Source organism: Arthrobacter silviterrae, assembly GCF_011045165.1.
Lineage (GTDB): Bacteria > Actinomycetota > Actinomycetes > Actinomycetales > Micrococcaceae > Specibacter > Specibacter silviterrae.
Genome location: NZ_JAAKZI010000034.1, coordinates 1 through 46,376, shown reverse-complemented (window position 1 = coordinate 46,376; position 46,376 = coordinate 1). Strand labels below are relative to the sequence as shown.

Here is a 46,376-nt window from a genome sequence, read left to right as displayed (position 1 = left end):
CCAGGGCGCCGTTCGCGGCGGGGGCGGGCAGGTGCAGGGACAGCCAGGCCATGCCGTCCGTGCCGGGTTCCACGGCCATGGTGCGTTTGCCGATGGCCTCCCGGGTGCGGGTGGGCAGGGTTTCCGGATGGGTGCCCTCGCGCATCCGCCGGGCGGCGGAGGCGAAGCGGCCCGGGGTCGTCCCGGGCACGGCGGCCAGCAGCCGCGCCTCAAACGCGGCGGTGTCCGCCGGTGTGGTGCCGGGGGTTTCGGCCAGGGTGCCGGTTTCGGCCACGATGGTGCAGGCGTGGCGCCAGGACAGCTCCCCGGCGGTCAGGGCATCCAGGGTGTCCCGGCGGTGGGCGGCCAGCTCCGTGGCCTGGTTCGCAAGCAGCCGCGCACTGGACTCGGGAATGTGCAGGCTCGCCCCGATCTCGGCCACGGCCGCGGATTCGGCAATCCCGCCCTGCCACCGGTCCAGGGCCAGGGCGGCGGCCTCCACGGCGGCCGCGCCCAGGTGCCGGGCCACCAGGGCCGCCTTCACCGCCGCGAGCCCCGATTCCAGGACCCGCAGCTGGTCCAGGGCCGCGGCCGTGTCCGCCTGTACGGCCCGGGCAGTGGAGGCCCGGGAGGCCGGTTCCGGGTCGGGGACCGGGTGCGGGATGAACGCCGGCAACCCGGCCAGGGAGGCGCTGCCGGGGCCAAACGGTTCAACGACGGGCAGGGACACGGCGGCCAGCACCGCCGCCACATCCTGTGCGGCGGACGACTCCCCGTTCCCGGGGCCAGGCACCAACCCGTCCATGAACCCACACTACCCGCACCGTAACCGAAACGCAATAGTTACTAGGACAAATATTCTATATTTTCCACCGCCACCGAGCCCCGCCACCGCCACCGCGCACAAACCAGGCCCGGCACCGGAAGCAAGCCCACCGGCGTCGAGCATCACCAGCAGCGAGCCTGGCCGGCAGCGGCAGCAAACCAGCCGCAAAGAACCCGCCCCGCCGCGGGGAAAGTGGACAAGCCCTGCGAAGGTGGGAGAATTTCCCTAAAGGGCGTTGCAGCAATTGGGGCTGCCCGCTGTGACAAGGGGAGTGCAACCGTGAGTCAAGTGGCCGAGGGCGCAAAGTCGGCAGTGGATGGCCCCGCAGCAGTGGTCATGGACTACCGCGAGGACTACCTTCAGCAGGCTGCCGAATCGATCCGAACCGCCATTGTTGCCAGGCTGCAAGACGACGGACTCAACCACCACGACGTCCGGTGCCGCGTCAAGAGCAGAAAATCCACGCTTGAAAAAATCACCCGGCGGGACAGCGACGGCGAACTAAAGTACCCCGGCGGAACGGCGCACCTGGACGATCTCATTGGCGTGCGCGTAATCCTGTTTGTGGAAACAGACATCGACGCAGTCGCCATTGCCCTCAGCAGCCAGTTCATCTGCCGCGACGACGAAGACAAGACAGCCATGATCCGCAAGAATGGCGGCATTGGCTACGCGGGCCGGCACTTGACGCTGGAGGTTCCGTTGGAGAACCCGCCGGCGGGCTGCGAAAATTTCGGCGGCCAGCGCTTCGAGGTGCAGTTGCGCACAGTCCTCCAGCATGCCTGGGCAGAATTTGAACACGACATCCGCTTCAAGGGCACCCATGTGGACAATGCCGAGATCAGCCGCGCCTTCACCATGGCCTCCACCCTGATCGAGCTCGCGGACCAGCAGTTCGTCAACATCTCCGACATCCTCAAGCGCCTGCAGTCCCAGAGCGAGGCGGTCGGCTCCCAGAAACTGGATGCCAATTCCATCCAACTGCTTCTGGACCGAGTTTTCCCCGCCTACCCGCACAGCAAGGCCGGGCAGTATGCCTGGTTGGTGGAGATTCTGACGGCCAACGGCTTCACCACGGTGCAGGCGGTGGAGGACTGGCTGGCCAACATCAACCAGCGCACCGTGGCGGCCACCATGGGCTACCGGTTCATGCCCGGCCAGGTCCGCGTGGTTGACGATCTCCTGCTCATGACCTTCGGCGAGCCCTACATTGAGGCCACCAAAAACGTCGGGAACGACTTCAACCGCGAAGGCAAGCTCCGCTACCGCCTGCGCCGGCTGCGTACGCTCCAGCCCTGAGCCGGCTCACCACCAAGGCCAAGCACGACGCCGGCCCTCCCGCCAGGCGGTTGGCTGGCCTCCCGCGTGCCTCACCTCCCGCCTGGCCCAAGGTCCGCGTGGCTCACCCCTGCTGGGCAGCCCACTCGGCAACGCGCGCCGCGCTTTCCTCATCCGAGATGTCCTCCACCCGCGTCATGATGGACCAGCGCACGCCAAACGGGTCCCGGATGCTGGAGAAGCGGTCGCCGGAGACAAAATTGGTGGCCGGTTCGCGGATGGTGGCCCCGGCGTCGACCGCCCGGTCCAGCAGCGCGTCAACGTCGGGGCAGTAGAGCCCCATCGAATAGCAGTCGTCTTCACCCTCCGGCGCCGGAACCAGGTGGTAGGCAGGGGCCGGCTCGCCGAGCTGGAGCCGGCCTTGGCCGAAATCGAGTTCGGCATGGGCCACCACGCCCCCAAACTCCGTCACGCCCAAAACCCGGGCACCGAAGACGTCGCGGTAAAACGCCAGCGCCTCGCCGGCCCGGGCAATGGCCAGGAACGGTGTCAGGCTGGAAAATCCTTTGGGGCGGCCGTGGCTGGTGAAGTTGCCGGTGGCTGCCGTGGTTGCTTGCGGGTCTGCTGAATTTGTCATGCCATCCACGCTACGGACCGCCCGCCGCGCAGGCTTGTAGATTCGCGACACGCTGGACCGTAGGATGGCGGGGTGGTCAGCTCATTCAAGGGGATCCTCTACCCCGCCAGACTTCCAACCTTCCACCGCCTGCCGGCACCCAACGAGGTGGAGCAGTTGGTGGAGTGGTTCTGGATTCCGGAATGGGACATCGAGCCCGGCCGCGCATCCCGCCAGCAGCTCATCTCCTTCCCGGCATTCAACTTGGTGGTCCAAGCCAGCAAGGTGGAACTGGCCGGCCCCACCACCCGCACCTCCCACCAGGATCTCCGCGGCCGGGGATGGGCCGTTGGCGCACTCCTCAAGCCGGCCGCCATTCCCTCATTCACCGGCGATCCCGCCAGCCTGCTGGATGCCAGGGTGCCCCTTGACGTCCCGGCCCTCCGGGACTCGGTCAGCGCCGCCATGAATGGAATGCGCTGCGGCACCCCGGATAAAAGGCGGGAGCTCGCAGTGCAGGAGTTCGCCGACTGGCTGTCCGCCCAAATACCGAAAGTGCCCGACGACGGCCTGCTGGCGAACGCCGTGGCTGAACTGATCGGCAGTTCCGCTGACGTGGTCCGTATTGAGGACGCCGCGGAACGGCTGGCGGTGTCCGCCCGGACCTTGCAGCGCCTGGCCAAGAAGCACGTGGGGCTGAGCCCCTCCGCGCTGATCCGCCGTCGCCGGCTGCAGGAGGCGGCCGACCGCTCCCGCACGAACCCGGGACTGGAGCTGGCCGCCATTGCCGCCGAATTTGGCTACGCCGACCAGGCCCACCTGGCCAAGGACTTCCAGCGCGTCCTGGGTTTCACTCCCAGCAACTACCGGCGATCCGTCAGCGAGGACACGGACCAGGGTCCGGCCGGAGACGCGCCGCCCGGTTTGTGACGCGCCGTGAATCAGCATGAACCCTTGTGTCAGCGCCGTTGAGGCAGCCCCGGACAATCCCTAGCGTTGACGCATGACAAATGTTGCAGAGCCCCCCGGAACCCCGGAAAACACGCCTGAAAACAAACTCACAGCCAACCCGGCCGCGCCATCCCTGCGGACTGCCAGAATTGTCGCCGGCCAAAAGTCACCGCGCCGTAAGCTGCGCAAAGTGGAAATACTGGCCGTTGCCGGCGTCATCGCCCTCATTGGGGCGGGTGCCGCCGTCGCCTCCGTGACGGCCGGCAATGCCAAGAACGACGCCGTTCCCCCGCCCAGCGCTGCTGCCACCCTCAAGCTGGGCTACTTTGCCAACGTCACCCACGCCCCTGCCTTGATCGGCGTCAACAACGGCATCATCGCCAAGGACCTGGGTGCCACCAAGCTCACCACCCAGGTGTTCAATGCCGGACCCTCCGCCATCGAGGCCCTCAACGCCGGTGCCATCGACGCGGCCTACCTGGGCCCGAATCCCGCCATCAATTCCTTCGTCCAAAGCGGCGGCGCCTCCATCCGCATCATCGCCGGCGCCACCAGCGGCGGCGCCCAGCTGGTGGTCAAGCCCTCCATCACCTCGGCCGCGCAACTGAAGGGCAAGGTCCTGGCCACCCCGCAGCTGGGCGGCACGCAGGACGTGGCGCTGCGCTCGTGGCTGGCCGCCCAGGGCCTGAAGACAACGCCCAGCGGCGGCGGCGACGTCACCATCAACCCCACGGACAACGCCTCAACCCTCAAGCTCTTCCAGGATGGCAAGCTCGACGGCGCCTGGCTGCCTGAGCCCTGGGCGTCACGCCTGGTGCTCCAAGCCGGTGCCAAGGTGCTGGTCAACGAGGCCAGCCTGTGGCCCAAAGGGGAGTTCAGCACCACCATCCTGGTGGTCAACAAGTCATATTTGGACGCCCACCCGCAAACCGTGGCAGCCCTGCTGGCCGGGCACACGGATGCCATCAGCTGGCTGAACTCGCACAAGTCCCAGGCGCCGGACGCCGTCAACGCGGCGCTGAAAGCTGCGGCGGGCAAGGCGCTGCCCGCCAATGTCATCGACCGTTCGCTGGCTGAGCTGAGCTTTTCGCCCGACCCCCTGGCCGCCACTTTCCCAACTCTGCTGGAACACGGCGTCACGGCCGGCGTGGGCAAGCAAGCGAACCTTGCGGGCATCTTCGAGCTTCAGCCGCTGAACCAGGTGCTGGCCAGGACCGGACAACCGGCTGTCTCCGCCGGCGGGCTCGGCGGACAGTAGCTCCGGCGCGGCCCCGTTTGTGAAGTGCCGTTTGTGACGCCGCGTGAACAACGGTGACCCCGGGTGTCCGCATCGTTGAAGAGGGCCACGGGCATTCCCTACCGTTTATCCATGAACACTTGGCGAACCACCACCGGAGCCCAGCAGGCACGTCCGCGGCGCGGCGTGGAGATCATTGCCGTGGCCGCCCTGATCGCCTTGATTGGCGGTGGGGCAGCGGCTGCCTCCTCCAACGCGGGAGCCATGCAGGGTGCAGGCCCGCAGCAACACCAGGTGCAAATTGCTGCCGACCCATCCCATGGGACGGCAGCGGGATTGGTTGCGAAATGACTGAATTACTGGCCGAACAGCGCCCTGCCGCGGCAGGGGTGCACCCGCAGGGTGCCGGCGCAAAGCAGGCCGACGGCGCACGGCAGGCCGACGGCGGAAGCCGGGCACGCGCCGTCGTACTGGAAGGGCTGGGCAAGCGCTTTGGCGGCGGCGCGCCGGTCTTGGAGGACGTGAATGCCACCGTCCACCAGGGCGAGTTTGTGGCGCTGCTGGGCGCTTCAGGCTGTGGAAAGTCAACGCTGCTGAACATCATTTCCGGGCTGGACGTTCCCACGTCCGGCGCGCTGGAAGTGCCGGTGGACGGTGCCGCGTTCATGTTCCAGGATTCGTCCCTGTTTCCGTGGCTGAGCGCCCGCGGCAATGTGGAACTGGCGCTGAAACTGCGCGGCGTGGGCCGGGTGGAGCGCCGGGCCCGGGCTGCCGAACTGCTGGACTTGGTGAACCTGGGGCATTCGGCGGACAAGCGCCCGCACGAGCTTTCCGGCGGCATGCGCCAGCGGGTGGCCCTGGCCAGGTCGTTGGCGCAGGACAGGCCGCTGCTGCTGATGGACGAGCCCTTTGCGGCTCTCGACGCGATCACGCGCGACCTGCTTCACAATGAGCTGGAACGCGTGTGGCAGGAAACGGGCCGCACCATCATCTTTGTCACCCACAATGTGCGCGAGGCGGTGCGGCTGGGGCAGCGGGTGCTGCTGCTGTCCTCGCGGCCCGGGCGCGTGGTGGCCGAATGGCAGGTTTCCGAGGAACACCGCACCAACGCCGGCGCCGCGGGGGAACTGACCGCGGACATTACTGCCCGCCTGCGCGAGGAGATCCGCCGTCATGCCTGAAACCGTGACATCACCGCTGCTTAAGAGCGGGAACGCCGAAGAAATGCGTTCGCTGGAAGCCGGGCTGGATTCGTTGCAGTCGGAGTCCGTTGAAAAGACCGGGATCGATTGGTCCCGCCTGCTGCTGCCGCTTGTTGCGCTGGTGGTGCTGTTGCTGGCGTGGCAGTTCTACGTCTCGCTGGGCCTGCGCCGCCGCGACCAGGTGCCGGGCCCGCTGGACGTGCTTGGCTCGCTGGGCACGCTGTGGCACGAAGGCACCGCCCAGGAGGCCATTTGGACGTCGCTGCAGCGCGGCTTCGTCGGTTTTGCCATCAGCATTGTGGTGGCCACCCCGATTGGCCTGCTGCTGTCCCAGGTCCGGGTGCTGCGGCGGGCGTTTGGGCCGCTGATTTCAGGGCTGCAGGTGCTGCCTTCCGTGGCGTGGGTGCCTGCGGCCATCATTTGGTTTGGGCTCACCGACGCCACCGTCTACTTCGTCATGTTCATGGGCGCCATCCCCTCCATCATTAACGGGCTCATTTCCGGCGTGGACCAGATTCCCCCGCAATACCGGCGCGTGGGCCAAATCCTGGGTGCGTCGCGGTGGGAAATGGCCGTGAACGTGGTGCTGCCCGCCGCGCTGCCCGGGTATGTGGGCGGGCTGAAGCAGGGGTGGGCCTTTGCCTGGCGCTCGCTCATGGCCGCCGAGATCATTGCCGTGGGCGGAACGCTGGGCTTCGGGCTCGGCTCCCTGCTGGAGCAGGGCCGCCAGCTGGCGGACATGGGCATGGTGATGTCCGCGATCCTGGCCATCCTGTTTGTGGGCATCGCCGTGGAGCTGCTGGTGTTCGCCCCGGTGGAAAAGCGGCTGCTGCGCGGCCGTGGCCTGCTGGTTGGCAGCACGCGATAGATAGGCAGCATCGGTCTGCAAATATGTCCCCCCGTGACGCTGCGTGAACGGGTGTAACGAACGTCTTGAACCCGAATATTCCCTTTCCCTAAGGTCAACCCATGGCAATTGTGGATCTTTACCCAACCTCGCTCCGGCTGCTGGGCCGCCCCGTACTGGTGGTGGGCGGCGGCACGGTGGCTGCCCGCCGCGCGAAGGCCCTGCTCGACGCCGGCGCCCAGGTCACGCTGGTGGCCCCGGTGCTCAGCGCCCCGGCCCGGGACTTGGTGGAGCTGGTGACGTGGCGGGCGCGCCCCTACGAGAGCTCCGACATGGACTCGGCCTGGTTTGCCGTGGCCGCCAGCGGTGACGCTGACATCGACACCCTTGTGGCCGCCGACGCCGAGTCACAGCGCGTCTGGTCCGTCAACCACTCCCACGCAGCGGATTCGGCCGCCTGGACGCCCGCCGTCGCGACGGTGGAGGACGTGAAGGTTGCCGTCAACGCCGGGGGAGACCCGCTGCGCGCCGTCGCCATCCGCAATGCCATCGCGGCCGGCCTGGAAACCGGCGAACTGCCACTGGGGCGGCACCGCCGGAATCCCGACACTCGCGGGCGCCAGGGCTCCGTGGCCCTGATTGGCGGAGGGCCCGGCGCCGAGGACCTCATCACCGTCCGGGGGCGCAGGCTCCTGGCCGAGGCCGACGTCGTCGTGGCGGACAGGCTGGGCCCCCGCGGCCTCCTTGAAGGACTGGGCGAAAACGTCAAGGTCATTGAAGTGGGCAAGACACCCGGGCACCACCCCGTCACGCAAAGTGAAATCAATGCGATCCTGGTCCGCGAGGCCAAAAAGGGCCACCGGGTGGCGCGGCTCAAGGGCGGGGACCCCTACGTGCTGGGCCGCGGCGGCGAGGAAGCCATTGCCTGCCGCGACGCCGGCGTGGATGTCGAAGTGGTCCCCGGTGTCACCAGCGCCGTCAGCGTTCCCGCCGCGGCCGGCATTCCCGTCACCCACCGCGGCCTGGCCAAGGCATTCACCATGATCAGCGGCCACGAGGAACTTGAAAACGTCCCGCACGGCAGCGACCACACCGTGGTGCTGCTGATGGGGGTGGGCACGCTCAACCGCTCCATTCCCATCCTGCAGGCGGCGGGCCGCGGCGCGGACTGCCCCGTGGCCATCATCGAAAACGGTTTTGCCCAAAACCAGCGAGTCACCATCGGCACGCTGGGCACCATCGTGGCCCAGGCGCAGGCGGGCAGGGTGCGCAACCCGGCCGTCGTCGTCGTCGGCGACGTGGTGCGCGTCAGTCCGCTGGCGCCGCCGGAACTCGCAACGGCCCACTACGGCACGCGGGAAACCGCAAGCATTCTCTCCTAGACTTGTCCTTAAGCCCCACGACACTACAGAAATGAGCACAGCCGTGTCATCAAGCACTCCCGTCTCTCCTGCAGCCAGCATCCCTGGAACCGAAAACCGCGGAACGGCGGATAGCCCGCTGCGCATCGCAGTCATCGGCTCCGGCCCGGCAGGCGTCTACGCCGCGGACATGCTGACCAAGAGCCAGGAAGTGCAGGACGGCCTGGTCCTGGCGATCGACCTCTTTGACCGCTACCCGGCCCCGTACGGCTTGATCCGCTACGGCGTGGCGCCGGACCATCCCCGCATCAAGGGCATCGTCAACGCCCTGCACAAGGTCCTGGACCGCGGGGACATCCGCTTCTTCGGCAACGTCGATTACGGCACGGATCTCTCCCTGGAGGACCTCCAAACGCACTACGACGCCGTGATCTTCGCCACGGGCGCCATCAAGGACGCGGACCTGAACATCCCCGGCATCGAGCTGGAGGGCTCCTTCGGCGGTGCCGACTTTGTCTCCTGGTATGACGGCCACCCGGATGTGTCCCGCGAATGGCCCCTGACCGCCAAGGAAATTGCCGTCATTGGCAACGGCAACGTGGCCCTGGACGTGGCGCGTGTGCTCTCCAAGCATGCCGACGACCTCCTGGTCACCGAAATTCCGGACAACGTCTACCAGGGCCTGTTGGAATCGCCGGTCACGGACGTGCACATTTTCGGCCGCCGCGGCCCCGCCCAGGTGAAGTTCACGCCCATGGAGCTGCGCGAGCTGTCGCATTCCCGCGACGTGGACATTGTCCTCTACGAGGAGGACTTCGACTTCGACGAGGCCTCCGATGAGGCGATCAAGAGCAACAACCAGATCAAGACCATGGTCAACACCCTCACCAACTGGCTCGTGGAGCAGGAGGACGACGCCGCCGACCCCGCCACGGGCGCCTCCCGCCGGCTCCACCTGCACTTCCTCCACAACCCGGTCGAGATCACGGGTGAGGACGGCAAGGTCACCGGCATCAAGTTTGAGCGCACGGAGCTGGACGGCACGGGGAACACGCGCGGCACCGGCGAGTTCATCGACTACCCGGTGCAGGCCGTCTACCGTTCGGTGGGCTACTTCGGCTCCGCCCTGCCGGACGTGGAGTTTGACCACCGCCGCGGCGTTGTCACGAACGACGGCGGCCGCGTGCTGGGTGCCGACGGATCCCAGGTGCCGGGCATCTATGCGACGGGCTGGATCAAGCGCGGGCCGGTGGGCCTGATCGGCAGCACCAAGGGCGATGCCCTGGAAACAATCACCCACCTGCTCAGCGACCGTGAAGGGCTGCCGACAGCCGCGGTCCGAGAACACGATGCCATCCTGGATCTGCTGGAGTCCCGCGAGGTGGACTTCACCACGTGGGAGGGCTGGCATGAGCTGGACGCCCATGAGAAGGGCCTCGGGGCGGCCGCCTCGGAGAACGGACCTGTGCAGCGCGAACGCGTCAAGGTGGTCTCCCGCGAGGAAATGGTGCACGTTTCCCGCGGCGCCGCCGTCCTCGGGTAGCAGCCGCAAAAATGCCGCCCGGAAACGTTGGTTTCCGGGCGGCATTTTTGTGGCTGGAAGCTGGTGGCGCTACTCCGGCACAACCAGGGCCGGGGTGTCCTGCTTTAGCGTCTCGCCGCGGAAGAATCCGGGCATCCGCCAGTGCACCACGGCCATGACCACGGCACCCAAAACCAGGATCCCCACGCCGATGACAAAGACCAGGCCCACGCCGAACAGTTGCGAGCCGCTGCCAAATGACGGATCCCAGCTGTCCGCCGCGGTTTGCAGGAACACCACCACCAGCCCCACCCCGCCGAGCAGCGGGAACACGAGCCTGAAGAAGAAGTTCCGCACGCTCTTGAACAAGGAGTGCCGGAAGTACCAGACGCAGGCCAGAGCGGTGATCCCGTAGTAGAAGCAGATCATCAGGCCCAGGGCCTGGATGGTGTCATTGAGCACGTTGTCGCTGAGGTAGCGCATCAGGGCGTAGAAGCCCGCGGAGACCACGCCGGCCGCCACCGTGGCAAACACCGGCGACTGAAAGCGCGGGTTGACGGATGCAAACCGCGAGGGCAACGCCTTGTAGTAGCCCATGGCGAGCAGGCTGCGCGCCGGCGATACAAACGTGGACTGCAGTGATGCGCCGCAACTGGAGAGCACGGCCAGGGACAGCAGGATGGCGAACGGGCCCATGACGGGGCTTGCGATGGCCGTGAACACGTTTTCGGCAATGTCCGGGTTGGTCAGTCCCACCCCGGTGTTGCCAACGCCGGCAAACATGACCACGGCGATCGAGCCCACCACGTAGATGACCAGGACGGCGATGGCGACGATGGCGGCGGCCAGCCCGGACGTCTTCTTCGAGTTGGTGGTTTCCTCGCTCATGGTCAGGCACAGGTCCCAGCCCCAGAAGGAAAAGATGGAAAGGGACAGCCCGGCGGCAAAAGCGGAGAAGCTGCCGATGTCCAGCGGGTTGAACCAGCTCCAGCTGAAGGCCATGGAGGTGGCGGCCTGCCCAGCGGCAACCTTGGAAAACGCCCCGATGACAAACCAGGCCAGGACGCCGAGCTGGAAGGCCACCAGCAGGTACTGCACGCTCTTGGTGGTCTTGACGCCGCGGCTGGAAACCCAGACGGCAGCTGCCACGAACACCAGGCAGGTCAGCACATTGACGGGCTTGTTGGCGGCCAGGCCGGCAATCCATCCCTGGCCTGTCAGCTGGGAAACAAACAGGTAGAAGAAATCCACTGCCACGCCCGCCAGGTTGGAGAGCACAATGATGTTGGCCGCCAGCAGCCCCCACCCGCCCATCCAGCCCACCACGGGGCCAAACGCCTTGGTGACCCAGGTGAAGGTGGTGCCGCTGTCGGGGGAATCGGCGTTGAGTTCCCGGTAGCCCAACGCCACCATGAACATGGGGATGAACCCCACCACGAAAATGGCTGGCAGGTGGGCGCCGATGGCCTGGACCGTGGGTCCCAGCGTGCTGGTGAGCACGTAGGCGGGGGCAATGGTGGAAATACCAATCACGACGACGGCCAGCAGGCCGAGCTGGCCGGCGGCCAGTCCCTTGCCGCCAGGGGAGGGGGACGGCACTGTCCCCCGCGCGGCAACAGTTTTGCCACGCAATTGTGTCTGACTCATGGGGGAGCCTTTCTAGGGAAGCAGCGGTTGTTGCTGCGTGATGCAGTGGATGCCTCCGCCGCGGGCGTACAGTTCGCGGGCGTCAACGCTGACCACCCTGCGGCCCGGGTAGGCGTCGGCGAGGATTTGTTGGGCCGTGGCGTCCATGGGGTCGTCAAAGCTGCAAGCGATTACGCCGCCATTGAGGACAAGGTGGTTGATGTAGCTGTAGTCCACCCACCCCTCGGCGTCGGTGGTGGTTTCCGGGGCAGTGACCTCGATGATGTTCCAGGCCCGGCCCGCGGCGTCCCGTGTGGTGTGCAGGAATTCGATGATTTCGGCCGTGATGGCGAAGTCCGGGTGCTCCGGGTTGTTTTGCCGGTGCACCAGGAGGGTGCCGGGGCGGGGGATGGTGGCCACAATGTCCACGTGTCCGCGGGTGCCGAACCGTTCGGCGTCCCGGGCCAGCCCGCGTGGCAGCCAGATGACGTGCGTGGCGCCGATGGTGCGGGCCAGCTCTGCCTCCACGTCCGCTTTGGACAGCCCGGGGTTGCGGTGCGGGTCCAGCTGCACTGTTTCCGTCACGAGCACCGTGCCTTCGCCGTCCACGTGGATGGCCCCGCCTTCGTTGACCAGCTTCGAGCCAACGCGTTCGGCTCCGGCCAGCCCGGCCACTGCCGTGCCGATCAGTGAGTCCTTGCCCCAGGAGGCCCAGTCCTGGGCGCCCCAGCCGTTGAACACCCAGTCCACGGCACCGAGCCGGGTGCCGCCGTCGTCCGCCTTCCCCACCACAAAGGTGGGGCCGATGTCGCGCATCCAGGCGTCGTCAAGAGGAGCCGTGCGGACCTCGACCTCGGGGGAAAGGTACTGCGCGGCAACTTCCTCGTCGCCGGGCGCCACGATCATGGTCACGGGTTCAAACTCGACGGCGGCGTTGGCCACGGCCGCCCAGCAGCTCCGCGCGGCGTGCGCCTCTTCCGAGGTGTCCCCGAGGGCATAGCCGCCGGGAGGGAAGGCCATCCAGATCCGCTCCTGCGGGGCTGTTTCCGCGGGCATCACCCAGCGCATCAGAGGGCCTTTCCGTAGGGGTGGCCGGCATCGACCGGTTCAAGCAGGCGGCCGTAGGTCTCGGGGCGGCGGGTGGCCAGGAACGGGAAAAGCTCCAGCCAGTCGGCGCGCTGGGCCAGGTCGAGGTCGGCCACCAGCACGGCGGACTCGTCGCGCGGGGCCTGCACCAGGATGCGGCCGTAGGGGTCGGAGATGAAGGAGGAGCCGTAAAACGTGACAGACCCTTCGTTGCCCCAGCGGTTCGGGACCACCATGAACAGTCCGTTGGCGATGCCGTTGCCGACAATCACCTGCTGCCACAGCGGCTGCGTGTCAAATTCCGGGAAGGACGGTTCCGAACCGATCGCCGTGGGGTAGACGAGCAATTCGGCGCCCCCCAGCGAATACATCCGGGCCACCTCGGGGAACCACTCGTCCCAGCAGGTGGGCATGCCCAGCCGGGCGCCGCCCAGTTCCGCGGGCGCATGCACCGCGTAGGCGTCCTCGGCGGCCGGACCAGGACGAAAGAACTTGTCCTCGTAGTAGCCGTCGGTGCGCGGAATGTGCAGCTTGTGGGTCCGCGCCAGCAGCTCGCCTTTCGGGGAGACGAGGATGGAGGTGTTCAGGCCCAGGCCGTCGCCGGCGTCGGCCCTTTGGTAGAGGGATGCGTGAACGCAAATGCCGAAATCGCGGGCGGCCTGGGCGGCAAAAGTGAAGGTCGGGCCGGTCAGGAGGTCTTCCGCCGCTGCGCTCGGGGTTCCTTCAGGGAGGGTGTCGGCCGGGTAGCGGGAAAGTGTGAGTTCCGGCAGGAAGACCACGGCGGCACCGTGGGCGGCGGCCCGGGAGGTGCCATCACGGAGCTCTTCGCGGACAATTGCCGGGTCCGCGTTCCAGCGGTGCTGCACCAGGGCCACGCGGAGCGGCACGGAGTTGTCGCCCTGCGCTGTCCGGGCCCAGGAGACGGGCGGATTGAAGGCTGTCAGTTCAAGCATTTTGCATCCTCGGGGAGATTGGAATCACATAAAACGAATGTTGTTCGTTTTATTATGAATCCAAGTTCCCGGGGCGCGCAAGGGGTTAAACGAATTTAGTTCGTTATCCTTGGAGAAACCTTCCGGAAGGATCCCCATGGCCCGCCCGCTGACCCCCAAGCTCTCCCCCGAACTTATTGCTCGGGCCGCCCTGGCCATGGTGGACGCGAAGGGCGAATTCACGGTTCCCGAACTCGCCAAAAGACTTAAGGTCAGTCCGTCCTCGCTTTACAACCACGTCACGGGCAAGGGCGACATCATTGAGCTCATGCGCGGGGCCGCCGTGGCCCAGATCGACTTGGCCGGCGTCACGGCCGGCGATCCCCACTGGAGCGCAGCCATCCGTGGCATTGCCGTGCAATACAGGAATTCCTATGCCGTGCACCCCCGGCTGATCCCCCTGCTGACGGCGTATTCCGTCCGGGATGCAACCACCATTGGCATGTACAACGTGCTGGCGGAACAATTTGCACGTGCCGGATTCACCCCGGCACGGACCTTGGAAGCCATCACCGTATTGGACAATTACGTGCTTGGTTCGGCCCTGGACGTTGCGGCCCCGGAGGACGTGTGGGACCCCGGGGAAACGGCAGGGCCGTCCCTCCGGGCGGCCCTGGACGCCGGCCTTGGACGTGCTGAACGGGCCGATGAAGCCTTCCTTTTTGGCCTGGACCTGATCATGGCGGGTTTCGAAAGGCTGGCACCTTAACAGCTTTCCTCGGCCATATCCACGGTTGGAGAGGATTGATCTTTTTTCTGGCAGAACTGGATGGGGAGTCGTACAGTGGGAGCACGGTGACTTTGGGGTGAAGTCAGCGGCCCGGGGTTTGCTTCGGGTTTTGGGTGGTCTCCATAGCGGTCTCTAGCAAGTCGGTCTCAGTCGATTCATGGTGGGGGTGAGCGCGGTGGGCGATGGCATTCGGCTATTGCTGACGGGCAACCCTTTGGCGCGCATTATGCGCATCGCCATCGGCGCCGCACTTTTTGCCGCCATCATCATTGTGCTGAACTCCACCGGGGCCTTCGCGGACTCCAATAGGAATGACAAGGCACCGAGTACTTTGTTGGGCCAAGAACATCCGCTGCATGCCGTTTCCTCAGATTCAGGCCCGATTTCGAAACTCCTCCAGCCAATTGCCAATGGCGCCGGCCAGACGATCTCAAACGTTTCTGTTGCCAAGGACGTTGTGAAAGGCGGGGCCCTCACCTCAATTACGGCGCCGGTGGCATCCGTAGCGGAGAGTGTCCTTGCCCCGGTCACGGTGGCCGTTGAACCAGTTTTGGCTCCCGTGGTTACACCGGTGGTTGCGCCAGTAAAGAAGGCCTTGGCGCCGGTGGTGGCCATTGTGGCCCCGGTTGTTTCGCCAGTGGTTACGCCCGTGACAACTGCCCTGGCGCCAGTCATCACACCAGTAGCGGCCGCCGTCGTGCCGGTGGGGCAGGCTGTCCTTCCGGATCTTGTCGCTCCAAGTCCAAACAATCCGCGGACAGCCGTGCCTGCTGCGTCGGCTGCTCCCACGGCTCACTCGACGGACACTTCTTCGATTCCCGCTGAGGGCACCCGCGCTCCGGTTCCAGTTGTTTCGGACGCTGTTGCGGTCTCGCCATTCTCAGCCAGCCCGGCCTTCGCGTCTACAGCTCACGGCCTGCCCGGGACACCCGGCGTTGCCCGTGCCCTGTCGGTTCCGAATCCTTCCAGCCCGGCATGCTCGGCGCCCTTGCCGGACGGGGCTCCCGGTCCGTGCCTGCCTGAGGCAGCCCTGGCAAGTTCAGCCGGTGCCAGTTCATCCGCCGGTGCCTCGGGCGGAGCCGCGGGGTCCGCAGCAAATGAATGCTCGGCGCTTTCCTTCCACGCGGCAGGTGCCGGATCGGCGGATGTAATCGTCGACTGGGCGCTGCCTGCTTCCATGCCCTCCAACCCCGGATCAAGTCCTGACTAGTTGACCCTGTGCCGCTTCGCGTATCCGAATCGGCCACGGTATTTCCTTCGGTTGCATTTGCGATCAAGGTCAAAAATTCAAGTCAGGAGTTGAGCATCATGCACGTGGTTTTTCGCCGATCGCTCTACGGAGCGGTCGTCGCCGGAGGGCTCCTTGCCTTCGGCGTAGGAGCAGCAAGTGCTGCAGACAATCATGATCCGGGACCGGAAGCCGCCAAAACTGGCGTCCTCATCCCGGCGTCCACTGCCTCAAATGGCGGCGGCATCCTCAGCGGAATTCTGGGCCACGGCTCGGAGCTGGGGACGGGTTCAGCGACGGGTTCGGTCCACAATGCTGGGGAGTCCATATCCGGCGTCGTAAATGTTGTGGGCAGGGCAGTGCAGTCAGCAGCCACAGCGGTGCCGGCCAAATCGCTTGCACCGGGCGTTGCTTCCAATGTTGGTGAGGTCCTAAGCGGTGCCCTAGGCAATGGTTCAGGGCCGGGTGCATTGCAGGCGCCGGTTGGAAACATTGGACAAAAGGCGTCAACGGCAGGTCACGCCGTTGAAAATACGCTCCAGGCAGTGGGCTCGCCGTTGCTGGCAGGTCAGGTTTCGCCGCGGGTTCCCGGGACACCGGCGCCCCCTAAGCTGCCTGCTGTTGGGGACCTTGGCAATGGGACGCTGAACGCTCTCCTTGGCGATGGCCAGGGAATTGGTTCAGGTTCTGCTGCAGGTCATGCAGGGACTGTTGGCAAGGCTGTATCCAGCCTGGGTCATGTTGTCGGTGCTACGGCCCGGACAGCATCAGCAACCCTGCCGTCACTGACTACATTGCCCGTTTCGACGACGCTCACGGGTGTTCCAGATGCTTCGGGACTGCCTGGTCTGCCGGGCGTTCCGACGATTCCTTGCGTCCCGACGCTTCCGGTTGATCCTGCGGGGGTTGTTGGGCCGGTTGTTTCCGGTCTTGGCAACACGGCCGGGGGTGTGGTGAAGTCGGCAACGACCGCCTTGCCGTCTTTGGCGACGCTGCCGGGTCTGCCGGGTGTTCCCGGTGCCCCTTCGGTTCCGGGTGTTCCGACTTTGCCGGTTGATCCTGCCGGTGTTGTTGGGCCGTTTGTCTCCGGACTTGGCAACACGGCTGGGGACGTGGTGAAGTCGGCAACGGCTGCACTGCCGTCTTTGGTGACGCTGCCTTCCCTGCCGAATCTGCCTGGCCTGCCGGGTGTTCCGACGCTGCCGGGTCTGCCCGGTGTTCCGTCGGTTCCTGGTGTTCCGACCTTGCCGGTTGATCCTGCGGGGGTTGTTGGGTCGGTTGTTTCGGGTCTTGGTGACACGGCCGGGGATGTAGTAAAGACGGTTACGGCCGCACTGCCGTCCTTGGTGACGCTGCCGAGTCTGCCGGGCCTGCCGGGTGTTCCGGCTTTGCCGGGTCTGCCGGGTGTTCCGTCGGTTCCGGGTGTTCCGGGTGTTCCGACGCTGCCGGTTGATCCTGCGGGGCTTGTTGGGCCGGTTGTTTCCGGTCTTGGCGACACGGCCGGGGACGTGGTGAAGTCGGTCACTGCCGCCTTGCCTTCCCTGGCGACGCTGCCGAATCTGCCTGGCCTGCCGGGTGTTCCGTCTTTGCCTGGCCTGCCGGGTGTTCCGACTTTGCCGGGCCTGCCGGGTATTCCGACTTTGCCGAGCCTGCCGGGTGTTCCGTCGGTTCCTGGTGTTCCGACCCTGCCGGTTGATCCGGCGGGTGTTGTTGGGCCGGTTGTCTCGGGACTTGGCAACACGGCCGGCGTTGTTGGGCCGGTTGTTTCGGGTCTTGGCGACACGGCTGGGGATGTGGTGAAGACGGTCACTGCCGCCTTGCCGTCCTTGGCGACGCTGCCGAATCTGCCGGGCCTGCCGGGTGTTCCGACGCTGCCGGGCCTGCCGGGTGTTCCGACGCTGCCGGGCCTGCCGGGTGTTCCGACGCTGCCGGTTGATCCTGCCGGTGTTGTTGGGCCGGTTGTTTCGGGTCTTGGCGACACGGCCGGGGACGTGGTGAAGACGGCAACGTCTGCGCTGCCTTCCCTGGCGACGCTGCCGAATCTGCCTGGCCTGCCGGGTGTTCCGGCTTTGCCGGGTCTGCCGGGTGTTCCGACTTTGCCGGGTCTGCCTGGTGTTCCGTCGGTTCCTGGTGTTCCAACCCTGCCGGTTGATCCTGCGGGGGTTGTTGGGCCGGTTGTTTCGGGTCTTGGTGACACGGCCGGGGATGCGGTGAAGACGGTTACGGCCGCACTGCCGTCCTTGGTGACGCTGCCGGGTGTCCCGTCCTTGCCCGGTGTTCCTGCGGGGGTTGTTGGGCCGGTTGTTTCGGTTCTTGGTGACACGGCTGGGGATGTGGTGAAGACGGCAACGTCTGCGCTGCCGTCCTTGGTGACGCTGCCGAGTCTGCCGGGCCTGACGGGTGTTCCGGCTTTGCCGGGTCTGCCTGGTGTTCCGTCGGTTCCTGGTGTTCCGACCCTGCCGGTTGATCTGGCCGGTGTTGTTGGGCCGGTTGTTTCGGGTCTTGGCGACACGGCTGGGGATTTGGTGAAGACGGTCACGGCTGTCCTGCCGTCCTTGGCGACGCTGCCGAATTTGCCGGGTCTGCCTGGTGTTCCGACCCTTCCGGTTGATCCTGCCGGTGTTGTTGGGCCGGTTGTTTCCGGTCTTGGCGACACGGTTGGGGATGTGGTGAAGTCGGTGACGGCTGCCCTGCCGTCCTTGGCGAAGCTGCCGGGCCTGCCGGGTGTTCCGAACCTGCCGGGCCTGCCGGGTGTTCCGTCGGTTCCTGGTGTTCCGACGCTGCCAGGCCTACCTGCTGTGCCGGGTGTTTCTGCTGGTAATGGTGGATTGGTGAATGTTGGTTCGCTTGCTGTTCCGGTGAATGCTTCCGGAACTTCGGTGGCTGTTTTGGGGAGCGTGACCGGCAGCAATGCGCCGGCCACGAACACCACGACGACACCTGCCGCACCAGCCACTCCGACGACCCCGGTGGCCCCGGGTACGCCTGGTGACGCTGCTGTGCCGGGTGTTTCTGCAGGTAATGGTGGATTGGTGAATGTTGGTTCGCTTGCTGTTCCGGTGAATGCTTCCGGAACTTCGGTGGCTGTTTTGGGGAGCGTGGCGGGCAATAATGCGCCGGCCACGAACACCACGACGACGCCGGGCACGCCTGCCGCACCCGCCATGCCGACGACCCCGGTGACCCCGGGAACGCCGGTTGTTCCTGCTGTGCCGGGTGTTTCTGCCGGTAACGGTGGTGTTGTGAATGTTGGTTCGGTTGCTGTTCCGGTGGTTGTTCCCGTGAGTGCTTCGGGAATCCCGGTGGCTGTTTTGGGGAGCGTGGCGGGCAATAATGCGCCAGCCACGAACACCACAACGACACCGGGCACGCCTGCAGCACCTGTCACGCCGGTGACTCCTGGCACCCCTGTCACGCCTGGCACTCCTGGCACGCCGCTGACGCCAGGAACCCTGGTGAACCCGGGTACGTCCAGCCAGCTTGGCGCAGCCGGTCACCTCATGGCACTGGGTGCTTCCCCAACCGTTGTTGACGCAACCGCGCCCACAGCGCTGGCCAGCACGGGACTGGGAATCTGGCCCGTGTATGTCGGATCATTCTTCGTGTTTATTGGAGGTCTTGCCCTGATCATGCTGCGACGGTTCATCTACCTGGAACCTGCTGCCAAGTGATGCATTAGTCATGGAAGGTGCCCGGCATGCCAGCGAACCATCGGTTCCCTTGCATGCCGGGCACCTTTGTGTGCCGCAAAATAACACGCCAACAGGATCCATCAAGCGTTCTGGCCAGAGCCGAATCGGACTGGAAGGAGCTTCGCAGTCTCGGGTCCGTCCCGTCAGGCCGGGGGAGACAGCCGCCGCACGGACAGGGCAAGCCACAGCTGGACCCTGTCTGGTGTTACGGCTGGATCGTAGCCGGTGAGCTCGGCAATCTGCGTTAACCGGTAACGGACCGTGTTCCGGTGCAGCGTCAGGGCATCGGCCACGGCCGCCACAGAACCGTTCAACCGCAAGTACGATTCCAACGTTTCCATCAGCTCCGCACCATGGGCGGAATCAAAGGCCACCAAGGGACCCAGCGCCTCCGCGGCCATGTCCGCCATCGGCACGTCCTCGCTGGCCAACAGGAGCGACGTAAGGCTCAGCCGTTCCGGCACGTTGACATCAAGGCCCCTCGTGGCGGCTTCACGAGCCTCAAAGTAGCTCCAGCGCAGCCCGTTGGCCTGGGAATATGCGCCGCCGATGCCCACCGGGGCCACTATGCCGACGTCGTGCATCTGTCGGCTCAGTGCCCGCCCAAGTACGGCAGGATCTCCCAGCTGGGACGGGACAATCAACAGCAGTTCGTTGTGCTCTCCCGTCTTGACCACTGCGGCGACAGTGGATTCCAGCTCCGGCGGCAGCGTCATGGCGGACAGTGTGGTGAATTTTTCCTCTTCTGCGTGGACCAGCAGCACAAAGTTCTTTGCAGCCGGGTTCACGTGCAGATTCTCCAGCCGGGCAGTGGCGTCAGCTGCCTCCAGGGTGCCGCGCACGATGTCGGCAAGAACCTGTCCTGCTATTTGGCGTGCCGTGTGGCGGCGCTGGACCAGGTTGTTCAGCTCAATGCTGATCAACCCCCGGGCATAATCCACAATGCCGTCGTCCTGGAAAGGCTTGCGCAGCCACAAGGTGCTGGCATCGCGCTTGCCGGTGGACAGGGCCACGGCGTGCCACTCCTCGCCGGGGCCGGTGCCGGGGGCAGTGGAAAACACCTCACCTCCGTATTGGGTGATCATAAGGTCCGCGGCGACCATGGCGGCAAGCTTGCGCAGCAGTGCGGGCAGCCCGCCCCCGGTCAGCAGCGAGCGGGCCAGCACCTGGTGTTCACGCAGCAGCCTCTCCAACTTGCTGTAGTGGTCAGAGGAACGGGCATCCGCCACAAGCTTGCCGATGGCAATGAACGGCGTGCTGTAAGGGACCTCCACCACAGGGACGGCCCAGCGGTTCGCCTCCGCAATCAAGGCCGGCGGCACAGTTTCGTGTTCAAAGCCAATGCCAAAGCCGATTCCGACGGCGCCAGCCCGCCGGATCTGCCGGACAAAGGAACGCTGGGCATCCGCGGTGCCTTGCCTGGCCCCTGTGGTGAGCACCAGTTCGCCGCCACTCAAGAACGCCTGCGGATTTTCCAGCTCAGTCACGGCCACCCAGTCAATGGGCGTGGTCAGCGGCGTCCGCACAGAACCCATGTTCTTCAGCGACAGGGCGGGGACAGTCAGCAGGTCAGCCAGGGAAAGTGCCATGTGACAACTATACAAACGCACTACAAGTTCAGGGGGCAGTGGTGCAAACGGCCATTCTCGTTCCGAGGCTGCGGGGCTTAGGCTCTCCTTAAGCGGAAATGAAAGCCGCGTCACACTCACAGCTAGCTAAAGAGGTTGAACACTGTGGTCCAAACCTTGCAGAACTTCATCAACGGCGTTTTTGTGCCTGTCACGGGCACCGAGTCCCTGGACATCATCAACCCCACCAACGGGGAAGTTGTTGCGAAGGCACCGATCTCCAGCCAAGCTGATGTTGACGCAGCAATGGACGCTGCCGCTGCCGCCTTCAAGACATGGAAGCACTCCACGCCGAGCCAGCGCCAGGCGGTCCTGCTCAAGCTGGCGGATGCCATCGAGGCCCGCAGCGACGAACTGGTGGAGGCGCAGCACCGGAACACGGGCCAGGTCAAGCAGATGATCGCCGATGAGGAAGTTGGTGCCGGTGCGGACCAGTTCCGTTTCTTTGCCGGTGCCGCGCGCCTGCTCGAGGGCCGGTCGGCCGGCGAGTACATGGAAAACTTCACCTCCTACGTGCGCCGCGAGCCCGTGGGCGTGGTGGCCCAGGTGACGCCGTGGAACTACCCGTTCCTGATGCTTGTTTGGAAGATCGGCCCGGCCCTGGCCGCCGGCAACACCATTGTGCTCAAGCCCAGCGACACCACTCCGGAGAGCACGCTCGTGTTCGCGGACATCGCCAAGGACATCCTGCCCGCCGGCGTGCTCAACATCGTGCTGGGCAACGGCGCTACGGGGGCCTCCATGGTGGACCACAAGACCCCGGCCATGGTGTCAATCACCGGCTCCGTGCGCGCCGGCATCGCAGTTGCCAGCGGGGCAGCCAAGGGTCTCAAGCGCGCCCACCTGGAACTCGGCGGCAAGGCTCCCGCCATTGTCTTTGCCGACGCCAACCTGGGCAGGACGGCCCAGGAAATTGCGGAATTCTCCTTCTTCAATGCCGGCCAGGACTGCACCGCCATCACCCGGGTGCTGGTGGAGGAGTCAGCCCACGACGAATTCGTTGCCGCCCTGGCCACGGCCTCCAAGGGCCTGGAAACGGGCAACGCGGATGAGTCCAAGAACTACTTTGGCCCGCTGAACAACGTCAACCACTTCAACGCCGTCGTCAAGGTTGTTGAAAGCATTCCCGAGTACGCCACGGTGGTCACCGGCGGCAAGCGTGTGGGGGAAAAGGGCTTCTTCTTTGAGCCCACCGTGGTGGACGGCGTCAAGCAGACGGATGACATCGTGCAGAAGGAAACCTTCGGCCCCGTCATCACCGTCCAGACGTTCAAGACCGAGGAAGAAGCCGTCGGGATGGCGAACGACGTCGAGTACGCCCTGGCCTCCAGCGTCTGGACCTCCAACCACGGGGTGGCCATGCGCGTCTCCCGCGACCTTGATTTTGGCGCGGTGTGGATCAACACCCACATCATGCTCACCGCCGAGATGCCCCACGGCGGCTTCAAGCAGTCCGGCTACGGCAAGGACCTCTCGATCTACGGCGTCGAGGACTACACCCGCATCAAGCACGTCATGAGCAACCTGGACGCGTAAGCGCCCCCAGCTATTTTGCAACTACATTTTGAAAGGTCAACCCATGTCTGAAATCCACTACCGGCTCGAGCAAAAGCGGCACCTGAGCGGCTCGTTCCCCGGCCCCAAGTCAGCCGCCCTCGACGCCCGCCGCAAGGCCGTGGTTGCCGGGGGAGTCGCCTCCAGCGTGCCGGTGTACGTGGCCGACGCCGACGGCGGCATCATCACCGATGTTGACGGCAACTCCTTCATCGACCTTGGTTCGGGCATTGCCGTCACCACCGTCGGCGCCTCTGACGAAAACGTGGTTGACGCCGTCCGCGAGCAGGTGGGCCACTTTACGCACACCTGCTTCATGGTCACCCCGTACGAAAGCTACGTGGCCGTCGCCGAGGAACTGAACGCATTGACCCCCGGCACCCACGAGAAGCGCACCGTGCTGTTCAACTCCGGCGCGGAAGCCGTGGAGAACGCCGTCAAGGTGGCCCGCCTGGCCACCGGCCGCGACGCCATCGTCGCCTTCGACCACGCCTACCACGGCCGCACCAACCTCACCATGGCGCTCACCGCCAAGGCCATGCCGTACAAGACGAACTTCGGCCCGTTCGCCCCGGAGATCTACCGCGTGCCCATGAGCTACCCGTACCGCGAGGAATCCGACATCAAGGGCGAGGAGGCCGCACGCCGCGCCATCACCATGATCGAGAAGCAGATCGGGGCCTCCTCCGTGGCCGGCATCCTGATCGAGCCGATCCAGGGCGAGGGCGGCTTCATTGTCCCGGCTGACGGCTTCCTGCCCACCCTGGCCGCCTGGGCCAAGGAAAACGGCGTGGTCTTCATTGCCGACGAAGTCCAGTCCGGCTTCTGCCGCACCGGCGAATGGTTCGCTTCCCAGCATGAGGGGGTTGTCCCCGACATCATCACCATGGCCAAGGGCATTGGCGGCGGGCTCCCGCTCTCCGCCATCACCGGCCGCGCCGACCTCATGGATGCCGTGCACCCCGGCGGCCTCGGCGGCACCTACGGCGGCAACCCCGTTGCCTGCGCTGCGTCGCTCGCCGCCATCAAGGCCATGAAGGACTACGACCTCAACGGCCGCGCCCAGAACATCGAGAAGATCGTCACTGACCGCTTTGCGGCCCTTGTCGAGGAACTGGGCGAGGCCGGCATCATCGGCGAAATCCGCGGCCGCGGCGCCATGATGGCGATCGAGCTGGTCAAGCCGGGCACCGCGCACACCACCAAGGAAGTGAACGCGGAGGCCGCCAAGGCCATCGCCGCCGCCTGCCTGCAGTCCGGCGTCATCATCCTCACCTGCGGCACCTACGGCAACGTCATCCGCCTCCTCCCGCCGCTGGTCATCACCGACGAGCTCCTCAACGACGGCCTCGACGTGCTCTGCACTGCCGTCCGCAAGGCAGCCTAGAGTCAATGCCTTGGCTGCAAGGCCAAGCACGACGGCGGCACCCCGGTCCGGCTTTTGGCCAGACCGGGGTGCCGCTTGCGTTTTTTTTGGCCCGGATGAATGCCGGGCTATGCTGGGGCCAGTTTTCCTGGACGCAGCGATGGGGGCAGGTATGGAAGCGAACGACATAGATCCGCGGTATCCAGCGGAATACCAACGTGGCGGGGACTCGCTGCCCCGGGTGCTGCAACCGCCACCTGCGGCACGTCTGGCAGAGCCCCCTGCAGCACCCCCGGCAGAGGTGGGCGAATCGGTGTCCGAACCGGCCGGCGTCGGGCATGAACTGGAGCCGGAGGCACCGGAATCCTGGGACGAGGGTGGACCGGCGGAGGCAAGCGGGACTGTGCCGGTTGCTTCCCAGCTGGTGCCGTGGACTGTGAAGACGTGGCTTTTTGGCCTGGGGGCCGGCATCGCTGTGACCTTGCTCGGCCTGCTGTGCCTGCTCCCCAGGACTGCGCCCGCACTGGACATAGCTGCCTCCAACTACATTTTGGTGACGCTGTTCTTTCCCCTGACCGACAAGGTGCTGGCCCTTGGCCCGTTTCTTGTCATCGCCGGGCTGGGCATGCTGGTGCTCATGCTGCTTGCGGGGGCGCCGCGCCATCCGCGGGCGTCTCCGTGGCTTCGAAGCGGGGCCGCCCTGGTGGCGGTGGCGGCGCTGGTGGCCGCGGGGCTGTCCCTCTTCGCCGTCACCATGCGTCCCGAACTGCTGTTGCAAATTTTCGGCGGTCCCGACGGCACACCCGCCAGCTATCCCTGGATTCAGCTGACCTACCTTGCCACCGTGCCCCTGGAACTTTTTGGTTTGTTCACCGTGGCATTCCTGGCCATTTTCCGCCCCAACGGCAGCGCGAGGAACGTGCCGTCCGCGGGGCGGGCGGCGGGCACGGGCGCTGCCTTCCTGGCAGCCGCAGCGGTGACCTATTACACCCCACAGATCTTCACCGGGGCGCTCGTGGAACGCACCTTCACGAGTGGCTCCTCCAGCATGCAGTTGACACCCTGGCCCATCACGCTGGTCCAGGTGGGCCCTTACTTCCTGTTGGTCGGGCTGGCGGCCTTGCTGCTGGCCTTGTTTCTCCGCCTGACCACGCCGTCCGTGGACCACGGCCCCGCGCCGGCGGAGGACGCCGACGAGTTCGGATGACCGTTGGGCCTCGCCGGTAGAGTAGGGGCGATCGCCGCCGGCACATTCGCCGGTTTTGCCAACGACCTGTTTCCCGAAGTCGTGCTTGGGGCCTATGGTTCCGTGGCCTCTCAGCGGGGTGCCATGCGTCCGGACCTGCCGTGGACCCAGGCCGTGCAGCCCATCAGCGTTTGGGGCGCAATTGGTTGGGCTCCTCTGGGCTGCCGGCTTGTTCGTGGCTCCCCGGCTGGGGCAGGGCAATGGTTCGATGGCGAATCCGGAGTCTCCCTTTGGCCGCCCCGTCTGCATTTAAGGCCGCCCGCGCCGGGTCAATAACGTGCCGGGTCAATAACCCGCAGCGGCGGGCAGGCCAAAGTACTGCTCCAGGGTTCGGTAGCCGCGATAGTGCATGTCCCTCGCCGCGCGGAGGCCGATGTAGCGCAGGTGCCAGGGCTCGTAGGTGTACCCGGTAATGGAGTTGTAGCCGTTGGGGTAGCGGACGATGAAGCCGTACCGCCAGGCGTTGGCCGCGGCAAACTGCCCGGCCGGCGTGCCGGCAAAGCAGGCCTGCAAGGCGCAGGCGCCATTCGGGTTCCCGATGTCCAGGGCCAGGCCAGTCTGGTGTTCGCTGTAACCGGGACGGGCTGAAATGGTGTCTGCCACGGTCCTCCCGTAGATCGAGACATAGTAGTTGTAGAGGCTGGCCTGTGAGGCGTAGGAGCGGAATCCGCTGACGGTGGTGACCGGCACGCCCGCGGCAGCTGCACCACGGATCAGCAGGGCCATCTGGTTCGCGGCTTCACGGCGCAGCAGCTGCGAACCCACGTACACGAGGTCTGCCGGCGTGTTATTGATGGGCGAGTTGGGGCGCTGTTTGTTGACCACCACGCCCACGCTATTTTGGCTGGGCGTCACGCTGACGCCAACCCCGGAAGTCCAGCGGATGTTGCCGCCGAGGAATTGCTGTACATAGCTGCGGGGGACACCCGCGCAGGCCTCGTCGCTGGTCGGGTAGCCCAGGGGGCTGAGCTCATACCCCATCTGGACCCATTTGCTGCCGATGGCGCCGTAGGCCGCGTGCGCGCCCACGCTGGACTGCCAGTAAATGAAGCCGCCCTGGTAACTTTGCACGCAGCCGTGGGAGATGAGGGCGCAGTTTTCATCCGTTATCGGATACCCCAGGGATCCCCACTCCCGGTTGTAGGCGGCCCAACGCCCCGCAATGGCGCCACGGGTGATGTGGGCCCCGCTCCCGGAGGACCAGTAAATGCTGCCGCCGCGGAACGCCTGGTAGCAGCCGCCTTTCACCAGCCCGCAGCGCAGCACATTCAGGGCCGGCCCCAATGGTCCGGACGCGCCCCCGGCTGCACTGTATTTCGCTGCAATGGCACCATTGTCCGGGGTTGCTGCTGATGCTGCCTCCACCCCGCCCAATGAGGAGGCCAGCATGGCGAGCACCACTGCCCCAGCGCTCAGCAATTGCCTGAATTTCATGGCGGACCTGCTTTTTATCCAGAATGAGTTGGTGGTTTGACCCTAGACCCGGCATGCCGGGGACACAATGACGAATTGTGCCCGGGGGAACGCCGTCGGGCATCCTTTTCGCTTGGGCCTGGCCGCTGTACAGTCAGTGCTACGAACGCCCCGGAAGCACAGCGTAGTGCGGGGCCCACCGAAGGGTTGAGCGCATGAAATATGTAGTTGGATACCGTCCGGACGAACGTGGCGCCGATGCCATCGCACTGGCAGGGGTCATCGCAAAGACTCAGGGCGCCGAACTGCACCTGGTCCACGTGGTCCACGGCGGCAGGCAGGATGGCGAGGGGCTGGAAAAGACAGCGCGCGCCCTGGTGCCGGATGACGTTTCTGCCACCTTTTCCAGACGTACAGCGGAGTCCTACGTCCACGGCCTCATCGACGCTGCCAGGGAGGACGACGCCGCCCTCATCGTGGTGGGCGCGGCCAGCAACGGCTTGTTCAAGCGGTTCACGGTGGGCTCCGTGGCCAACGGCCTGCTGCATGCCTCATCTGTGCCCGTGGCCCTCGCGCCCCGCGGCTACAACCGCCGCGACCCCCTCACCCGCCTCACCGTCATGACCGGGGTGCGCGAGGGCTGGCAGGCCGTGCTTGACGTCGGAACCACCGCGGCCGGGCGCCGCAATGTGCCGCTGCGGCTGGTATCGCTTGTGGAGATCGACCAGCTTGAACAGGAGAATTTTGACCTGGACCACGCCCTGAGCCCCGCGCGCCAGCACGTGAACACCGTGCTGGCCGAGGCTGCCGCGAAACTGCCGCAGGACTCGGTCACAGTCACCTTGGCCCACGGCCGAAACATTGAGGAAGCCGTGGACGGGATTGGCTGGAAGTCCGGCGAGCTGGTGGTGGTCGGTTCCAGCCGCCTGGCCGAAAACCACAAGATCTTCCTCGGCTCCACGGCGAACAAGATCCTGCGCTCGCTTCCCGTGCCCATGGTGGTGGTACCCCGGGACTTCGGGGAGCAGGGGATCTAGGCGGCCCGGCGCTGCGTTACGGCTCCAGGAACGCGTCGCTGAAGAGGAGCTGCAGGCCCTCGGCCATGGTGGGGTGGGCTATGACAGCGTCGCGGAGCCGCTGGTAGGGCAGCCTGCCGAGCATGGCCAGCTGGACCACTGCGATCACCTCACTTGACTCGTGGCCGAGCAGGGAAACGCCCAGTATCTGGTCCGTTTCCCGCTCCACCACGGCCTTCCACATGCCCTCAAGCTGTCCCACCGTGCGGGCGCGGGGAATGGCTGCGACCGGCATTTTCGCGATGCGCACGTCATGGCCTGCCGACCTGGCTTCTGCCTCGTTCAGCCCCACGCGGCCCAGTTCGGGCGTGGTGAAAACGCAGTACGGGATCAGCCGGTCCCGGGTGCTGAGCAGCGTCCCGGCCGGGGAGGCAGCCAAGTTGGACTTCAAAATCCGGTAGTCGTTCCAGGAGGCGTGGGTGAATTGCGGCGTCCCGGCCACATCCCCTGCCGCCCAGACGCCTTCCGCCGTGGTGTGCAGGAATTCATCCACCCGCACCAGCCCGGAATCATTAAGCTCGACGCCGGCCGCGTCAAGTCCCAGCGCGCCCGTCACCGGTGTGCGCCCCACTGCCACGAGAATCTCCTCAGCCTCCACAGTGGTTCCGTCGGAGAGGGCCAGGGCCACGGCGCGGCCGGTGCCGTCACTGCCGCCGGCGCCGTTCCGGCGGGAGGCCGAAGTGGCCGTCACACCCATACGCAAGGTCACGCCGTCGGCCTCCAGGGCTTTCGCGACGGCGGCGCTGACGTCCGCATCCTCCCGGGGCAGCAATGTGTCCCTGCGCTGCACCACGGTGACGGCAACGCCCATGATGGAAAGCATGGAGGCGAACTCGCAGCCGATGTAGCCGCCGCCCAGAATGATGATGCTGCGCGGCAGCGATTCCAGGGCCAGGATGGACGTGCTGGTCAGGGGTTCCGCCGCGCGAAGTCCCGGGATGTCGGGCACAAAGGGGACCATGCCGGTGTTGACCACCACCTTGGTTCCCCGGAGCAGGCGGCGGGTGCCGGCGTCGTCCGTCACCTCAACCGTGCGGGGCGCAGTGAAGCGCGCCTGGCCGATGACCAGGTCCATGCCGGAGCCCAGGAAGGACTTTCGCTGCCCGGCCACCATGGTGCCCACCACGTCCTCCTTGCGGGCGCGGAGCAAGTCGATGTCGACGGCGGGGGAGCCGGGCAGCGTGATGCCAAATTCCGCGGCTCGCCGGGCAACGGACAGCAGCCGGGCACTGTTGACCAGCGTCTTGGTGGGGATGCAGGCCACGTTGATGCACGTGCCGCCGATCATGCCGCGCTCCACCATGGCCACGCGCTGGCCGGCGGCTGCCAGGTCCATGGCGAGCGACTTGCCGGCCTTGCCCCCGCCAACCACCAGCAGGTCCAGCTCTTCGATCTCCATGTGCGGGGCCTTTCGTCGTTGGAACGCGGATGTCAGGCGGTGGCGGCCTTGCGAAGGCGCGAGGTGTGCCGGTAGTGGCCCAGCGAATCCGCAGTGAGGATCACCAATGCGAGCCAGACTATGCCAAAACCAATCCAGCGGTCGAGCCCCATGTGTTCGCCGAGGAAAATGATGGCAACGACAAATTGGAGCAGGGGGGCCACATACTGCAGCAGGCCAATGGTGGTCATGGGCAGGCGCCGGGCGGACGCGCCAAAAAACAGCAGCGGCACCGCAGTGACAACGCCGGTGGAGGCCATGAGCCAGAAGTGGCCGGCCCCCAGCCCGGTCAGCGTGGCCTGGCCTGCCCCGGCCAGCACAGCCATGGTGACAACGGCAAAGGGGGCCAGGACGGCTGTCTCCACGCTCAGGCTGGTGAGGGCGTCCACCCTGCCGCCCACCCGGTTCTTCACAAAGCCGTAAACGCCGAAGCTGAAGGCGAGGACCAGGGCAATCCACGGCAGCTTGCCGTAGCTGACCGTCAGTACGGCGACGGCGGCGAATCCGACCCCAACGGCTATCCACTGGAGGGGGCGCAGCTTTTCCTTCAGCACCACCACGCCCAGCAGGACGGAGACCAGGGGGTTGATGAAGTAGCCCAGGGAGGCCTCGATGGCGTTGCCGTTTGTCACGGCAAATACGTAGGTGAGCCAGTTGATGACAATGAGGAAGCCGGCAATGGCCAGGGGGACAAAGATGCGGGGATTCCGCACGGCTGCGCCGATCTTGCCCCAGCCTCGCGTCACGGTGATGACCAGGGCGCAGAAGATCACGGACCACACGACGCGGTTGGCCACGATCTCCAGGCTGTTCGCCGGCATCAGCCAGATGAAGTAGATGGGGAGCATGCCCCACAGGCCGTACGCGCCAAAACCGTAGAGCATGCCGGTGGCCGTCTCAGACCTTCCCCGTCCCTTTTTTGGAGTGCCGGAAGCACGGTTCTGCGGACGGGCGGGCGCGGTGGGTTCGGGGGCTTGGCTTAGAGGCACAAGGCCAATAACAACACGCCAGGGGGCAATATTCCATGTCCACCGGGCAAAGAGTGGACGTTTCGGGGTGCCTGAGCCGTTGCTCACGTTCGGCCCGGGCCCCTTACGGCTGCCGTGCCCGGGCCTTTAGACTGTGAAAGTAGCGCCCAGTCAGCGCTTCCGCCGCGACCCAATTATCCGTGGGGCCGCGGTCCATAGTTCGGAAGGACTTCTTCTTGCCCAAATCGAGTGCCGCGCGACCGTTTCGCGTCGCCATCATAGGTTCCGGCCCGGCTGGTGTGTACGCTGCGGACATCCTGACAAAGTCGCAGGAGGTCTCCGGCGGCGACGTCGAGGTCAGCATTGACATCTTTGAATCCCACCCGGCACCCTACGGGCTCATCCGTTACGGCGTGGCCCCGGACCACCCGCGCATCAAGGGCATCATGAATGCCCTCCACAAGGTCATGGACCGCGGCGACATCCGCTTCTTCGGCAATGTCACCTACGGGCGCGACCTCACCCTGGCGGACATTCGCTCCTTTTACGACGCCGTCATTTTTGCCACCGGCGCCCTCAAGGATGCGGACCTGAACATTCCCGGGATCGAACTGGACGGCTCCTACGGCGGCGCGGACTTTGTCTCCTGGTACGACGGCAACCCCGACGTTCCCCGCGAATGGCCCCTGCACGCAAAGGAAATTGCCGTCATTGGCAACGGCAATGTTGCCCTGGACGTGGCCCGAATCCTTTCCAAGCATGCCCAGGACCTTCTCGTCACCGAGATTCCCGACAACGTCTACCAGTGCCTGAAATCCTCCCCCGTGACGGACGTGCACATCTTCGGCCGACGCGGCCCCGCCCAGGTCAAGTTCACGCCCCTGGAGTTGCGCGAGCTCTCCCACTCCCGCGACGTCGACATCGTGCTCTATGACGAGGACTTTGACTTTGATGAGGCGTCCGACGCTGCCATGAAGACGAACAACCAGGTCAAGATCATGGTCAACACCCTGGCCAACTGGCTGGCGGAAGAGCACGACGAAACCCGGGTACCGGCGTCGCGCCGCCTGCACCTGCACTTCCTGCACACGCCCGTGGAGGTCATGGGCACCGACGGAAAGGTGTCGGGCATCAGGTTTGAGCGCAACGAGCTGGACGGCACCGGCAACGCCCGCGGCACGGGGGAGTTCATCGACTACCCCGTCCAGGCCGTCTACCGGACCGTTGGGTACTTCGGGTCAGCGCTCCCCGAGGTGTCCTTTGATGCCAGACGGGGCGTCATCCCGAACGACGCCGGCCGCGTGCTCGGTGCCGACGGGGCCCAGGTGCCGGGGCTGTACGCCACGGGCTGGATCAAGCGCGGCCCCGTGGGGCTGATTGGCAGCACCAAGGGCGATGCGCTCGAGACCATCGGCTGCCTGCTGGAGGACCGGCTCAACCTGCCTGTTGCCGAGCACCCCGGGGAACACGAAATTGTTGAGCTGCTGGAATCGCGGGGCGTCAATTACACCACTTGGGAGGGCTGGAACAAGCTGGATGCCCACGAGCAGTCCCTCGGTGCCGCCTACGTTCCCGAACCCGGCATCGAGGTGTCCCGGGAGCGGGTCAAGGTGGTCTCGCGTGAGGAAATGGTGGATATTTCCACGAAATAAGGCGGCTGCGAGGCAGATTTCATGAACAACTTGTCTCGCAATGTGAGATGCCCTCCCGTGGATGTGATTGTTCTGCTATTGCTTCGCTAAAGTCGAGAGGTTGAAAAATCCCTAAGATTGAGCGATTTCCATGAACCTGTTCCGCACCAAATCCATTGAACACTCCCTGGCTGACGCCGATGAACCGGGCCGCACCCTTAAACGGTCGCTGAGCACGTGGGACCTGATGATCATGGGCATCGCCGTGGCCGTGGGCGCGGGCATCTTCTCCGTTGGTGCCAAGGCCGCGGCAAACTACGCCGGCCCGGCCGTGACAATTTCGTTTGTGCTGGCCGCCGTCACCTGCGCGCTGGCGGTCATGTGCTACGCCGAATTTGCCACCGCCATCCCCGTCACGGGCAGCGCCTATGTGTTCACCTATGCCACCATGGGCGAGCTCATGGCCTGGATCATCGGCTGGAACCTGATCCTGGAGCTCCTCATGGCGGCCTCCGTCATTGCGAAGTACTGGGGCGTGTACCTGAGTAACTTCCTGGAAGTTGTGAACGTTGACATCCCCTCCAACTTCTCCGTGCTGGGGCTGACGGTTTATTGGGGACCGCTGGTGGTCGTGGCGGCGTTTACGGTGGTGCTGGTTCTGGGCACCAAGCTGTCCGCCCGGATCAACAATGTGTTCACCATGATCAAGATCGCCATTGTGCTCTTTGTCATTGTGGTTGGATTCTTCTACGTCAAGGCAGCCAACTTCGCCCCCTTCGTCCCCGGCTCGGAACCTGCACCGTCCACGGACACGTCCTGGGCCACGCAGCCGTTCCTGTCCTTTTTGACCGGCGCGAACCCGGCCATGTACGGCTTCACGGGAATCATTTCCGGGGCCGCCCTGGTGTTCTTCGCGTTCATCGGCTTTGACGTGGTGGCCACCAGCGCTGAGGAAGTCAAGAACCCGGCCAAGACGCTGCCGCGCGGCATCTTCGCCGGCCTGGGCGTCGTCACCATCCTTTACATCCTGGTCACCTTGGTGGTGACGGGCATGGTGTCCTACAAGGACCTGGCCAAGCAGGCTGAACCGTCCCTGGCCAGTGCCTTCCAGCTGGTCCATGCAGACTGGGCGGTGGTCATCATTTCGCTCGGCTCGCTCATTGGCCTGACCACGGTGATCATGGTGCTGCTCATGGGCCTGGCCCGGGTGAGCATGGCCATGAGCCGCGACGGCATGCTGCCGCGCGCCCTGAGCCGCACCTCCGACAAACATGGCACGCCGGCCAGGACGCAGATCCTTTGTGGCGGCGTTGTCGCCATCCTTGCCGGGTTCACCCCCGTCGAGCTGCTCAGCGAAATGATCAACATTGGCACGCTGAGCGCCTTTGTCATGGTGAGCATCGGCATCCTGGTGCTCCGGCACAAGCGGCCGGACCTCAAGCCTTCCTTCCGGGTGCCCCTTGGGCCGGTCATTCCGGTCTTGTCAGCGGTCCTGTGCATCTACCTGATGTTCAACCTCGCCACTGTGACGTGGGTGTTCTTCGCCGTCTGGGTTGCCGTGGGCCTGGTCATCTACTTTTCCTACGGGCACTGGAACTCGCGCCTGCGCGGTGAAGAAGCCGAGGGGCTTGCCCCTGCCGTGCCGGCAGCCCTGCGCGGTTAAGGAACTGGCATGAGCCGGCGGGCAGCTGACATTTCGGGGGTGGCCCCTGAATCCGTGCTGCTCGCCGGCGCCGGGCGGGCCATCCTGCTCCAGCTCGCCAACCCGGCAGTGGGCCGCGGAGTGGCATTGCACTCGAACTTTGTTGCAGACCCCCTCCGGCGCCTGCACGGGACCCTCAGTTATGTTTATGCGCTGACCAATGGCAGTCCGGCCCAACAAAGGACGGTCAAGGCGAGGGTCCAGCGGGCCCACCTGCCCGTCAAGGGGGACGGGTCAGGGGCCCAGCCTGCCTACGATGCCGCAGACCCCCAGCTCCAGCTCTGGGTGGCCGCCACGCTGTACGACTCCGGCATGCAGGTGCACGACGCCGTGTTCGGGCCGCTGCCTCCTGGCGCGGCCGAGTCCCTGTACCGCCAGTACGGGGTGCTGGGAACGGCCCTGGGCATGCCTGCGGCGCTGTGGCCCGCAACCCGCTCCGATTTTGCCGCCTACTGGAATGCGCGCCTTGCTGAATTGAGCGTCGACGACTCTGTGCGGGCAGTCGCTGCAGAACTCCTGGCCGCAACAAACGCGCCCGTGTGGGTCAAGGCGCTCATGCCGCTGGCGCGGTTCCTGACGGTGGGCCTGCTCCCTCCCTCCGTCCGGGAGCTCTACGGATTCCGGTGGTCCCGGCGCAATGAAGTATTGCTGGGGGTGTTCTTCAAGTCCGCGGCCGTCCTGGTCCGGGTCACCCCCGCCCGGATCCGCCAGGCACCGATGCATTATTACCTCAAACGGCACGGCTGAATCGAGTCTCCGCGGCCGGCGTTTGGGGAGCCAGGAGGGGTGGGATGTACAGGATGACAGGATCGCCGGCGGTGTTGATTCCGCGGCAACAGGACCTGACCGTCGGTCGCGACTTTGGGGGTTTACTTTGCCTGGACCCCAGTGTTGACTTTCCACTATGGAAAATGACTCTGCGAACGCAATGGACTCACTATCCGCAATTCGCCAGGGGCATGAACGGGCCACCATGCATACCCGTGCTCCGTGGTGGTACTACCCGATCCTCGGCGCGGGTTATGCGCTATTGGGCCTTGCTTCCGCATTGAGCGGTTCGATCATCCGAACCCTTGCCCTGATTGCGTTCCTGGCCGCCTCGAAGCTGTTGCAGAGAGGCTTCCGGCGTGCGACTGGCGTGTGGGTTGGGGGTTTGCGAAGCGGGGTTGCTACGTGGTGGTCGATTGGGTTTCTGTCGGTATCCCTTGGCACAATCTGTGCTGGCTGTTTGGTCAGCGACCATATTGGAAAGGCCTGGCCAGCGTGGATCATGGCTGTTCTAGTCTGGCTTGAAACACTCCTTTACGGATTCCTCTTTGACCACGCGCTTCGGCGACAACTGCGTCCGGCTCTCTCATGACCACAGCAATGGATGGCTTCAACGACACGATCCATCCGCCGAGACGGTTGTTTATTTGCTCATTCTTGGCCACCCTCGACGAGGCTGAATTCGGCACCTTGCGGGATGCTGCAGGCATCACCGATTCATCCCTGAGTAAACACCTGTCAGCACTCGCGGGCGCTGGCTACGTGCGTATTCGAAAACCCACCGAACGAGGCCGCGTGCGCACCTGGGTGGCATTGACCGCCGAGGGGCGCCGGGCATTCGAAAAACACCGTCAAGCCCTTCGACGGCTATTGCGGGGGTAGCTCCCAAGCTTCAGCCCTCAAAATCAAGGCCGGAATGCGCGGTCTTGCCATGCAGCTCCCAAGGCACCGCCGCCACCGTAAATCCGCCATCGGCCCCCGCTGGCCTGGGCTATGGAGCCGCGTAGCGGATGGTCCAATCGACAAGGGGGCGCAGTTGTTCCCAGTGCCTGGCAACTTCATCCTTGGCATGGGCGGTGTCCATCCACTCCGGCTGTCCCAGGTGCATCGAGGCGCTGAGCGTCTTGTGCTTGAGCAGCTCCCCGCGCGGGTGGTCCCTGGGGAATCCGCGGGGAACGTTCTTGAGCTCCTGACCGTCAACAGAAAAACCGGACCCCGAAAGAGTTTCAACAATGCGGGCCAGTGCACCGCCGCTGGCGGGGGCGTCCACGGCCGTGCGGAAGCGGGCCAGCTGCGCCGGTGAGCTGGAATGGAAGCCGCCGCCCACCAGGAGGCCGTCGGCACTGACTTGGAGGTAGAAACCCACGCCCTCATGGTTGGAAACGAACGCGCCCTGCGCCGTCTTGTAGGGGGACTTGTCCGGCGAAAAGCGCACGTCCCGGTACGGGCGGAACAACTTCGCCGGGCCAAAGACCGGGGCCAGCCCGTCAAGGAGCGCTTCGAGCGGGCGCCTCACGGCGTCGTCGTAGGTGTCCTTGTGTGCCAGCCACCAGTCGCGGTTGTTGTTGTCCTCGAGTTCGGCGTAAAACCCGCTCGCAGCGGTGGGGATGCCCGTAAAAGTTTCCATGAAATGAGCCTACGGACATCCAAGTGTGTGCAACAGGGGGACCATGGAAGGTGTGGACAGCCGCAATGGCGGCCATGCCTGTGGAGGGTTGATTGCACAAGAAGGCTTTATTGGACTCAGTCCAAAAAGCATGAAAGGATGAAGACATGGTCGATGCAGGGGATCCAGGAGACATGTTGCGGGCAGCCCGGCTGCGCGTGACACGTCCGCGCCTTGCCGTGCTGGAGGCCGTCCGCGCCCATCCGCATGCGGATGCCGACACCATCATCGGTGTGGTCCGGGAAGGGCTTGGCACGGTTTCCAAGCAGGCCGTGTATGACGTTTTGGCGGCACTCACGGCGGCGCGGCTGGTGCACCGGATTGAGCCTTCCGGCTCGCCGGCGCGCTTCGAGGCCCGCGTTGGGGACAACCACCACCACGTGGTGTGCCGCAGCTGTGGCGAGATCGCCGACGTCGACTGTGCAGTGGGGGAGGCCCCGTGCCTGCATGCCTCCGACGACCACGGCTTCATGATCGATGAGGCCGAGGTCATCTACTGGGGCACCTGTCCGGACTGCGCGGCCAAGAACGCCCTGCCCAGCCCGTAAAGCTGCCCGTAGAGACTTGACTATCAATCCAATCCACAAGGAGCGAACATAAAGATGGCTAACGACAACACCTTGCCGCTGACCACTGTGGCCGGAGCACCGGTTGCCAACAACCAGGACAGCCTCACGGCCGGACCCCGCGGGCCCATGCTGCTCCAGGATGTCTGGTTCCTGGAAAAGATGGCGCACTTTGACCGCGAAGTCATCCCGGAGCGCCGCATGCACGCCAAGGGCTCCGGCGCCTTCGGCACGCTGACCATCACCAATGACATCTCCCAGTACACCAGCGCGAAGGTGTTCTCCGAGGTGGGCAAGAAGACGGAGATGTTTGCCCGCTTCTCCACCGTGGCCGGCGAACGCGGCGCTGCCGACGCCGAGCGCGACATCCGTGGCTTTGCCGTTAAGTTTTACACCGAGGAAGGCAACTGGGACCTGGTGGGCAACAACACCCCCGTCTTCTTCTTCCGCGACCCCCTAAAGTTCCCCGACCTCAACCACGCAGTGAAGCGTGACCCGCGCACCAACCTGCGCAGTGCCGAGAACAACTGGGACTTCTGGACCAACCTGCCCGAGTCCCTGCACCAGGTCACCATTGTCATGTCGGACCGCGGCATCCCGGCGTCCTACCGCCACATGCACGGCTTCGGCTCGCACACCTACTCGCTGATCAATGCCGAGGGCGAGCGCTTCTGGGTCAAGTTCCACCACGTTACGCAGCAGGGCATCAAGAACCTCACGGATGAGGAGGCCGGCGCCCTGGTCGGCTCGGATCGCGAGTCCCACCAGCGCGACCTTTTCGACTCGATCGAGAACGGCGACTTCCCGAAGTGGAAGCTCATGGTCCAGGTCATGCCCGAGGCCGACGCCGAGACGTACAAGTACCACCCCTTTGACCTGACCAAGGTCTGGTCCAAGAAGGACTACCCCCTCATCGAGGTGGGCGAGTGGGAACTGAACCGCAACGCAGAGAACTACTTTGCCGACGTCGAGCAGGCAGCGTTCTCCCCGGCCAACGTGGTCCCGGGCATCAGCTTCTCCCCTGACCGCATGCTCCAGGGCCGGCTCTTCTCCTACGGGGACGCGCAGCGCTACCGCCTCGGCGTGAACCACCACCAGATCCCGGTGAACGCCCCGAAGGCGCCCGTCAACTCCTACCACCGTGACGGCGCCATGCGAGTTGACGGCAACCAGGGCCGCACGCCCAGCATCGAGCCGAACTCCTACAGCCGCTGGAGCCAGCAGTCAGCCTACGCAGACCCCGCGCTTGCAGTCGGCGCCACCGCGGACCGCTTCAACTACCGCGAGGACGACGCCAACTACTTCGAGCAGCCCGGAATCCTGTTCCGCGAGAAGATGAGCGAAGAGCAGCGCCAGGTCCTGTTCGAGAACACTGCCCGTGCCATCGACGGCGCCTCCCAGGCAACCATTGAGCGCCACATCTACAACTGCACCCAGGCAGACCCCGCCTACGGTGAAGGAGTGCGCAAGGCCATCGAGGCCCTGCAGGCGTCCAAGTAGCCCCTGCCCCAAGCACGACGGCGGCACCCGACTTTCGCATCAAGCGGAAGGCGGGTGCCGCTGTCGTTTCGCAACGCCTCGACGCTCCCTCACCAAATGGGGCATTCTCGCGATCGCTCCCTCAGCAAGCGGGGTCCCTTCCTATGTCTGGACGCGCTGACCCGCCCGATGAGGGAGCGTCGGCCAAAACGCCTCGAAATGTGAGGGAGGGCCGGGATAAAAAGCGCGAAAAGTGAGGGAGCGTCACTTGGGGAGGTTAGGGGAGGAGGTGTTCGCGGCCGAACATTGCGGCGGCAGCACGGGCTGTTGGGGTACCGGAGTCGAGGTCGGCGCCGGCTGCCACCAGCAGGGCCACCACGGCTTCCTCGCCCTTGAACAGGGCGCCGGCAACGGGGGACTGGTCGCGGCCATTGCGGATGTTGGCGTCAGCGCCGCGGTCCAGCAGCATCTTCACCGTCTCGGGACGGCCGCTGTAGGCCGCCAGCATGAGCAGGGTGTTCCCGCCTGCATCCTGGACGTCTGCGTCCAGGCCGTGGTCCAGGAACTCCGCGAGCTCGGCGGTCTTGCCTTCGCGGGCCAGGTCCATGGCGAGGGCAATGACCTTGGCGGCCTGTTCGTCACTAAGCGAAGAAGTGGAAGTCATGTGTCCACAGTAGGCGATGGGCCGCCCGGATTCCCATCCAGGGCCGCCCCGCGCGGCAGGTCCAGGCCGGCTGCCACGAAATCGCGCGGCAGGCCGTCAGCTTCGCCACGCCGGCGGGTGAAGAGATGCAGTGTGGCGGGATCCGGGGCGTCCCAAATATCCGTGGCCCACACGGTGCATCCGTGGGCGGCCGGGCGTGAATGGGAGGCAAGGCCTTGGAGCGTGCCGGCCAGCTCCACCACTGACGCCGGGGCCAGCCGGTCAAGGCTTGGGGTCGGGAAACGTGAAATGGCCGTCCAGTGCCCGACGCGGAAGGGTTCGCCGGAAATGGGCCGCACCGGCTCAATGTGAAAGGGGCGGTCCTCCCAGCCCGGGGGTTCCCACGACCGGTCCTGGCCCGGCGCCGGGTCCCCGGGCCGGCGGCCGGGCAGGGGATCAGGGAAAGGAGTTTCGGCCTCCACGGGCCATTCCTGGCCGGCCCGTTCGGTCCCGGCCAGCCAGCTGCGAAGTTCCGCATCGAGCGCCTCGGTTCCCGCCGCCGCAGTCCTCTGGTGGGCCGGCAAGCGCAAGGCGGTGGCCGCCGTCGTGCTTCCCGGCCAGTGGAAAAAGAGGTGGAGGGTGGGCGTGGACGTTTCTGCGAGTGGTTCGCCAACGGCGTCGCCCACTGGCTGCCAGTTCAGGGACATGTACAGCTGCGCGGCGGTGGCGCCGCACACCGCGGTCAGCGCCTTGCGCAAGCGGCCGTAGGAGTGCAGGAGGCCGGCGGCGGAATCGGGGCCGAAGGCGATGGCCGGATCGTTGAGGCGGAGCACCAGATGCCCCTCCGTGAGTGGGAACTTGGGCCGCCTGGCGCTCCAGAATGTGGAGGAATACAGCTGCGTTTGAAGCTGAGGCATGGTGTTCCCCTTCCAGCGCGCCCGGAGTCCGTTGGTGCATTGCCAGCATAGCCGAGGGAACGGGCCGCCCGGATAGGCTGGGCTGGTGCCAAAACTGTTTGCCGACGTGACCCCGCTAAGGGAGAGTCCGGCCTTCCGCAGGTTGTGGATGGGCAACGGGCTGTCCTCGATCGGCACCCAGCTGACCGTCGTGGCCGTCAGCCTGGAGGTGTATGACCTCACCGGCTCCACGCTGGCCGTGGGCATGCTGGGCTTGGTGGCCCTGGTTCCGCTGGTGTTTGCCGGCCTCTATGGTGGCGCCATTGCCGACGCCCATGACCGGCGCCGTGTGGCACTGATGTCCTCCACAGTGCTCTGGCTGGTGACCATCGGCATTGCCCTGCAGGCCTGGCTGGGGGTGGGCAGCGTGTGGCTGTTGTACGGCCTGGTGGCGGTGCAGTCCGCGGCAGCCGGTGTCAACGGTTCGGCCCGCAGCGCCATCGTTCCCCGCCTGGTGCGGCTGGACCTGCTGCCGGCCGCGAATGCGCTGAGCATGATTGTCATGGGGCTGGGCACCACCATCGGCCCCCTGATGGCGGGCATCCTGGTGGCCAATGTGGGCTACGGCTGGACCTACACCGTGGATGTGCTGACCTTCACAGCCTCACTGTGGGCCCTGTTCAAGCTCCCGCCGCTGCCGCCGCTGGCCAGGGACGACGGCGGCGAAGTGGGGCGGGCTGGGCTCAAGTCGGTGCTGGAGGGCTTCGCGTTTCTGGGCAGCCGCAAGAACGTCCGGATGACGTTTTTGGTGGACATGTGCGCCATGGTGTTCGCCCTGCCGAGGGCGCTGCTGCCGGCCATCGGGGCCGTGTGGCTGGGTGGCGGGGAGCAGACGGCCGGGATCCTGCTGGCCTCCATCGCGGCGGGCTCGTTTTTGGCGGCGCTGTTCTCGGGACCGCTGGGCGGGGTGCGGCGCCAGGGCCTGGCCGTGGTCTGGTCGATCACGCTCTGGGGTGCGGCCATTGTTGCGCTGGGCGGCGCAGTCCTGGCCGGCGGACGCCACGCACACGACGCCGGGACCTCGCCCTGGCTGGTGGCCGCCGTGGCCGCCCTGGTGGTGGCGGGCGTGGCGGATTCCATCAGTTCGGTGTTCCGCTCCACCATCCTGCAGTCAGCAACCCCGGACCATCTCCGGGGGCGGCTGCAAGGCATCTTCGTGGTGGTCGTGACGGGCGGCCCGCGATTGGGGGACGTATTTTCCGGTTCCATGGGGCAGTGGCGCGGGGAAGGATGGGCAGCTGTCATTGGCGGCGTGCTGTGCGTGGCGGCAGTGTGGACGCTGGCATGGTGGCAACGCGGGTTCATCCGCTATGACGCCCGCCACCCCGAGCCCTGAACCGGGAACAACCACCCTGGATGGCTCGTTTAACGAAGGACAGCGGCTTTGAATGAAAGGGATGGATTGTGCACAGGCACTTCAACGGAGTGAAGACCGCAGCGCTTTTTGGGGTGCTGTGGGCCGTTCTGCTGGGCATTGGCGCCATCATCGCCGGGAGCACCCGCAGCGCCGCACCGCTGTGGATCTTTGCGCTGATTGGCGTTGGTACCACGGCCTACGGCTACTGGAACAGCGACAAGATCGCCATCCGCTCCATGCAGGCCTATCCCGTGACGGAAGCGCAGGCGCCGGGGATCTACCGCATTGTCCGTGAACTCTCCGGCCGGGCCAAGCAGCCCATGCCTGCCATCTACATTTCACCCACGCAGGCGCCCAACGCCTTCGCCACCGGCCGCAACCCCCAGCATGCCGCAGTCTGCTGCACTGAGGGCATTCTCAACCTCCTGGACGAACGCGAACTGCGGGGCGTGCTGGGCCACGAGCTGATGCACGTCTACAACCGGGACATCCTCACGTCTTCGGTGGCGGCTGCCGTGGCCGGCGTCATCACATCCGTGGCGCAGATGATGCTGTTCTTTGGCGGCGGCGACCGCAGGAACGCCAACCCGCTGGCCATGATCGCCATGGCCCTGCTGGCACCCATGGCGGCCTCCATGATCCAGCTGGCCATCAGCCGCACCCGTGAATACGACGCCGACGAAGACGGTGCCAAGCTGACAGACGACCCCCTGGCGCTCGCCTCGGCCCTGCGCAAGCTGGAAGTGGGCGTCCAGCAGGCGCCCTTGCCGGAGGAACAAAACCTGGTCAACACCAGCCACCTCATGATCGCGAACCCGTTCCGCAACGGCGGCGCCCGCAAGCTGTTCTCCACCCACCCGCCCATGGCCGACCGGATTGCACGCCTGGAAAAGATGGCCGGCCGGCCGCTGGGCTGAAGACCTCCGGCTGCGGCCTTAGGCGAAGCCGGCCAGGACCAGCGCGGCGTGGGTGAGCGTTTCGCGCCCCGTCGTGGCATGGGGCGACAGGCGGATGCGGTGCCTCCCATGCAGGGTGGCGGTGATGCCGGCCAGGGCAAGCGCCGCATGTGCCTCTGCGGCGTTGCCGTCGGGAAAGCCTGCCACCACAATCCCGGCCCGCTGCCCAACGTGACGCGGAGAGAAGACTTCCACGCCGGCGTCGTCCAGGGAATCGATGAGGAAGCCGGCGGAAGCCTGGATGTGCGCGGCAATCCGCCCCAGGCCCGTCTCCTCCACAAGCTCCAGGGCCGTGGCGAAGGCTCCGGTGGCGAACGGGGAGAGGTTGGTGACGCCGTGCTTGAGGGCGTCCGCCCGCGGTGAATGCTCGACGGCGTCGTAGGTGGTGGGATTCTCGACTCCGGTCCAGCCGCCCAGTGCCGGGCGGATCCGCTCCAGTGCGTTGGCGGACAGCGCCATGGCACCGGCACCCCAACCGCCCCGCACCCATTTTTGGCTGCCCGTGACGATGGCGTCGGCCACGGTCCAGTCCGCCTCCACGGCACCAAATCCCTGAATCGCGTCCACCAGGAGCAGCCGTTCCGGCCCGATCAGCTCGCGCAGGGCCGGAAGGTCGGTGCGCCGGCCCGTGCGGAAGTCCACGGCGCTCACGGCCACGGCAGTGACGTCGGGAGCCAAGTGCGCCGCGACGAGCTCCGGCGTCACCGGAACGCCAGGGGCACCCATGAGCCTCACGTCCAGCTGCCCGGCCTGCTGCGCCCGCAGCCAGGGATACACATTCGCCGGGAACTCCGCTGCCCCGACAAGCACAGCGCCCGGCGTGCCGAACGCAAGCTGGAACAGACCGTAGGAAGCGGCCGGGACCAGGGCAACGCTGTCCAGGGGGAAGCCGGACAGGCGGGAAAAGACTGCCCTGGCGTGGTCGTCCTCGGCATGCAACCGCCCGCTGGCACCCACCGCACCCTGGGCGGCGTCGGCCATCAAGGCGGCGGCCGTCTCCAGGACGGGGACGGACGGCGGCCCGTAGCTGGCGAAGTTCAGGTAGCCCTCATCCTCCCTGAAAGCGGCAAGGTAGCCGGCTGGAAGTGAAGATGGTGCCTGCATGGGCTGGGCTCCTCGCGATGGGTTTTTGGGGACCGCACCATCCGTGACTGCGCGTACCCGTAACTGCACAAAACGTTAGCGCACGCAGCGGCCTTCAAGGTTCTGGGACAGAATGGGGGTATGCGATTGATCCTGATTCGACACGGCCAGACCTCCAGCAACATCAAAAGCCTGCTGGACACCGCCGTCCCCGGTCCCGGGCTGACCCCCCTGGGGCTGCGCCAGGCTGCCGCGGTGCCTGCAGCCCTGGACGGAACCCGGGTGGATGCCCTGTATGTTTCCAACCTGACGCGCACAGCCCTGACGGCAGCGCCGCTGGCCGCCCAACGGCAACTGGTGCCGCTGGTCCGCGACGGGCTGCGCGAAATCAGTGCCGGCTCCCTGGAAATGAAGGGGGACAAGGAATCGCTCACGGCCTATCTTGAAACCGTCAAGGCGTGGCTGACGGGCAATTTGGGCGTCCGCATGCCCGGCGCGGACACAGGCGCGGAAGTGCTTGAGCGGTTTGACGCGGTGGTGGAAGAGGCCGCGGCCGCCGGGGCGGGTTCCGTGGCCATGGTCAGCCACGGTGCCATGATCAGGTTCTGGGCCGGCCACCGCAGCACCAACATCGACTGGCTCGATGAAAAGTACCATGAGCTCTCCAACACCGGCATCGTCACGCTGGAAGGGGTGCCCGGCGGCGGGCCGGCCCGGGGCGGCTGGACGGTGACGGACTGGCACGGGATGCCGGCCGGCGGTTTGGCAGGTTCGGACTTTGACGGCCCGGCAGCGGAGCTTGCGGCCGAACAGTTCGCCAGTCACGGCGGAACCTCGCCCAACGGCCGGGACCGGGCCGGCAGTGTCCAGGAATAAGCCCTCGGCGCGGCGCGGCGGCACGGAGGCCGGCGCGGCTGGCGTGCAGGTCCCGTTCAGCACGGTCAACCTGTGGCGGCTAAAAAAACTCAGCTGGGTGTGGCTCGCAACGGCGGCGGTCTGCATTGCCCTGTTGGCTGTCGGGGCGCCCCTGAACACCAGCGTCTACCGGATGGTGCTGCCCTTTGGCCTGGGCATGGCCATCCTGCACGCGGCATCGCTGGGCCTCACGGCGGCGCGGCCAATTGCCGGGGTGCTGGTGTCGCTGGTCCCCATGATTGTCATGCCCATGGTGTCCAATCCCGTGGGCTCGGTGCCCATGCCGTTCACCGTGGTGGCGATGGTCACCCAGGTCCTGGTGATCTGCGTGGCCGGGCTGCGCAGCCACTGGATGATTGCGGCAGCCGCCTGGCTGCTGAGCGTTGGCGTGGGCGTGATGTCCAACTACTGGTCCATGCCGCACGGCCAGACCGAGGGCGCCCAAATCAACGTGGTGATCTTCGCGGCAGTGTCCGGCGGGCTGTTGGTGGCGTCCGTCGTGGCGCAGCAGTGGCAGCACCTGCGCGCCGAACTTGCCGCCGAGCGCACGGTCAGCGCCGAGGAACAGTCGCGGCGCCGGCTGGCCGAGGAGCGCACCCGCATCGCCCGCGAGCTCCACGACGTGGTGGCCCACGGCATGTCCGTGGTGGTGGTCCAGGCGACGACGGCGGCCTACCGGCACCCGGGCCTGTCCGAGGAACTCAAGCAGGAATTTGACGACATCGCGGACAACTCGCGCCGGGCCATGACCGAAATGCGCAGCATGCTCGGCTCCCTGCGCAACTCCGGTTCCGGGCGCGAATTGGGACCCCAGCCCGGGCTGGGGGACCTGCCCGGGCTGCTGGCCTCCGCCCGCAAGGCGGGAGTGAGCGTCCAGGACCCCGACATGTCCGGCGTGGACCTGGGCAGCGTGGGCGAGGTGGTGGCACTGACCACCTACCGCATTGTCCAGGAGGCGCTGAGCAACGTGGTCCGGCACGCGCCGGGCGCCGTGGTCACCATCACCTTTGAAACCACTGCCGACCACCTGGAGTTCTCGGTGGTCAACTCTCCCTCGGCCATCGGTGCCGTGATGGCACAGCTGGACCGCGGCGGGCATGTGGGGCAGGGGCTGATCGGCATGCGGGAGCGGGCCACCATTGTGGGGGGATCCATCTTTTGCACCCCGATTCCCGGCGGCGGGTTTTCCGTCGCGGCAACCTTCCCCCTGACCAGCGTGGGCAAGGGCCGCAACGGGAAGGGGCTGGCGTGAACATTCGAGTATTGGTCGTTGACGACCAGGCCATGGTGCGCCAGGGCTTCGCCGCGTTGCTGGGCGCACAGCCGGACATTGACATTGTTGGCCAGGCCGAGGACGGCGCCCAGGCAGTCGCCATGGCCGCGGCGGAACAGCCGGATGTGGTGCTGATGGATGTGCGCATGCCCGTCATGGACGGGCTCGAGGCGGCCAGGCGGATCCTGGCGGACCCTCCAGGCCGCGGGGGGCAGGGCATCCATGTGCTCATGCTGACCACCTTTGACGTGGACGACTACGTCTACGACGCCCTCAAGCTGGGGGCCAGCGGTTTCCTGCTCAAGGACGCCCTCGCCGATGAACTGGTGGCGGCCGTGCGGATTGTCGCGTCCGGGGATGCACTGCTGGCCCCGTCGGTGACGCGCCGGCTCATTGAGCAATTTGCCCACGCCGCACCGCGTCAGGAGCTCTCCCGGGAACGGCTGGAAGGGTTGACGGAGCGTGAACTGGAGGTCATGACCCTGGTGGGTCGCGGATTCTCCAACCATGAAATTGCCGCGGAACTGTTCATTGCCCAACAGACCGTCAAGACGCACGTGAGCAAAATCCTGGCGAAGCTGAGGCTTCGCGACCGGGTGCAAATGGTGGTGCTCGCCTATGACACCGGGCTGGTCCAGCCCGGTGCCTAGGCCTGGGGCTTAGCTTGCCGGCGGCTGCATGATCTTGAACATGGCCCCCGTGGGGTCGGTCAGCCCGGCCAGGCGCCCGAACGGGGTGTCCTCGGCCGGCTGGATCACGGTGGCGCCCAGCGAAAGTGCCGTGGCCACGGCGGCGTCGGTGTCGTCCACCTGGAAGTAGACCTGCCAGGTGGAGGGGACCTGCTCGGGAAGGTCGTTGGTGGCGTCGAGGACGCCGGCCAGGGCGTCATGGCCCTCGCCCAGGGTTGAGTACTTGAACTCGGCGGTGTCGCTCATGACGAAGGTCTTCCAGCCGAAGACGTCCTGGTAGAACTTGAGCGCGGCGGGGTAGTCCTTGGTCCACAGTTCGTGCCAGTTGGCCGCACCGCTGACGGCGTGGGCCTGGAAGCCGGTGTGCCCGCCAAATTCCCACACGCCCACTGATGCGCCGGACGGATCGCCCAGCATGGCCATCTTGCCCTGCTCCGGCACGTCCATGGGCGGCATGTACGTGACCCCGCCGCCAGCGGTGGCTGCGGCGACGGTGGCGTCAATGTCGTCAACGCGCAGGTAGGTGGACCACATGTCCGGATAGCCGCCGTCGTCCTGGCTGCTTTGCATCAGGCCTGCCACGGACTTCCCGTCCTTGAACGCCATGGTGTATCCGCCGTACTTTTCGACGTCGCCGGTTTCGTAGGTCCAGCCAAAGAGGGCCGTGTAGAACTCCTTCGCCTTTGCGGGGTCTGAGGTCATCAAGTCAACCCAGCAGGGTGCGCCGGCGGGGATCTCCGCAGTGCTCATTGGAACTCCTTTGAGAGGTGGAATGAATGAGGGAACAAGCCACGAGCCTATGCGCCTTGAAGCCCCGGGACAAGGGCACG

The 46,376-nt window shown here is 65.8% G+C and carries 40 protein-coding genes; 25 read left to right on the top strand and 15 right to left on the bottom strand.

Annotated features, from left to right (window positions below; translation table 11 throughout):
• Positions 1–784, bottom strand: a 784-nt coding sequence (locus G6N77_RS16285) for a DUF222 domain-containing protein (RefSeq protein ID WP_165183227.1), incomplete at its 3' end; no start/stop codon positions are given.
• A 300-nt stretch (positions 785–1,084) separates the two neighbouring features.
• Between G6N77_RS16285 and G6N77_RS16280 the strand changes: the two genes are divergently transcribed.
• On the top strand, positions 1,085–2,104 hold the full coding sequence (locus tag G6N77_RS16280) for a GTP pyrophosphokinase (protein WP_165183226.1): 1,020 nt from the start codon (positions 1,085–1,087) through the stop codon (positions 2,102–2,104).
• Between the two features lie 103 nt (positions 2,105–2,207).
• Here the strand turns inward: G6N77_RS16280 and G6N77_RS16275 are convergent, their stop codons facing one another.
• Complete coding sequence (locus G6N77_RS16275; protein ID WP_165183225.1) at positions 2,208–2,720, bottom strand: VOC family protein; 513 nt, start codon at positions 2,718–2,720, stop codon at positions 2,208–2,210.
• Positions 2,721–2,792: 72 nt separating this feature from the next.
• Here G6N77_RS16275 and G6N77_RS16270 point away from each other — a divergent pair, with 72 nt between their 5' ends.
• The 7 genes from G6N77_RS16270 to G6N77_RS16240 all read left to right on the top strand — a co-directional run bounded on the left by G6N77_RS16270 (position 2,793) and on the right by G6N77_RS16240 (position 9,840).
• Positions 2,793–3,629: a helix-turn-helix domain-containing protein gene (locus G6N77_RS16270; protein ID WP_165183224.1), complete on the top strand. Its 837-nt coding sequence runs from the start codon at positions 2,793–2,795 to the stop codon at positions 3,627–3,629.
• Between the two features lie 73 nt (positions 3,630–3,702).
• Positions 3,703–4,908 (top strand): ABC transporter substrate-binding protein, encoded by a 1,206-nt coding sequence (locus G6N77_RS16265; RefSeq protein WP_165183223.1) that lies wholly within the window; start codon positions 3,703–3,705, stop codon positions 4,906–4,908.
• A 111-nt stretch (positions 4,909–5,019) separates the two neighbouring features.
• A complete protein-coding gene (locus G6N77_RS16260; RefSeq protein ID WP_165183222.1) occupies positions 5,020–5,238 on the top strand; it encodes a hypothetical protein in 219 nt (72 codons plus the stop codon).
• Entirely contained in the window at positions 5,235–6,068 is an 834-nt protein-coding gene (locus G6N77_RS16255; protein ID WP_165183221.1) for an ABC transporter ATP-binding protein, read from the top strand. The genes G6N77_RS16260 and G6N77_RS16255 overlap by 4 nt, the downstream gene beginning before the upstream one ends.
• The gene (locus G6N77_RS16250; RefSeq protein WP_165183220.1) at positions 6,061–6,957 is read left to right on the top strand and encodes an ABC transporter permease; all 897 of its coding nucleotides are present in this window, start codon (positions 6,061–6,063) and stop codon (positions 6,955–6,957) included. The genes G6N77_RS16255 and G6N77_RS16250 overlap by 8 nt, the downstream gene beginning before the upstream one ends.
• 101 nt (positions 6,958–7,058) lie before the next feature.
• Complete coding sequence (cobA, locus tag G6N77_RS16245) at positions 7,059–8,318, top strand: uroporphyrinogen-III C-methyltransferase (RefSeq protein WP_165183219.1); 1,260 nt, start codon at positions 7,059–7,061, stop codon at positions 8,316–8,318.
• A 31-nt stretch (positions 8,319–8,349) separates the two neighbouring features.
• Positions 8,350–9,840: an FAD-dependent oxidoreductase gene (locus G6N77_RS16240; protein WP_165183218.1), complete on the top strand. Its 1,491-nt coding sequence runs from the start codon at positions 8,350–8,352 to the stop codon at positions 9,838–9,840.
• Positions 9,841–9,909: 69 nt separating this feature from the next.
• On the opposite strand, the gene G6N77_RS16235 is transcribed toward G6N77_RS16240, so the two are convergent.
• Genes G6N77_RS16235 through G6N77_RS16225 form a run of 3 tightly spaced genes read right to left on the bottom strand, consistent with a single transcriptional unit; the run spans position 9,910 to position 13,484 of the window.
• Positions 9,910–11,466, bottom strand: coding sequence for an APC family permease (locus G6N77_RS16235; protein ID WP_165183217.1), 1,557 nt, complete (start codon positions 11,464–11,466; stop codon positions 9,910–9,912).
• 12 nt (positions 11,467–11,478) lie between these two features.
• Positions 11,479–12,513 (bottom strand): agmatine deiminase family protein, encoded by a 1,035-nt coding sequence (locus tag G6N77_RS16230; RefSeq protein ID WP_165183216.1) that lies wholly within the window; start codon positions 12,511–12,513, stop codon positions 11,479–11,481.
• Complete coding sequence (locus tag G6N77_RS16225) at positions 12,513–13,484, bottom strand: nitrilase-related carbon-nitrogen hydrolase (protein WP_165183215.1); 972 nt, start codon at positions 13,482–13,484, stop codon at positions 12,513–12,515. The genes G6N77_RS16230 and G6N77_RS16225 overlap by 1 nt, the downstream gene beginning before the upstream one ends.
• 136 nt (positions 13,485–13,620) lie before the next feature.
• Between G6N77_RS16225 and G6N77_RS16220 the strand changes: the two genes are divergently transcribed.
• The gene (locus G6N77_RS16220) at positions 13,621–14,232 is read left to right on the top strand and encodes a TetR/AcrR family transcriptional regulator C-terminal domain-containing protein (protein WP_165183214.1); all 612 of its coding nucleotides are present in this window, start codon (positions 13,621–13,623) and stop codon (positions 14,230–14,232) included.
• 930 nt (positions 14,233–15,162) lie between these two features.
• Here the strand turns inward: G6N77_RS16220 and G6N77_RS16215 are convergent.
• Positions 15,163–15,432: a hypothetical protein gene (locus G6N77_RS16215; protein ID WP_165183213.1), complete on the bottom strand. Its 270-nt coding sequence runs from the start codon at positions 15,430–15,432 to the stop codon at positions 15,163–15,165.
• Positions 15,433–15,471: 39 nt separating this feature from the next.
• On the opposite strand from G6N77_RS16215, the gene G6N77_RS19990 reads away from it, so the two are divergent.
• Positions 15,472–19,152 carry a hypothetical protein gene (locus tag G6N77_RS19990; protein ID WP_240902327.1) on the top strand — a complete coding sequence of 1,227 codons (3,681 nt, stop codon included), beginning with the start codon at positions 15,472–15,474 and terminating at the stop codon, positions 19,150–19,152.
• A gap of 164 nt (positions 19,153–19,316) precedes the next feature.
• On the opposite strand, the gene G6N77_RS16200 is transcribed toward G6N77_RS19990, so the two are convergent.
• Positions 19,317–20,762, bottom strand: a complete 1,446-nt coding sequence (locus G6N77_RS16200; RefSeq protein WP_165183210.1) for a PucR family transcriptional regulator — start codon at positions 20,760–20,762, stop codon at positions 19,317–19,319.
• Between the two features lie 144 nt (positions 20,763–20,906).
• Between G6N77_RS16200 and G6N77_RS16195 the strand changes: the two genes are divergently transcribed.
• The 3 genes from G6N77_RS16195 (at position 20,907) to G6N77_RS16185 (ending at position 24,928) form a co-directional block, all read left to right on the top strand.
• Complete coding sequence (locus tag G6N77_RS16195) at positions 20,907–22,337, top strand: gamma-aminobutyraldehyde dehydrogenase (RefSeq protein WP_165183209.1); 1,431 nt, start codon at positions 20,907–20,909, stop codon at positions 22,335–22,337.
• A gap of 43 nt (positions 22,338–22,380) precedes the next feature.
• Complete coding sequence (gene gabT, locus G6N77_RS16190) at positions 22,381–23,742, top strand: 4-aminobutyrate--2-oxoglutarate transaminase (RefSeq protein ID WP_165183208.1); 1,362 nt, start codon at positions 22,381–22,383, stop codon at positions 23,740–23,742.
• Between the two features lie 151 nt (positions 23,743–23,893).
• Positions 23,894–24,928, top strand: coding sequence for a hypothetical protein (locus G6N77_RS16185; RefSeq protein ID WP_165183207.1), 1,035 nt, complete (start codon positions 23,894–23,896; stop codon positions 24,926–24,928).
• A gap of 324 nt (positions 24,929–25,252) precedes the next feature.
• On the opposite strand, the gene G6N77_RS16180 is transcribed toward G6N77_RS16185, so the two are convergent.
• On the bottom strand, positions 25,253–26,401 hold the full coding sequence (locus tag G6N77_RS16180; RefSeq protein WP_165183206.1) for a D-alanyl-D-alanine carboxypeptidase family protein: 1,149 nt from the start codon (positions 26,399–26,401) through the stop codon (positions 25,253–25,255).
• A 194-nt stretch (positions 26,402–26,595) separates the two neighbouring features.
• On the opposite strand from G6N77_RS16180, the gene G6N77_RS16175 reads away from it, so the two are divergent.
• Complete coding sequence (locus G6N77_RS16175; protein WP_165183205.1) at positions 26,596–27,417, top strand: universal stress protein; 822 nt, start codon at positions 26,596–26,598, stop codon at positions 27,415–27,417.
• 16 nt (positions 27,418–27,433) lie between these two features.
• Here the strand turns inward: G6N77_RS16175 and G6N77_RS16170 are convergent, their stop codons facing one another.
• On the bottom strand, positions 27,434–28,855 hold the full coding sequence (locus G6N77_RS16170; RefSeq protein WP_165183204.1) for a dihydrolipoyl dehydrogenase family protein: 1,422 nt from the start codon (positions 28,853–28,855) through the stop codon (positions 27,434–27,436).
• A 32-nt stretch (positions 28,856–28,887) separates the two neighbouring features.
• Positions 28,888–29,892: an EamA family transporter RarD gene (rarD, locus tag G6N77_RS16165; RefSeq protein WP_370875266.1), complete on the bottom strand. Its 1,005-nt coding sequence runs from the start codon at positions 29,890–29,892 to the stop codon at positions 28,888–28,890.
• Between the two features lie 206 nt (positions 29,893–30,098).
• Between rarD and G6N77_RS16160 the strand changes: the two genes are divergently transcribed.
• The 4 genes from G6N77_RS16160 (at position 30,099) to G6N77_RS16145 (ending at position 34,845) form a co-directional block, all read left to right on the top strand.
• Positions 30,099–31,514 carry an FAD-dependent oxidoreductase gene (locus G6N77_RS16160; protein ID WP_165183202.1) on the top strand — a complete coding sequence of 472 codons (1,416 nt, stop codon included), beginning with the start codon at positions 30,099–30,101 and terminating at the stop codon, positions 31,512–31,514.
• A 130-nt stretch (positions 31,515–31,644) separates the two neighbouring features.
• Entirely contained in the window at positions 31,645–33,156 is a 1,512-nt protein-coding gene (locus tag G6N77_RS16155; protein ID WP_165183201.1) for an amino acid permease, read from the top strand.
• A 9-nt stretch (positions 33,157–33,165) separates the two neighbouring features.
• Positions 33,166–33,942, top strand: a complete 777-nt coding sequence (locus tag G6N77_RS16150; RefSeq protein ID WP_165183200.1) for an oxygenase MpaB family protein — start codon at positions 33,166–33,168, stop codon at positions 33,940–33,942.
• Positions 33,943–34,551: 609 nt separating this feature from the next.
• Positions 34,552–34,845, top strand: coding sequence for a transcriptional regulator (locus tag G6N77_RS16145; RefSeq protein WP_165183199.1), 294 nt, complete (start codon positions 34,552–34,554; stop codon positions 34,843–34,845).
• Positions 34,846–34,954: 109 nt separating this feature from the next.
• Here G6N77_RS16145 and G6N77_RS16140 read toward each other — a convergent pair whose 3' ends face one another.
• Positions 34,955–35,590 carry a DUF2461 domain-containing protein gene (locus tag G6N77_RS16140; protein ID WP_165183198.1) on the bottom strand — a complete coding sequence of 212 codons (636 nt, stop codon included), beginning with the start codon at positions 35,588–35,590 and terminating at the stop codon, positions 34,955–34,957.
• Between the two features lie 146 nt (positions 35,591–35,736).
• Between G6N77_RS16140 and G6N77_RS16135 the strand changes: the two genes are divergently transcribed.
• On the top strand, positions 35,737–36,177 hold the full coding sequence (locus tag G6N77_RS16135; RefSeq protein WP_165183197.1) for a Fur family transcriptional regulator: 441 nt from the start codon (positions 35,737–35,739) through the stop codon (positions 36,175–36,177).
• A gap of 54 nt (positions 36,178–36,231) precedes the next feature.
• The gene (locus G6N77_RS16130; protein ID WP_165183196.1) at positions 36,232–37,695 is read left to right on the top strand and encodes a catalase; all 1,464 of its coding nucleotides are present in this window, start codon (positions 36,232–36,234) and stop codon (positions 37,693–37,695) included.
• 256 nt (positions 37,696–37,951) lie between these two features.
• Here the strand turns inward: G6N77_RS16130 and G6N77_RS16125 are convergent, their stop codons facing one another.
• Positions 37,952–38,338: an ankyrin repeat domain-containing protein gene (locus G6N77_RS16125; RefSeq protein ID WP_165183195.1), complete on the bottom strand. Its 387-nt coding sequence runs from the start codon at positions 38,336–38,338 to the stop codon at positions 37,952–37,954.
• The gene (locus G6N77_RS16120) at positions 38,335–39,234 is read right to left on the bottom strand and encodes a hypothetical protein (RefSeq protein WP_165183194.1); all 900 of its coding nucleotides are present in this window, start codon (positions 39,232–39,234) and stop codon (positions 38,335–38,337) included. The genes G6N77_RS16125 and G6N77_RS16120 overlap by 4 nt, the downstream gene beginning before the upstream one ends.
• A gap of 85 nt (positions 39,235–39,319) precedes the next feature.
• Here G6N77_RS16120 and G6N77_RS16115 point away from each other — a divergent pair, with 85 nt between their 5' ends.
• Together G6N77_RS16115 and htpX are read left to right on the top strand one after the other, a co-directional pair.
• Positions 39,320–40,609, top strand: a complete 1,290-nt coding sequence (locus G6N77_RS16115) for an MFS transporter (RefSeq protein WP_165183193.1) — start codon at positions 39,320–39,322, stop codon at positions 40,607–40,609.
• A 68-nt stretch (positions 40,610–40,677) separates the two neighbouring features.
• On the top strand, positions 40,678–41,547 hold the full coding sequence (gene htpX / locus G6N77_RS16110) for a zinc metalloprotease HtpX (RefSeq protein WP_165183192.1): 870 nt from the start codon (positions 40,678–40,680) through the stop codon (positions 41,545–41,547).
• Positions 41,548–41,565: 18 nt separating this feature from the next.
• On the opposite strand, the gene G6N77_RS16105 is transcribed toward htpX, so the two are convergent.
• Entirely contained in the window at positions 41,566–42,690 is a 1,125-nt protein-coding gene (locus G6N77_RS16105) for an aminotransferase class V-fold PLP-dependent enzyme (RefSeq protein WP_165183191.1), read from the bottom strand.
• 120 nt (positions 42,691–42,810) lie between these two features.
• Here G6N77_RS16105 and G6N77_RS16100 point away from each other — a divergent pair, with 120 nt between their 5' ends.
• The 3 genes from G6N77_RS16100 to G6N77_RS16090 are packed head-to-tail and all read left to right on the top strand — an operon-like array spanning position 42,811 to position 45,507.
• Positions 42,811–43,545, top strand: coding sequence for a histidine phosphatase family protein (locus G6N77_RS16100; protein WP_165183190.1), 735 nt, complete (start codon positions 42,811–42,813; stop codon positions 43,543–43,545).
• Positions 43,532–44,836 carry a sensor histidine kinase gene (locus tag G6N77_RS20380; protein WP_165183189.1) on the top strand — a complete coding sequence of 435 codons (1,305 nt, stop codon included), beginning with the start codon at positions 43,532–43,534 and terminating at the stop codon, positions 44,834–44,836. The genes G6N77_RS16100 and G6N77_RS20380 overlap by 14 nt, the downstream gene beginning before the upstream one ends.
• The gene (locus G6N77_RS16090) at positions 44,833–45,507 is read left to right on the top strand and encodes a response regulator transcription factor (RefSeq protein WP_165183188.1); all 675 of its coding nucleotides are present in this window, start codon (positions 44,833–44,835) and stop codon (positions 45,505–45,507) included. Before G6N77_RS20380 ends, G6N77_RS16090 begins: the two co-directional genes overlap by 4 nt.
• 9 nt (positions 45,508–45,516) lie before the next feature.
• On the opposite strand, the gene G6N77_RS16085 is transcribed toward G6N77_RS16090, so the two are convergent.
• Positions 45,517–46,296, bottom strand: coding sequence for a VOC family protein (locus G6N77_RS16085; RefSeq protein ID WP_165183187.1), 780 nt, complete (start codon positions 46,294–46,296; stop codon positions 45,517–45,519).
• Positions 46,297–46,376: the final 80 nt, after the last annotated feature.

Excerpts from the sequence above, each read along its gene's own strand:
- G6N77_RS16275 (WP_165183225.1), bottom strand. The coding sequence starts at position 2,720 with ATGACAAATTCAGCAGACCCGCAAGCAACCACGGCAGCCACCGGCAAC.
- G6N77_RS16265 (WP_165183223.1), top strand. The coding sequence starts at position 3,703 with ATGACAAATGTTGCAGAGCCCCCCGGAACCCCGGAAAACACGCCTGAA.
- G6N77_RS16260 (WP_165183222.1), top strand. The coding sequence starts at position 5,020 with ATGAACACTTGGCGAACCACCACCGGAGCCCAGCAGGCACGTCCGCGG.
- G6N77_RS16255 (WP_165183221.1), top strand. The coding sequence starts at position 5,235 with ATGACTGAATTACTGGCCGAACAGCGCCCTGCCGCGGCAGGGGTGCAC.
- G6N77_RS16250 (WP_165183220.1), top strand. The coding sequence starts at position 6,061 with ATGCCTGAAACCGTGACATCACCGCTGCTTAAGAGCGGGAACGCCGAA.
- cobA (WP_165183219.1), top strand. The coding sequence starts at position 7,059 with ATGGCAATTGTGGATCTTTACCCAACCTCGCTCCGGCTGCTGGGCCGC.
- G6N77_RS16240 (WP_165183218.1), top strand. The coding sequence starts at position 8,350 with ATGAGCACAGCCGTGTCATCAAGCACTCCCGTCTCTCCTGCAGCCAGC.
- G6N77_RS16235 (WP_165183217.1), bottom strand. The coding sequence starts at position 11,466 with ATGAGTCAGACACAATTGCGTGGCAAAACTGTTGCCGCGCGGGGGACA.
- G6N77_RS16230 (WP_165183216.1), bottom strand. The coding sequence starts at position 12,513 with ATGCGCTGGGTGATGCCCGCGGAAACAGCCCCGCAGGAGCGGATCTGG.
- G6N77_RS16225 (WP_165183215.1), bottom strand. The coding sequence starts at position 13,484 with ATGCTTGAACTGACAGCCTTCAATCCGCCCGTCTCCTGGGCCCGGACA.
- G6N77_RS16220 (WP_165183214.1), top strand. The coding sequence starts at position 13,621 with ATGGCCCGCCCGCTGACCCCCAAGCTCTCCCCCGAACTTATTGCTCGG.
- G6N77_RS16215 (WP_165183213.1), bottom strand. The coding sequence starts at position 15,432 with ATGGAAGCAGGCAGCGCCCAGTCGACGATTACATCCGCCGATCCGGCA.
- G6N77_RS16200 (WP_165183210.1), bottom strand. The coding sequence starts at position 20,762 with ATGGCACTTTCCCTGGCTGACCTGCTGACTGTCCCCGCCCTGTCGCTG.
- gabT (WP_165183208.1), top strand. The coding sequence starts at position 22,381 with ATGTCTGAAATCCACTACCGGCTCGAGCAAAAGCGGCACCTGAGCGGC.
- G6N77_RS16185 (WP_165183207.1), top strand. The coding sequence starts at position 23,894 with ATGGAAGCGAACGACATAGATCCGCGGTATCCAGCGGAATACCAACGT.
- G6N77_RS16180 (WP_165183206.1), bottom strand. The coding sequence starts at position 26,401 with ATGAAATTCAGGCAATTGCTGAGCGCTGGGGCAGTGGTGCTCGCCATG.
- G6N77_RS16175 (WP_165183205.1), top strand. The coding sequence starts at position 26,596 with ATGAAATATGTAGTTGGATACCGTCCGGACGAACGTGGCGCCGATGCC.
- G6N77_RS16170 (WP_165183204.1), bottom strand. The coding sequence starts at position 28,855 with ATGGAGATCGAAGAGCTGGACCTGCTGGTGGTTGGCGGGGGCAAGGCC.
- G6N77_RS16155 (WP_165183201.1), top strand. The coding sequence starts at position 31,645 with ATGAACCTGTTCCGCACCAAATCCATTGAACACTCCCTGGCTGACGCC.
- G6N77_RS16150 (WP_165183200.1), top strand. The coding sequence starts at position 33,166 with ATGAGCCGGCGGGCAGCTGACATTTCGGGGGTGGCCCCTGAATCCGTG.
- G6N77_RS16145 (WP_165183199.1), top strand. The coding sequence starts at position 34,552 with ATGACCACAGCAATGGATGGCTTCAACGACACGATCCATCCGCCGAGA.
- G6N77_RS16140 (WP_165183198.1), bottom strand. The coding sequence starts at position 35,590 with ATGGAAACTTTTACGGGCATCCCCACCGCTGCGAGCGGGTTTTACGCC.
- G6N77_RS16135 (WP_165183197.1), top strand. The coding sequence starts at position 35,737 with ATGGTCGATGCAGGGGATCCAGGAGACATGTTGCGGGCAGCCCGGCTG.
- G6N77_RS16130 (WP_165183196.1), top strand. The coding sequence starts at position 36,232 with ATGGCTAACGACAACACCTTGCCGCTGACCACTGTGGCCGGAGCACCG.
- G6N77_RS16125 (WP_165183195.1), bottom strand. The coding sequence starts at position 38,338 with ATGACTTCCACTTCTTCGCTTAGTGACGAACAGGCCGCCAAGGTCATT.
- G6N77_RS16120 (WP_165183194.1), bottom strand. The coding sequence starts at position 39,234 with ATGCCTCAGCTTCAAACGCAGCTGTATTCCTCCACATTCTGGAGCGCC.
- G6N77_RS16105 (WP_165183191.1), bottom strand. The coding sequence starts at position 42,690 with ATGCAGGCACCATCTTCACTTCCAGCCGGCTACCTTGCCGCTTTCAGG.
- G6N77_RS16100 (WP_165183190.1), top strand. The coding sequence starts at position 42,811 with ATGCGATTGATCCTGATTCGACACGGCCAGACCTCCAGCAACATCAAA.
- G6N77_RS16085 (WP_165183187.1), bottom strand. The coding sequence starts at position 46,296 with ATGAGCACTGCGGAGATCCCCGCCGGCGCACCCTGCTGGGTTGACTTG.